General features: G+C 66.0%; 48 protein-coding genes, 1 tRNA gene and 1 pseudogene (1 of these 50 cut by a window edge). 23 read left to right on the forward strand and 27 right to left on the reverse strand.

Translation table 11 applies throughout. The features are described 5' to 3' along the window. Positions 1-217 precede the first annotated feature (217 nt). The 4 genes from proB to rplU form a co-directional block, all read right to left on the reverse strand. Complete coding sequence (proB, locus tag IBL26_RS15195) at positions 218-1,333, reverse strand: glutamate 5-kinase (RefSeq protein WP_187785352.1); 1,116 nt, start codon at positions 1,331-1,333, stop codon at positions 218-220. After that, positions 1,330-2,343, reverse strand: a complete 1,014-nt coding sequence (gene obgE / locus IBL26_RS15200) for a GTPase ObgE (protein WP_187785353.1) — start codon at positions 2,341-2,343, stop codon at positions 1,330-1,332. Before obgE ends, proB begins: the two co-directional genes overlap by 4 nt. 100 nt (positions 2,344-2,443) lie before the next feature. Beyond that, positions 2,444-2,713, reverse strand: a complete 270-nt coding sequence (rpmA, locus tag IBL26_RS15205) for a 50S ribosomal protein L27 (protein WP_120639432.1) — start codon at positions 2,711-2,713, stop codon at positions 2,444-2,446. A 26-nt stretch (positions 2,714-2,739) separates the two neighbouring features. After that, positions 2,740-3,057: a 50S ribosomal protein L21 gene (rplU, locus tag IBL26_RS15210; protein ID WP_187785354.1), complete on the reverse strand. Its 318-nt coding sequence runs from the start codon at positions 3,055-3,057 to the stop codon at positions 2,740-2,742. Between the two features lie 235 nt (positions 3,058-3,292). On the opposite strand from rplU, the gene IBL26_RS15215 reads away from it, so the two are divergent. Next, positions 3,293-3,382 (forward strand) — tRNA-Ser (locus tag IBL26_RS15215). A gap of 887 nt (positions 3,383-4,269) precedes the next feature. Here IBL26_RS15215 and IBL26_RS15220 read toward each other — a convergent pair. Next, a complete protein-coding gene (locus IBL26_RS15220) occupies positions 4,270-4,683 on the reverse strand; it encodes a YajG family lipoprotein (protein WP_187785355.1) in 414 nt (137 codons plus the stop codon). A 687-nt stretch (positions 4,684-5,370) separates the two neighbouring features. Here IBL26_RS15220 and IBL26_RS15225 point away from each other — a divergent pair. Both IBL26_RS15225 and IBL26_RS15230 read left to right on the forward strand, forming a co-directional pair. Next, entirely contained in the window at positions 5,371-6,579 is a 1,209-nt protein-coding gene (locus IBL26_RS15225; protein WP_187785356.1) for an AAA family ATPase, read from the forward strand. Further along, the gene (locus IBL26_RS15230) at positions 6,569-9,109 is read left to right on the forward strand and encodes a S8 family peptidase (RefSeq protein ID WP_187785357.1); all 2,541 of its coding nucleotides are present in this window, start codon (positions 6,569-6,571) and stop codon (positions 9,107-9,109) included. The genes IBL26_RS15225 and IBL26_RS15230 overlap by 11 nt, the downstream gene beginning before the upstream one ends. A gap of 368 nt (positions 9,110-9,477) precedes the next feature. Here IBL26_RS15230 and IBL26_RS26120 read toward each other — a convergent pair whose 3' ends face one another. The 11 genes from IBL26_RS26120 to IBL26_RS15290 form a co-directional block, all read right to left on the reverse strand. After that, a complete protein-coding gene (locus IBL26_RS26120; RefSeq protein WP_367615442.1) occupies positions 9,478-9,963 on the reverse strand; it encodes an HAD domain-containing protein in 486 nt (161 codons plus the stop codon). A 59-nt stretch (positions 9,964-10,022) separates the two neighbouring features. Continuing rightward, positions 10,023-10,676 (reverse strand): hypothetical protein, encoded by a 654-nt coding sequence (locus tag IBL26_RS15240; protein ID WP_187785359.1) that lies wholly within the window; start codon positions 10,674-10,676, stop codon positions 10,023-10,025. 50 nt (positions 10,677-10,726) lie between these two features. Continuing rightward, on the reverse strand, positions 10,727-11,107 hold the full coding sequence (locus IBL26_RS15245; protein ID WP_187785360.1) for a hypothetical protein: 381 nt from the start codon (positions 11,105-11,107) through the stop codon (positions 10,727-10,729). Then, positions 11,104-11,928, reverse strand: a complete 825-nt coding sequence (locus IBL26_RS15250; RefSeq protein ID WP_187785361.1) for a hypothetical protein — start codon at positions 11,926-11,928, stop codon at positions 11,104-11,106. Before IBL26_RS15250 ends, IBL26_RS15245 begins: the two co-directional genes overlap by 4 nt. Next, entirely contained in the window at positions 11,925-12,485 is a 561-nt protein-coding gene (locus IBL26_RS15255) for a hypothetical protein (RefSeq protein ID WP_187785362.1), read from the reverse strand. The genes IBL26_RS15250 and IBL26_RS15255 overlap by 4 nt, the downstream gene beginning before the upstream one ends. A gap of 370 nt (positions 12,486-12,855) precedes the next feature. Beyond that, a complete protein-coding gene (locus IBL26_RS15260; RefSeq protein WP_187785363.1) occupies positions 12,856-13,239 on the reverse strand; it encodes a hypothetical protein in 384 nt (127 codons plus the stop codon). A 307-nt stretch (positions 13,240-13,546) separates the two neighbouring features. Further along, positions 13,547-16,171, reverse strand: a complete 2,625-nt coding sequence (locus IBL26_RS15265; protein WP_187785364.1) for a DUF927 domain-containing protein — start codon at positions 16,169-16,171, stop codon at positions 13,547-13,549. After that, the gene (locus IBL26_RS15270; RefSeq protein WP_187785365.1) at positions 16,164-16,472 is read right to left on the reverse strand and encodes a hypothetical protein; all 309 of its coding nucleotides are present in this window, start codon (positions 16,470-16,472) and stop codon (positions 16,164-16,166) included. Before IBL26_RS15270 ends, IBL26_RS15265 begins: the two co-directional genes overlap by 8 nt. Then, positions 16,472-16,939 carry a hypothetical protein gene (locus IBL26_RS15275; protein WP_187785366.1) on the reverse strand — a complete coding sequence of 156 codons (468 nt, stop codon included), beginning with the start codon at positions 16,937-16,939 and terminating at the stop codon, positions 16,472-16,474. The genes IBL26_RS15270 and IBL26_RS15275 overlap by 1 nt, the downstream gene beginning before the upstream one ends. Continuing rightward, complete coding sequence (locus IBL26_RS15280) at positions 16,939-17,367, reverse strand: hypothetical protein (protein ID WP_187785367.1); 429 nt, start codon at positions 17,365-17,367, stop codon at positions 16,939-16,941. Before IBL26_RS15280 ends, IBL26_RS15275 begins: the two co-directional genes overlap by 1 nt. 1,623 nt (positions 17,368-18,990) lie before the next feature. Next, the gene (locus tag IBL26_RS15290) at positions 18,991-19,761 is read right to left on the reverse strand and encodes a hypothetical protein (protein ID WP_187785368.1); all 771 of its coding nucleotides are present in this window, start codon (positions 19,759-19,761) and stop codon (positions 18,991-18,993) included. Positions 19,762-20,352: 591 nt separating this feature from the next. Between IBL26_RS15290 and IBL26_RS15295 the strand changes: the two genes are divergently transcribed. After that, positions 20,353-21,237, forward strand: coding sequence for a hypothetical protein (locus tag IBL26_RS15295; protein WP_187785369.1), 885 nt, complete (start codon positions 20,353-20,355; stop codon positions 21,235-21,237). 331 nt (positions 21,238-21,568) lie between these two features. On the opposite strand, the gene IBL26_RS15300 is transcribed toward IBL26_RS15295, so the two are convergent. Then, positions 21,569-22,897 (reverse strand): tyrosine-type recombinase/integrase, encoded by a 1,329-nt coding sequence (locus tag IBL26_RS15300; protein WP_187785370.1) that lies wholly within the window; start codon positions 22,895-22,897, stop codon positions 21,569-21,571. A gap of 603 nt (positions 22,898-23,500) precedes the next feature. Continuing rightward, positions 23,501-24,799 (reverse strand): tetratricopeptide repeat protein, encoded by a 1,299-nt coding sequence (locus IBL26_RS15305; protein WP_187785371.1) that lies wholly within the window; start codon positions 24,797-24,799, stop codon positions 23,501-23,503. Between the two features lie 364 nt (positions 24,800-25,163). On the opposite strand from IBL26_RS15305, the gene IBL26_RS15310 reads away from it, so the two are divergent. Then, the gene (locus tag IBL26_RS15310) at positions 25,164-25,724 is read left to right on the forward strand and encodes a GDSL-type esterase/lipase family protein (RefSeq protein ID WP_187785372.1); all 561 of its coding nucleotides are present in this window, start codon (positions 25,164-25,166) and stop codon (positions 25,722-25,724) included. A gap of 433 nt (positions 25,725-26,157) precedes the next feature. On the opposite strand, the gene IBL26_RS15315 is transcribed toward IBL26_RS15310, so the two are convergent. Continuing rightward, on the reverse strand, positions 26,158-26,781 hold the full coding sequence (locus IBL26_RS15315; RefSeq protein ID WP_187785373.1) for an FMN-binding negative transcriptional regulator: 624 nt from the start codon (positions 26,779-26,781) through the stop codon (positions 26,158-26,160). A 94-nt stretch (positions 26,782-26,875) separates the two neighbouring features. Here IBL26_RS15315 and pdxR point away from each other — a divergent pair, with 94 nt between their 5' ends. After that, positions 26,876-28,351, forward strand: a complete 1,476-nt coding sequence (gene pdxR / locus IBL26_RS15320; RefSeq protein ID WP_187785374.1) for a MocR-like pyridoxine biosynthesis transcription factor PdxR — start codon at positions 26,876-26,878, stop codon at positions 28,349-28,351. A gap of 145 nt (positions 28,352-28,496) precedes the next feature. On the opposite strand, the gene IBL26_RS25560 is transcribed toward pdxR, so the two are convergent. Beyond that, positions 28,497-29,033, reverse strand: coding sequence for a glyoxalase superfamily protein (locus tag IBL26_RS25560; RefSeq protein WP_187785375.1), 537 nt, complete (start codon positions 29,031-29,033; stop codon positions 28,497-28,499). A gap of 326 nt (positions 29,034-29,359) precedes the next feature. On the opposite strand from IBL26_RS25560, the gene IBL26_RS15330 reads away from it, so the two are divergent. From IBL26_RS15330 to IBL26_RS15355, 6 genes are all read left to right on the forward strand, one after another. Beyond that, positions 29,360-30,514, forward strand: a complete 1,155-nt coding sequence (locus IBL26_RS15330) for an AAA family ATPase (RefSeq protein WP_187785376.1) — start codon at positions 29,360-29,362, stop codon at positions 30,512-30,514. A gap of 190 nt (positions 30,515-30,704) precedes the next feature. After that, entirely contained in the window at positions 30,705-31,334 is a 630-nt protein-coding gene (locus IBL26_RS15335) for a Rossmann-fold NAD(P)-binding domain-containing protein (RefSeq protein ID WP_187785377.1), read from the forward strand. Positions 31,335-32,028: 694 nt separating this feature from the next. Next, positions 32,029-33,267 carry a glycine betaine/L-proline ABC transporter ATP-binding protein ProV gene (gene proV, locus IBL26_RS15340; RefSeq protein ID WP_187785378.1) on the forward strand — a complete coding sequence of 413 codons (1,239 nt, stop codon included), beginning with the start codon at positions 32,029-32,031 and terminating at the stop codon, positions 33,265-33,267. Positions 33,268-33,280: 13 nt separating this feature from the next. Further along, a complete protein-coding gene (locus tag IBL26_RS15345; RefSeq protein WP_187785379.1) occupies positions 33,281-34,207 on the forward strand; it encodes an ABC transporter permease in 927 nt (308 codons plus the stop codon). A 127-nt stretch (positions 34,208-34,334) separates the two neighbouring features. Beyond that, positions 34,335-35,228 (forward strand): glycine betaine ABC transporter substrate-binding protein, encoded by an 894-nt coding sequence (locus IBL26_RS15350; RefSeq protein WP_187785380.1) that lies wholly within the window; start codon positions 34,335-34,337, stop codon positions 35,226-35,228. A 159-nt stretch (positions 35,229-35,387) separates the two neighbouring features. After that, on the forward strand, positions 35,388-36,407 hold the full coding sequence (locus IBL26_RS15355) for a DUF2891 domain-containing protein (RefSeq protein ID WP_187785381.1): 1,020 nt from the start codon (positions 35,388-35,390) through the stop codon (positions 36,405-36,407). Positions 36,408-36,540: 133 nt separating this feature from the next. On the opposite strand, the gene IBL26_RS15360 is transcribed toward IBL26_RS15355, so the two are convergent. After that, positions 36,541-37,302: a short-chain dehydrogenase/reductase gene (locus tag IBL26_RS15360; RefSeq protein ID WP_187785382.1), complete on the reverse strand. Its 762-nt coding sequence runs from the start codon at positions 37,300-37,302 to the stop codon at positions 36,541-36,543. A 214-nt stretch (positions 37,303-37,516) separates the two neighbouring features. Further along, positions 37,517-37,993 (reverse strand): hydroxyphenylacetyl-CoA thioesterase PaaI, encoded by a 477-nt coding sequence (gene paaI, locus IBL26_RS15365; protein ID WP_187785383.1) that lies wholly within the window; start codon positions 37,991-37,993, stop codon positions 37,517-37,519. Positions 37,994-38,183: 190 nt separating this feature from the next. Here paaI and paaX point away from each other — a divergent pair, with 190 nt between their 5' ends. The 7 genes from paaX (at position 38,184) to IBL26_RS15400 (ending at position 44,824) form a co-directional block, all read left to right on the forward strand. Beyond that, positions 38,184-39,044: a phenylacetic acid degradation operon negative regulatory protein PaaX gene (gene paaX, locus IBL26_RS15370; RefSeq protein WP_187785384.1), complete on the forward strand. Its 861-nt coding sequence runs from the start codon at positions 38,184-38,186 to the stop codon at positions 39,042-39,044. 86 nt (positions 39,045-39,130) lie between these two features. After that, positions 39,131-40,138, forward strand: coding sequence for a 1,2-phenylacetyl-CoA epoxidase subunit PaaA (gene paaA / locus IBL26_RS15375; RefSeq protein ID WP_187785385.1), 1,008 nt, complete (start codon positions 39,131-39,133; stop codon positions 40,136-40,138). 10 nt (positions 40,139-40,148) lie between these two features. Next, positions 40,149-40,448 carry a 1,2-phenylacetyl-CoA epoxidase subunit PaaB gene (gene paaB / locus IBL26_RS15380; protein WP_187785386.1) on the forward strand — a complete coding sequence of 100 codons (300 nt, stop codon included), beginning with the start codon at positions 40,149-40,151 and terminating at the stop codon, positions 40,446-40,448. Between the two features lie 10 nt (positions 40,449-40,458). Further along, the gene (gene paaC, locus IBL26_RS15385) at positions 40,459-41,235 is read left to right on the forward strand and encodes a 1,2-phenylacetyl-CoA epoxidase subunit PaaC (RefSeq protein ID WP_187785387.1); all 777 of its coding nucleotides are present in this window, start codon (positions 40,459-40,461) and stop codon (positions 41,233-41,235) included. 5 nt (positions 41,236-41,240) lie between these two features. After that, positions 41,241-41,750 (forward strand): 1,2-phenylacetyl-CoA epoxidase subunit PaaD, encoded by a 510-nt coding sequence (gene paaD / locus IBL26_RS15390; protein ID WP_187785388.1) that lies wholly within the window; start codon positions 41,241-41,243, stop codon positions 41,748-41,750. A 328-nt stretch (positions 41,751-42,078) separates the two neighbouring features. Continuing rightward, complete coding sequence (gene paaE / locus IBL26_RS15395; RefSeq protein ID WP_187785389.1) at positions 42,079-43,179, forward strand: 1,2-phenylacetyl-CoA epoxidase subunit PaaE; 1,101 nt, start codon at positions 42,079-42,081, stop codon at positions 43,177-43,179. A gap of 220 nt (positions 43,180-43,399) precedes the next feature. Beyond that, positions 43,400-44,824 (forward strand): DUF4403 family protein, encoded by a 1,425-nt coding sequence (locus tag IBL26_RS15400; protein WP_241749426.1) that lies wholly within the window; start codon positions 43,400-43,402, stop codon positions 44,822-44,824. A 285-nt stretch (positions 44,825-45,109) separates the two neighbouring features. On the opposite strand, the gene paaK is transcribed toward IBL26_RS15400, so the two are convergent. Together paaK and paaG are read right to left on the reverse strand one after the other, a co-directional pair. Continuing rightward, a complete protein-coding gene (gene paaK / locus IBL26_RS15405) occupies positions 45,110-46,426 on the reverse strand; it encodes a phenylacetate--CoA ligase PaaK (protein ID WP_187785390.1) in 1,317 nt (438 codons plus the stop codon). 43 nt (positions 46,427-46,469) lie between these two features. Beyond that, on the reverse strand, positions 46,470-47,255 hold the full coding sequence (gene paaG, locus IBL26_RS15410) for a 2-(1,2-epoxy-1,2-dihydrophenyl)acetyl-CoA isomerase PaaG (RefSeq protein ID WP_187785391.1): 786 nt from the start codon (positions 47,253-47,255) through the stop codon (positions 46,470-46,472). A 208-nt stretch (positions 47,256-47,463) separates the two neighbouring features. Between paaG and IBL26_RS15415 the strand changes: the two genes are divergently transcribed. Then, positions 47,464-49,560: a 3-hydroxyacyl-CoA dehydrogenase NAD-binding domain-containing protein gene (locus IBL26_RS15415; RefSeq protein ID WP_187785392.1), complete on the forward strand. Its 2,097-nt coding sequence runs from the start codon at positions 47,464-47,466 to the stop codon at positions 49,558-49,560. A 25-nt stretch (positions 49,561-49,585) separates the two neighbouring features. Continuing rightward, a complete protein-coding gene (paaZ, locus tag IBL26_RS15420; protein ID WP_187785393.1) occupies positions 49,586-51,622 on the forward strand; it encodes a phenylacetic acid degradation bifunctional protein PaaZ in 2,037 nt (678 codons plus the stop codon). 297 nt (positions 51,623-51,919) lie between these two features. Here the strand turns inward: paaZ and IBL26_RS15425 are convergent, their stop codons facing one another. Further along, entirely contained in the window at positions 51,920-52,390 is a 471-nt protein-coding gene (locus tag IBL26_RS15425) for an Lrp/AsnC family transcriptional regulator (protein ID WP_187785394.1), read from the reverse strand. Between the two features lie 191 nt (positions 52,391-52,581). Here IBL26_RS15425 and IBL26_RS15430 point away from each other — a divergent pair, with 191 nt between their 5' ends. Both IBL26_RS15430 and IBL26_RS15435 read left to right on the forward strand, forming a co-directional pair. Next, positions 52,582-54,678 (forward strand): transketolase C-terminal domain-containing protein, encoded by a 2,097-nt coding sequence (locus tag IBL26_RS15430; RefSeq protein WP_187785395.1) that lies wholly within the window; start codon positions 52,582-52,584, stop codon positions 54,676-54,678. A gap of 2 nt (positions 54,679-54,680) precedes the next feature. Next, a complete protein-coding gene (locus IBL26_RS15435; RefSeq protein ID WP_187785396.1) occupies positions 54,681-55,877 on the forward strand; it encodes a dihydrolipoamide acetyltransferase family protein in 1,197 nt (398 codons plus the stop codon). A gap of 599 nt (positions 55,878-56,476) precedes the next feature. Here the strand turns inward: IBL26_RS15435 and IBL26_RS15440 are convergent. Both IBL26_RS15440 and IBL26_RS15445 read right to left on the reverse strand, forming a co-directional pair. Beyond that, positions 56,477-56,971, reverse strand: a pseudogene (locus IBL26_RS15440) (ABC transporter ATP-binding protein); the annotation flags it as partial. Further along, a protein-coding gene (locus IBL26_RS15445) for a branched-chain amino acid ABC transporter ATP-binding protein/permease (protein ID WP_241749428.1) crosses the window boundary here: on the reverse strand, positions 56,968-57,298 show its 3' portion. Its footprint extends 1,466 nt past the window's final position; 331 of the gene's 1,797 nt are visible here — the last part of the coding sequence; its start codon lies beyond the right edge, outside the window; it ends in the stop codon at positions 56,968-56,970. The gene IBL26_RS15445 and the pseudogene IBL26_RS15440, both read right to left, overlap by 4 nt.

The raw sequence follows: 57,298 nt of genomic DNA on the forward strand, positions 1-57,298 counted from the left end.
GCGGCCTTCAGGGCGCGGTCCTTCGCCGGTCGCCCGGCGCGCGCGAGCTGGCCGGCGGCGGCGCGGGCGGCGCGGGCGGCATCCTCAAGCTGGCGGGCGATGGGGTCGGCGATGGCATTCACGGAATAGGGTCCTTGATGACTGAGGGGTCTGGCTGCGTGACCGCCGCAGGCTGAATCAGCCGGGGTTGGGGATCAAGTGGCCAGATGGCAGGGCGCTAGAGCAGGACCAGGTCGTCGCGATGGACAATCTCGTCCCGGCCGCGCCAGCCCAGAATGGCTTCGATATCCTCCGACCGGCGGCCGGCGATCTGCCGCGCCGAATCGGAATCGTAGGCGGAGAGGCCGCGAGCCAGTTCGTGCCCGGCTTCGTCCTGCACGGCAACCGGGTCGCCGCGATGGAAGATGCCGTCCACGCCGCGCACGCCGGCAGGCAGCAGGGACCGGCCCTGGCGCAGCGCGCCCGCCGCGCCCGCATCCACCTTCAGCACGCCGAGCGGCGCCAGCGAGCCGGCGATCCAGCGCTTGCGCGCGGTGCGGCCTTCCGGCGTCGGCAGGAACCAGGTGCAGCGGGCGCCATCGCGCAGCGCCTGCAGCGGGTTGTCCCGCTGCCCCAGCGCGATGGCCATGGCGGTGCCGGCGCCGGTGGCGATGCGCGCCGCGATCAGCTTGGTGCGCATGCCACCGGAGGAATAGCCGGGCGGCGGCTCCCCCCCCATGGCCATGATTTCGTCGGTCAGGCGCTCCACCACCGGCAGGTGCTGCGCCGCCGGGTCCCGCCGCGGGTCAGCGGTGTACAGGCCGTCGATGTCGGAGAGCAGGACCAGCACGTCGGCCTGGATCATCTCGGCGACGCGGGCGGCCAGGCGGTCATTGTCCCCGAAGCGGATTTCCGCCGTGGCGACGGTGTCGTTCTCGTTGATGACGGGGATGCAGCCGAGATCCAGCAACGTGCCCAGCGTGGCGCGAGCGTTGAGGTAGCGGCGGCGGTCCTCGCTGTCCTCCAGCGTCAGCAGCAGCTGAGCGGCATTCAGGTTGTGGGCGGATAGCGCGGCCTGCCACGCACCGGCCAGCCGGATCTGCCCGACGGCGGCGGCGGCCTGCTTCTCCTCCAACCGCAGCTTGCGCTTGGTCAGGCCCAGCGCCTGCCTGGCCAAGGAGATGGCGCCGGAGGAGACCACCACCACCTCTGCCCCCGTGGCGCGCAGCGCGGCGATGTCGGTGGCGACCGAGGCCAGCCAGGCCTCGCGCGGGGAAGCGGTCTCCGCATCCACCACCAGGGCGGAGCCGATTTTGACGACGATCCGGCGCGCGGTGGTGAGGGAGGGGGTCATGCCTTGGCGGCTTCCTCGCGGGAGCGGTAGATGGTGTCGGCCAGCTCGCGCAGGGTTTCCTGCACACCCTCGCCGGTCACGCCGCTGATGAGGCGGACGGGCCGGCCGGTGGCGCGTTCCAGCGCCTTCACGCGGCTGGCGCGGGCCTGCGGCGTCATGGCGTCGGTCTTGTTCAGCGCGATGATCTCGGGCTTGTCGATCAGCCCGCCGCCATAATCCTCGCACTCCGCCCGCACCGTCTCATAGGCGCGGACCGGGTCGGGCTGGCTGCCGTCGATCAGGTGCAGCAGCACCGCGCAGCGCTCGACATGGCCGAGGAAGCGGGTGCCGAGGCCGGCACCTTCCGCCGCGCCCTCGATCAGCCCGGGGATGTCGGCCAGGACGAATTCCTCCGTCGCGTTCAACCGCACCACGCCGAGCTGCGGCGTCAGCGTCGTGAAGGGATAATCGGCGATCTTCGGCCGGGCGGCGCTGGCCACCGAGAGGAAGGTGGACTTGCCGGCATTGGGCAGGCCCAGCAGCCCGGCATCGGCGATCAGCTTCAGCCGCAGCCACAGCCAGCGTTCCTCGCCCGGCCAGCCCGGATCGGCCCGGCGGGGCGAACGGTTGGTGCTTGTCTTGAAATGCGCGTTGCCGTGGCCGCCATCGCCGCCGGTGCAGATAACCGCCTTCTGCCCTGCCTGCGTCATGTCGGCGAGGATGGTTTCCTTGTCCTCGGCCAGGATGACGGTACCCACCGGCACCTTCAGGGTCACGTCGTCGCTGCCCGCGCCGGTGCGGTCGGAGCCGGAGCCGTTGCCGCCCTTGCGGGCCTTGAAATGCTGGGCGTAGCGGAAGTCGATCAGCGTGTTCAGGCCTTCGACGGCTTCCACGATGATGTCGCCGCCCTTGCCGCCATTGCCGCCGTCAGGGCCGCCATATTCGATGAAACGCTCCCGCCGGAAGGCGATGACGCCATTGCCGCCGTCGCCGGCTTTCACCCAGATCTTGGCTTCGTCGAGGAACTTCATGGTCTGAGCTTGGTCCGGTCGGGGGAGGGCTGAACGCAAAAACGGGAGCCTCGCGGCCCCCGTTTGCGTCAGTCGTGTCGGGCTGGTCGCGGGCGCGAAGTTACTCGGCGGCCTGCGGCAGCGGCTCGACGGAAACGTGGACGCGGCCTTCGGCGCGGCGGGTGAACTTCACCTTGCCTTCGATGGCGGCGTGGATGGAGTGCGTGCGGCCGCACAGGACATTGTCGCCCGGGACCATCTTCGTGCCGCGCTGCGTCACGATGATGTTGCCGGCCAGGACGTGCTCGCCGCCGAACTTCTTGACGCCGAGGCGCTTGCCGGCGGAGTCGCGACCGTTACGGGAAGAGCCGCCAGCCTTTTTATGAGCCATGAGAGGTGTCTCCTAGGAAAGCCGGATCAGACCGCGTTGATAGCGGAGATGCGCAGCACCGTCTGGTGCTGGCGGTGGCCGTTCTTGCGGCGGCTGTTCTGCCGGCGGCGCTTCTTGAAGATGATGATCTTGGCGCCGCGGTTCTGCTCGACCACCGTGGCGGTCACGGTCGCGCCGGCGATCGTGGGCGCGCCGACGGTCAGGCCAGCGTCGCCGCCAATGGCGAGGACGTCCTGGAACGTCACGGTCGCGCCGGCTTCGGCATCGAGCTTCTCGACGGTCAGAACGGCGTCCGGAGTAACGCGGTACTGCTTGCCGCCGGTGCGGATCACTGCGTAGGTCATGGTTCGCCCTGAAGCTCTAGCCTGTCCTGGCCTGGTAAAGAAAAAACGGTTCTGAACGGCCGGACAACGGCCGCCGGCGAAACAAGGTCCCGCCGGAGAGGTGGGGCGTATAACGCTGCGGCAGAGGATGAGTCAACGCCGACGGGCCGATTCCCGCAATTTCCGCCCATACTGGCAGTTGCGCCCGCGCCCCGCCCCGCTTATACCGCCGGCCACCCGATGACCAGGGCACCGCGGAGAGGTGGCAGAGTGGTCGATCGCGTCGGTCTCGAAAACCGAAGTACTCGCAAGGGTACCGTGGGTTCGAATCCCACCCTCTCCGCCAGAACCCTAGGTGTTCTGCGGGTTTCCGGGCCGTCCTAGGCCGCTACCCCCAAATTTACCCCAATCCGGGTGTTTGCTTCCAGCCCGTTTCGGGTGGCCGGGGCGCACGCACGCACGCTTTCGACACGCGTTTTACGCGTACTATTACGCCAAGCTGTCGGAACATGTCGGAGCGGTCGGAACAGCATATAAAATCAATGTCTTAAGGTGTTCCGACATGGCTGAACCCTTGTCGGAACAGTCGGAACAGGGTGCAGCCCCCCAAAGGCCGGGTTTAAGGTGCCTCTGACAGCCCTCCCTGCGTGGCCTGAGGACGTAGGGGTTGGGCGGTGACCTGTCGTCGCTGGCACGGGCGACCGCGTCGCAGCTCCCCTGGCGCAGGGAAGCCGGACGCTGGTCGGCGCCGTGTCAGGGACCGGCTGGTCCACGTTCCTTCTGGCTGGAGCCGATGGAAGGTGAGCATGCGTCGGCCGGCGAGCGTTGGCGGGCCTCGCCAGCGGATGCCGGGGATACGGAGCGCGGAAGGTCGAGCGCGCCCGCTTGGGCTACGGGCAGGAAAGCCTCAGGGTGCGGACACTGCGGACACTGCGGACACTGCGGACACTGCGGACACTGCGGACAGCGGAGTGCGGACATGTCCGCACCAAAATGTCCGCAGTGTCCGCATCCGGTAAGCCAGCGCCGGTCAGGGCGGAGCCTTATAAGCCACTGATAATATACGGATTATTTTGTGTCTGAAGGCTGGTGGCCTGGCGGTGCGGACAGTGCGGACACTGCGGACAGGATTTCATACCCCTTAGCTGGGGGTGCACCGGGAGCGCGAATTACCCGCGGCCCCCCACCCCCTGGGAAGGACCCAAGATGGGGGGTGGGGGGAGGGGGGGGTGGCTAGCGTGCCGTCGTCCTATAAAGGCGCAGCGAATTTCCTTCATCGCGTGCGATGCGGAAATAGACCGGCCTGCCCTGAGTGAGAGTGACCGCTTGCTCTATCAAAGCCCCGGCGCAGATGCCGCTCGCTTCGGCGCCAACGATCACCTCTCCAGCCGGGACGTGAAGAGTCGCAACCTCACCTGCGTTGATCCAGGCCGCCGCTTCGCCATCGACAAAAATGGTGGTGGCGCAGGCTCGGCCGCCAGCCCCGAGATCTCGCCGCACGATGACCGGGGCCGTCATCGGCAGGGGGTCAGCGAAAAGGCGCTGCTCTGTCGGAGGAATAGGGCGCGCCTCTGCCAGCGGGACCGGCGTACTGGCGCAGCCGGTCAAGAGGGCAAGCGCAGCCGTTCCCAGGATCCAAGCACGCATCGGAACATCCTCTGTGGGTTCTCCTCCGCATAGGGCCGTTCCTGTCGTTGTAACACCCCCAGGTGCGGAGGCGCTGGGTGCTCTACCGTGACGGGTTCCTTCGAAGATAGCGGGCCTGAAGCGTTCCTGGCGGGCCTGCTGAGGCGCTGGAGGCCCTTGCTGGCGGCCCTAGGAGGGCATCGGCACCGCACATTTCGTCAAACGACCGTTTCGAAACGTGCGGTCGCCGGGAGGGCGTGTCGGGGCGGGACGGGGCCACGCGGGCTGCCCTGAACACCTGCCGAGGCGGCCGCCGGCCATAACGTTTCCAAACGTCCGTTTGACGAAATGTTATGGCCTTCATCCAGCCTCCAACGTGCCGCCGGCCGCGAGCACACGCTTTCTCTCCTCCTCAAGCGACGTTCCGCAGTTCACTGCGCATCAGCCACAACCGCAGCCTTAGGGGTTAGTGGACCTCATTCGCCCGTTCGTCGTCCAAGACTGTGCTCAGCCAGTGCATACAGAAGCGGTCCAAAAGACGACTACGCCCGAGAAGTGCCCCAAAACTCCCGACCAACACGATAAAATGGCGATATCGACCGAAATAATATGCCGTTAAGCCGATAAACAAGGCTTGTCCCTGTTGATGTTCTCATTTTCTTCCGATAAAAAAGCCTCCTAAGACGATATTCGCTAGGGGCATGGCTTATGGAACACTTCGCCGTCGTGCAGAGCATCATCCGCGCGGCCATGAGCGGAGACCGTGGGGCGCTGACGAAGCAGGTTTCAAGGCTGCGAGAGCGGCTTGAGAAGGATGGGGCTGCCAAGGATGCGGCTACCTTGGAGCGTCTCCTTGCCTCCGTCGAAGAGGCTCGCGAGATGGCGCCCAGTCGCGTTGAGACGTCGCGTATCCAGGTTCGAGGCGAGAAACTCACGCCTGAAATCCATCCGCCAATCGACCGTGAAACTGGTGCCCGGCTCTGCATGATCGACTTTGGGGAGAATGCACCTGCGGCGCCTATTCATGGTGCTGCGGTACAAGGGGCCGTTGATGGCTTACTTCAGGAATGGGGAAACGCGGCTGCGCTGCAGTCGGTCGGAGTTGCTCCGACCCGCTCTGTTCTCATTTATGGCCCCCCAGGTTCGGGAAAGACGGTTACTGCACACTACATTGCCCAAAGCCTGAGGCTGCCGTTGATCACTGCCCGGATCGACGGGCTAATTTCTTCCTTCTTAGGAACGACAGCTAGAAATATCGCAAATCTCTTTGATTTTGCGAACCGATACGCTTGCGTTTTGTTGTTGGATGAATTTGATGCGCTTGCCAAGCTACGCGATGATCAGCAAGAAGTCGGCGAAATCAAACGTGTCGTTAACACGTTGCTTCAGAATCTCGATCTGCGTCGCGAACACGGAATCACCATCGCGATCACGAACCACGATCGGCTTCTTGATCCAGCAGTTTGGCGGCGATTCGAGACCCATCTTTACATTGGCGAACCAGAGGTTGGTGCACGCGAGCAACTGATCGCGCGCTTTCTGCGTCCTGTCCGTGCGGAAGCTCCCATTCTGCGGATCTTTGCTTACTGCCTCACTGGAAGCTCAGGCGCTGATCTCGAGCGCCTCTGCTCCGCAGTGAAGCGGAACTTGGCGCTGGCTGGTGAGACGCATGACGGACCTGGGCTGTTTAGATCTTTAAGCGCGGTGCTTTCACGGGCGCCGGACCACACGCATTTGCCTAAAAAGATCCTGGCCCTCGATCCTGAGGCGTTTGTGAGCCTGATCACAAGCGACGTCGATTTCGCGATGAAGCAAGCGGATATCAGTGAGGCAACCGGGTACGGACAATCAAAGGTCAGCGAACTTAAAAAGGCAAAGCGCCATCTGGCGCTGATGGAGCAAAGCGATGCCCAATAATCCTGTCCAGATTATCCTGAATGATCAGGATTTTCATCAGGCGCCTGACCCAGGCCAGCCGCCACGCAACAAGGATTTCTTCGACGGCGCTGATAGAGCATTCGCCGCGCACAAGCAGGTGTTGCTCGCTGCCATAGATGCAATTAGCACTCAGCTTTCGCAAAGCCCTTACGGCCCCGCAGCGTATCTGAAGGTTCAGATGCGGAACGAGGCCTTGGCGAAGTCCTACCGGCCGGTAAGCTGGCTGTTCAAACGCGATCAGTTTCCTTGCGTGGGCGCAGATGCTGTCGGCACTCTCTACTTCCGAGCACCGTTGCTCTACCTCCCCCATCTCCGTAGACGCATCGAAGAGGCCGAGCTCATTGTGCAGACGAAGCACAGGAAGGCTGACGGTCAACCTTATAAAGCGCCATCGATAGCCCGTGCCGAGGTAGGCGCAATTGAATTTCTTGAAATTGCTGCTCCGGAGCAGAAGAGGGCATTCTCAGTAGCCGCAGCCATAGCCGCCCTTGATGATCCACGATGTGTGTCGGGCTACCAGGTGGAACTCTTTGAGACACCAGATGATCGTGTCATTGCCGATGATCCCCTGGGTCGCATTGCCCTACAGCGGTCATTTGAGCAACTGCTGCTTTCCCTTGGTCAGGGCGCCCGAAGCGTGGTCACGTCAGCCATTGGCAGAACGCCAGTGCTGGAACTCCAGATTACCCGCGGGACCCAGCCGGCGCTGGTGGACAACAGGTCAGGGCTTGCCCGGACCGACGCAATGCCTTCGTTGTTCTCTACTCCGGGTGAACCCGACACCAATCCGGCAAGGCATGAGGCTGCCCTAACCGCCTTGCAGAACCATCCGCTGGTCCGCACCATTCATCCTCCTATTTTACTGCAACTCACCGACGACCAGTCGGGATCTTCAGGTGCGTTGCAAACGGGAGCTCATCCCGTTGCAATACCGGAGCCGGCGGCTGGCGCGACTTATCCCATTGTCGGGGTAATCGACTCCGGGGTTGCTCAAGTGCTTGAACCCTGGGTCGTCGACCGATTCGATTACCTTGACGGAGGCGATTATGATGCGGTTCACGGGACCGGGGTTGCAGCTCTAGTTTCTGTAGGGCAACTTACAAACGACCCTTCAGTGGCGCCGGAGGCAAATGGCTGCCAGATCTATGACGCTCCGCTGTATCCGCGCGGGCCGTTCATGGCCAAGTATCCAAACGGATTTTCCGATTTTCTAGAGGAAATGGAGCAAGCAGTAGCCGAAGCAAAGGAAAACTACGGCGTTCGGATCTTTAATCTTTCGATCAATGCTGTCTCGGACGTGGAGCGCTATCGTTATAGCATATATGCATCTCGACTGGATCAGATTGCAGACTCCTACGGGGTAGTTTTCGTCAACTCGGCCGGCAATCTTCCAAGGGCACAGTCACGAGCGCCGTGGCCCAGACGAGCGAGCGAGGTTGTGCGATACTTTGCTTCCCGCACCTTACCAGACACGATCCTGAAACCAGCCGAAAGCGTGCGATCCATAACGGTTGGGGCACTTAATCCACCCGGCACGGATCAGATCGAAGGTGCGCCGACAGTCTACACGACTAGAGGGCCTGGCTTACAGGTCGGCGTAAAGCCCGATGTAGCGGCATACGGCGGTGCCGGGGCGACCACACCGGGGAGCTCCTCGGGCCTGACCTCGATTACTACAACCGGCCACAGCCAAGATGTTATAGGCACAAGCTACGCTGCACCGCTTGTGGCGCGTGCGCTAGCGGGGCTGGACGCTGCAACGGAAGGCGGGCTTGGAACTGAAGCTTTGCGTGCTATGCTCCTTCATCACGCTGTGATGCCAGAGCCTCTGAAGCAGCGCGGGCTCAAGGATCTTGCACGGCAGTTGGCAGGGTTCGGTCAACCGGTTCCGGTTGCGAACATGCTGGAAACGGGTGACCACCAAGTCACTCTTCTGTTTCAAAGCCGCCTTAGTATTGGTGAGCGGAAGCCTGTCATCCTGCGATTCCCATTCGTTTGGCCGCAAAGCCTTACTGATGATAATGGCCGCTGTTCCGGTCGCGCTCGGATGACCCTAGTCTATTCTCCACCGCTCGACCCAGCTTTCGGTGCGGAGTTCGTCCGAGTAAACCTTGAAGCGACTCTCAAGCAAAGACAAACCGAGCCGGCCCCGGATGGTAGCGCCCGTTACATCAACCAGATCGATCCTCGCTACCTCCCAAAATCGGCGAAACGTGCTGTTCCAGAAAAGGCACTGATCGACCACGGGCTTAAGTGGTGGCCATCCAAACAGTATGAGACAACCTTCTCAGAGAACGGCGAATCCTCGCTATGGCAACTTGAGGTGGCTAGCTCGGTACGAGCGGAGGCACAGTTTCCTGCCGAAGGCGTGCCATTCGCTGTCCTGCTGACCTTGGAAGATCCTGAGGGATCTAGACCTGTGTTCCGTGAAGTCAGGCAACAACTTCAGACGAGCCGTGCAAATGCCCAGGATGTTCGTACCGCCGTCCGTCTGCGGCAAAGGCAATAAGCCGGCTAGAGTTGCTAGAAGGGCATGGTCGCAGGCCGGTCTCCAATACAGGTTCGGAAAAGGAGCCTGAGTTCCTATTCTGATAGTTTCTGTAACATAGTATTCTAGTGGTTCCGTGCGCCGAGGCGCTCTTGGCGTACGGGATCAGGGTCACAGTTATTGTACCTCGAAATTCAGATGCAGAATGTCGAAGATCGGGAATTCGGGCTTGTAGTTGGCCACCAGCAATTGACTAGGCATGGTGCGGCAAGCCTACGCCATGACCTGGGATCAGACTGCAAAGATGGCGATTGCTCGCCGCACAAAATGTTAGACGGCGCACTTGTTAAGCCGCTCGCCGGCAGAGCCTATCGCAGCCAAGCGGTGTGCTACTGCGAGAATGTTGGGGCGATATTTCCTGGGTCTGCCCTTTGCTGCGCGCCGATAAGCAAGCCAATGACGGTTCCGACGTCAGCCGCAGTGAGGCCTATGCGGAAGTCAGTCCGCATATGCTGAATTCGATGTTTCTCAAGGCCATGGGGCCAGTCATCCAGCACCACGTAGCTGTTTGCCCGATGGACGCCCAACCATCGTGCGATCTCATCGCCTCGGCTTGGCCCATCGGCATCTGTAGCCCAGTCGCTATGGAAGCGATCCGTCACGCCCGCTTCGATCAGTTGTGACCGGCAGTCTCCCTCAAGGCGCCAGCTGCTGCTGATCACCATCCGGGCGCCTGTCGCAGCAAGGATCTGGTTCAGAAAGGTGATGGGACGCGCGCGAAGGGTGCGGGGTTGCCTGGACAGGAGGGGCAGCATCATTCGTCGAGCACTGCCCAGGCCGAACCTAGCGCCTCGCGGCGTGGCGCGGGCTACCATTGGCCGTGTCGCAAGCACGCCATCGATATCGAGAAAGATGATGCGGTCCTGCCCCACGCTTACCTCCGCACCGTCTTGAGGGCCTGCTCAAGGGCTTTTTTGAACTCGGCAGGCGCTACAGTCTGCGCGGTCTTCATCGTCCGGTCTTTGAACCGGAACCGAGGCTTGTACGCCGCCTTGCTCGCAAAGGAGATCAGCAGCTTCAGACCGGTTAGGAAGCCGTTTTCCCGGTTCAGGGCGCCGATGGTTCCATAGCTGCCGTCACGCCGCTTACCGCGCTCGGGGCGCTGCCAGAAGCCGCCGATCCCCTTCACCTGACCCTGGAAGACATCCTTGCGGGCCTTCAAGGTAGCGAGGGCCTTGCGAGGCAGGTTGCCGTAGGAGTTGAGCTTGGCCTTCTGCGGAATGAGTAACGCGGCCTTCTTTGGCTTCCGGACGCCGCCTTCTTCCTGAGGCCCGAGATACTCCGCTTGCTGGGTTTTCACGAAGACCCGCGCTTCCAAGTGATTCTTGGTGGCTGGCTGGATCGCGATGCTGTTCATGGTGAACGGCGTTGGCTTGTCGAAGATGCTGGGCAGTTCCTTCCGGGTGCTACCTGCGGCGGCCTTCGCCGTCTTGGTCAGGGCCGCCGCCGTCGCGAACGGGATCTGCTTCTTGGCGAGATCGTCCAGCTTCCTTGTCATCGGCCGGAAGTCGGCCTTCATCTGGATCATCGGGTATCCCTCTGTATGAGGACGAGGCGGCCCAGGGCGGCCCCGCGTGGTCAGAGCGGCAGCAACAGGCCAAGCATCCCCAGGCGGCGTTGTTCGGCCTGCAAGCAGGATGCGAGGTTGAGAAGGGCTGCCAGGCACTTCCTCTGGAGCATGCCGGCCGGGAGGCACGGATCGTGCTCGACGGAAGCGCACCGCAGATTCTCGACCGCGGCGTTGGCTTCGATGCCGGCCAGATCCAGCCTCATCAGATGCAGCAGGGCGTCGAGGCGATCTGCGGTCAGACGTGCCGATGCAGCCTCCGGCGCCTCAGGGTGCTCGCTGGCCGTTGCATTCGCGGCGGCCAGAAGGGCCTGCACATGGACGACGGCCGCGCGCAGAGACTGCTCGTCGGCCGTAGCCGGCCGCAGGGCGATGATGTCCTCCCGCTTCATTCGACGGGGTAGTTCCCATTGCGCGGGCGGTTTACTTTGTTCACCTGGGGATCATCGAATGCGGCTTCCTTCCGCCGTATCATCTCCGCGAACTCGGCTTTCCTGGCTCGGACAGAGGCCGCATGCTCGTCCAGGCTTTCGAGGCGTTCCAGCCCCGAGCAGCGGAGCATCTCATCGCTTCGAGGAAGGATAGCGTCTTCAGCGCAGAGCCTTCCCTGGGCGTCCGGCATCTGTACCATGCGCCGAAGCAGGCTCAGGCCGAGCGGCCTACTGGGGAAGCCGGTGGCCTCTGCCAGGGGCGGCTGATTCTCGTCGGCCTGCTTCGCCCAGCGCTCCTGGCCCAAGGACCATAGCCGGAAGGCGGTCTCGGCCTCTGCCTCTAGCGCCAGCAGCTTCTTCACCGTGGCCAGGGCACCCGGATAGGATTTCTTCCAGGCCCCTTCCAGGGCGCCCAGCTTTTGCTGGAAGGCCTCTTCGAGCTCCTTCACCTGCTGCACGGCGTCCTGGGCCTCCGCAGTGGTGAGAAGGCCGCGGAGCACGTCCAGTGCCACCTCTATCCGCTCGGCGGTCCGCCGACGCTCCGCGACTTGCCGTTCCGCCTTCTCCATTTCCTCGTCGCTGGCGGTAAGCAGGCTGGCTTTGCGCTGCTTTTCGATCCGGTCGGCTTCGGCGCGGGCGGACGGCAGCGCCGCCGCAGCCTCATCGATCGCGGCCCGGATCTCGGCGGAAGCGAGTTTCCGACCTTCGGCCTGTGCCTTCAGGATGGACTGATACTTCATCGGGGCGGCCTTGGCTTTCTGGGGGATGGTGGAGGCACTCACCGGATCGGGTCCTTCCGCGTGACTGCCGTGCGCCGGAATGCTCTGTCCCAAGCGCTCTGAATTGAGGGGCTGGCTTTGGGAGGCTGGCCGGAGCCGCTGCCGAGAGCCGGCGAGGCGCTCGCATTCTCCAAGGCCTTGTCCCAGCTGCGCTGGATGCCCCGCGTTCCAGAAGCGCCGCCGCTGAAGGCTCTGCTATTGCCCAGGCCCCCGAGCAGCGCGACGGCCCTCCGGGCGCTCATGCTGGTGTTGAAGGCCAGGTGGCATGCCGCAGGTTCCCGGCCCTCGGCCGCTTCGGCCCCCAGAATGGCTGCGCACCGGGCGCGTTCGCGGCTTCGTGCCGCCTTCGCCACGGCATCGTCCTCGTCGTCATCCTCTTCCTCGTCGTCATCCGCCCGGCGAGCACGTGTCCGGCGACGGTCGCGTTCTTCGTCGGTCTCCTCGTCGTCGGCCTTGCGGCTGCGGCGACGGGCTCGCTCATCGTCGTCATCATCCGTTCGTGCATGGGGCGAGCCCAAAAGGCTTGAGAGCCGCAGGCCCAGGCGGGGCTTGAAGTGCATGGAATCCTCAGTGGGTGTGGAGCGATGCCGGGGCGGCATCGTCGCGTGCGGGAAGGTGAGGGGCGCGGCTCCGCAATGCTTTGCGTTCCGCAGTCTCCAGGCGCTCAAGCCAGTGGTATCGGCGCTCTATGGCGCGATCCACGGCCGCCAGCCGCCCATCGCATCCGGGGCGAAGCAACATCAGATGCCGGCGGCGCTCCAGCCGTAGGATGGCGTCGGACATCCGCTTCTGCCGCGCGGCCAGACAATCAAGGTCGGCCATGTCAGGCTGGGGTAACGATTGAATGGGGCAGGGCATCCGCATCTCCTTCCTTGCGGGAGGTGTGCGGAGCGGCTTTTGCGGAAACAACAGTGTTTTTCCGCAGACTTCCTAACCTCGCTGCCCTTCGAGGATGGAAATTATCTGCCTTGTGCTGATTACCTTACCACCATTCAGGCGCGCAACCGTCTCGATCAGCGCCCGAAATAGCTCGGGATCGGTGGGCAGGACGGATGCGGTGTGGAGGCCATGCGACAGATAGCGGCGCAACGCCATGGCGACCATGTCCGCCGCGACGGTGTGCCTGGCCTGCGGGAGCAGCTGACGGGCCTGCCGGATCAGCGCGTCCCGTTCGTCCAGGCGCCGCTGCCGGCGCTGCCACGGCGGATCGGTGAGGTGGGACAGGTCAACCACATCCTCCGGCGTCAGAACGTGCCCCGGCTGAAGGCGGGCAAGGCGACGACGGGCTAGATCCTCCGGCAGGTGCGAGCTCATGGGCGATGGCTGTTGACGCGCTGGGGGAGAGCGCGGTCGCCATGACTACGCATTGGGTTCGGAACCGCGCTCTCCCGATCTACGGTGGCATGCGTGGCGCCGGGGCGGAGGCTTGCACTGCGCAGGAGGCCGGCGACCATACGTGCCTGCGGAGTGCTTTGGGTCGCAGCGCCGGATTCGCCATGGGCTTCTGCCTGGATCGCGACGCGCTCCCGCCGCGCCTCATCTTCGGCGCTCTCGGGAGGATGCGGCTCGTGACGCCGCCATGTGTCTTGCAGGCCGGCACGCATGGTGGAGATGGCGCGGCTCACTCGGCATCTCCCAGCAGGTCCGGCCGGATGACGAACACCCGCGTCAGGCCGCGTCCTGGGATGCGCTCCCGCTTGCCGAGGTTCCGGCCCTCGCCCAACTCAAGGAAGTTGCTGGCGGCGAGTGCACGGGCGACGAAGGCCGCATCCAGGCCCTGGCACACATCGGTCCGCCAGACCTCGGGCTCCACAAGGTAGGTTGTGCGGCCGTCCTGGGTCGGTCGGCGCCATCCGGCCTGATGCAGGATCGGGCGGCTGGTATCGACGGCTTCTTCCCACGTGCCTGCCTGGGTCCGGTGCAGCGGCACGAAGCGGCTGCGGCCATGGTTGGTCAGGAATAGCCGGACCTGCTGCACGGCAGCCACGACCTCGGCACTCTCGGCATCCTCGCCGCGGCGTTCGCGCCATGCCGCGAACAGGGTGAGGCAGGCTTCGGTAGCGCCATTCCTCTTCCATGGGAAAATGCCCCATTGGGTGGCCAGTTCACCGGCCAGTGCTACCAGGGCGAAGCGGCGCGCCACTTCACGCACCTGTGCATCAGCGTTCGGTGGCAAAGTGGCCACGAAGTGAGCCCGCAGATCGTCTGCGGCCCGCCGGAGCTCAGGCGCCTCGGCGCCACGCGCTGCTACCAGATGCTTAAGGAATGCCGGTGCGGCCGTTCCATGCTGACCGTCCAAGGCACCATGAAGGTCCGCAGCCAGTTGGTCGAAGCTGGCACGTCCGTGCAGAGCGGGCCAGCACATAGGCCCGTCTACCGGCACGTTAGGCAGGCGGACCTCAGCACCAGCCGGCAGGCGCTGGCCGGCCTTTTCGGCCATAGTCTTGGTGTCGGTCTCTCCTGTCGACAAGATCAACGTTCGCCAGGTGCGGCGCCGTCGTGCGGTAGAGTTTTCCCGCATGCGACCTTTGCCGGCCTCGTTCGCGATCATGTAGATGGCATGAGTGACATCTGCGGCTGGCGCTTGGTGGATCTCGTCTAGCGCCAATAGCCCGTCATTTGCTTCCTCGGCGGTGGCTTCCAGCGCGTTGGCCGTGCTGCGCCAGTCCCGCAGGTTTCCGCGCTTGGTTGGCTGGCCCCAAACGGAGCATGCCAGCTTCAGCGACAGGGTCTTGCCCGTTTTGCTAAGCCCTTGGACATGGAAGCCGCCTGAACTTTCCCCCATCGGGAGCAGCAAAGGCCCCGCGAGCGCGGCCGCGATGCAGAACATGGCCAAGGGGTTGCCGGCAGCCAGCGCCGCAACTTGGCGCTGCCATCCATCCAGTGTGCCGGCGACGGCCACCATTTCGGGAGCATTCTCTGCCGGATGGCGCAGAATCAGCGCTTCGGAGGATCCCCCAAACACACGGCCATCCTGCAGCAGGAACGCGTCGCCCCCTTGAGACTGCGCTTGCCAGCCCGTGCGTGGCACAACGCGAGCACGGTTGCCGGTCTGCACGCCCGCCAAGGCGCGCCGAAGCTGCACTCTTGCGGTGCCTTCGGTCTCGATCCGTAGCCCGCGGTCCACCAGTTCGGCCTCGAGCTCACCGGGCTTGGCCATCAGAAGGCGGTCGGGCATCAGCCACGTATGCGAGCGCTTGTCGCGGTCCTGCCAGCGCAGCCAGCGGCCCCAGCCTTCGCCCGCGTGGTCGCGTGCTTCGCCCAGCACTTCGAAGGGTGCGGCCAGCCAGACCGGCGGGGCTTCGCCGCCAGTGTCCGCGTAAAGCCCGTCCTCGCGCATGAAGAACCCGAAGGGCCACGCCACCTCGCCTGCTTCAGGCGGCGGCCTGCGGCGGTGCGATTCCTCCGCCTCTGTCCGCAGGCGGCTTTTCTCGGCGCGGATGGCACGGTCCAGGGCCACTACGCCCATGCCCAGCATCTGGGCGGCCTCCGCCCGGACGGTGAGGTAATCAACCTGCGACAGGCCAGCCAGCCGCTTGAGCTCGGCCGCGCGATCGCCGGCGCCATCCTGCTGCGGCGCGGCGGTGGTGAGCATGGCCGCAAGATCGGAGAGCGTCACGCCGGCCGGGGCAGGGTCGGCAAGATCCCAACCTTCCGGCCATTCCATCGGCACGGCAACGGTGGTGATGCCGGAGACGCCGGCCTCCCGCAGGTGGGCAAGGATGGCTTCGGCCGCCGCCCGCCCGGGCGCATCGTTGTCCGGCCACAGGGTGACGCTGCGGCCGCGTAACGCGCTCCAATCGACCTTGGCGGTGGCTTTGCTGCCACCCGGCCACGTCATCGCCGCGTAGGTCGGGAAGAGGCGCTGTGCCGCATCGGCGGCTTTCTCCCCTTCGACCAGCAGGATGGGGGCGTCAGGCCGGGCAGCCAGCCGGTCCAGGCCGTAAAGGGGGCGGGGAGCCGGCAGCATCTTCCAGCGCCAGCCATCGGCGCCGCAGCTATAGGGCAGGATCTCCTTCCGCCCGGCGATATCGAAGCGCGCGGTCGCGAAGAGCAGTGCGCCCGATGCATCGTGATAGCGCCAGACCTGGGACGCCACGCCGTGCCGTCGGTGCCGCAGGATCTCCGGCAGGGCGCGTGGCGCCGGCAGGACGGGCTGCCACTCATCGTCCGAAGGCGTTCGCGTTGACGCGAACGCTGCGGGGCGGGGCAGGGGAGCAAACGGGTCGTTCGCGGTGTCAGCCACGGGGCGCGGCCTCCTGACTGATGCCCAGCATGTCGGCCAGCCGGCGGGCGGCCTCAGCCTGGGAAATGCGGTGGATGGCGGCGGCAAGGCTGATGGCATCGCCACCTGCTTCGCCGGTCGCGAAATCGGCCCAACGGCCGGTGATCAGGTTGACACGGCAGCTGGTGCCCGGCTCACCGGACAGGCTGCCGCAGCACCACTCCCGGCCATGCCGGCGGCCCTGCGGCAGCCATCGGGCGCAGAGCATCGGCAGGTACGGCAGAGCCGCCCTGGCGATGCCCTGGAAGTCCAGGCGAGCCATCACGCAGGCGATGCCTGCATGGTGCCGGGGAAGCTGCCCAGGACCTCGATGGCTTCGGCGAACACGAACGCGATGGCGCGGATCTCGGTATCGGCGTGCCTGTCATCCAGATTCGGGAGAAGGCAGCGCAAGGCGGCCAGCTTCGCGCTGATTTCCGCTGGGGTGACGACGGCGATATCCGCGATCTCGTCCACGATGGACGCGGCGGCGGCGTTGGCCTCTTCCTCGATCTCGCAGGCGTGCAGGTAAGCCCGGTGATCAGGATGCTCCGGACCCTTGGCGCGGCCGTGCGCCAGTTCGGCGTGGCGGGCGGCGACAAGCCCCATGTCGCGCTTCCGCCGCAGCCGTTCACCCAATGCGAGCAACAGGGTGACGGTGCTTTCCTGGCCTTCGTCCAGTTGAAGCGAAGAGGGCGACGGCGGAGCGCCGTTGCGCGACGCCGCGCCAGGGGAAAGACGGCGGGCCATCACGCCGCCTCCCGCCCGTGATCCGCGCAAAGGTCGCGGCAGAGCGACCAAACGAGGCGTTCATCGGATCCTGGCTCCGGTGCGTCGGCATCGCCGCCCGGCGCCAGCCACGTCAGCAGTGCCTGTGCCTTGGCGCGATAACCCGCCGCCGTGGTAGCGGGCAGATTGCTGAGTTGCTCGACCAGTGAGTGGTGGCGCTGGGTCAGGTGATCGAGCCGCGCGGTGACGGATGCGGGATAGCGGACTGCCACGCACTGGAAGTAGGGCGCGATCAGCCGGCAGCATTCGTCGTGGCCTGCCAGGATCTCTGCTGCGAGGCGGATGATCTCCGCATCGGCTGCGGCGTGTGCCGGTATCGATGTGCATGAAAGCCCCGCAGCAACCGGCAAGACGAGAGCGGCACGACGGGACAGGGACGGGGCGGCCATCACGCACGCCCCCCAGCCAGAAAGCCCAGCAGGGCTGCCAGTCCGAAGGCGACGGGTGCCGGAAGATCCTGCCGCGTCGGCAAGGGCGGTACGCCGCCGGTTGCGACATAGGCCAGGGTGCGCCGCAGGTAGCCTGGGCGGTGAGTTGGTGAGGTCCTGGCAGGGCAAAAGGTCTTGCTGCTGGCTCGGCCAGCGGACGCAGTTGTGCTATCCACGCGATTAGCCATCGCCGGTTCTCCAGAGGAACGGGTTGTGGTCAGGCCGGACAACGGGAGCTTCGACCTTCCCTGTCCGGCCGTTCTGAGATTGCTACAACCTCGGAACACGGTTACGATATGCCCGAGCGCCGAGACGCGCAAGAACTTCGTAACGGTGTTCCGATGTTTCCTGTTCAAAGCCGGATGGCACGTGCCGCCCTCGGATGGGGCGTTAGGGACCTTGCAACCGCTGCGAAAGTATCGCCCGATACCATCGCGCGGCTGGAGCGAGGGGATAGCTTGTACGCGCGCACCATCGAAGCGGTGCGTGCTGCCTTCGAGGCAGCAGGTGTGATCTTCATCGACCAGAACGGCGCCGGTCCTGGCGTGCGTCTGCGCGACCGGCAGCCAAGCGAGTAGCTGGCACCGACTATCGCACGCCGCAGCGTCTATGCAGCGGGCAGCAGGTCGCGAGGCAGGGAGGCCAGCCGGGGCGGCATGACTAAACATGCTGCGCTGCCGACGACACCGGCGGCAGGTGCTCAACCGTAACGCCGCACCATTTCAGCCAGGTCAAATGCAGCAAGGCGCTAGCCTGCGAACTGCATGCGAGAACCATGGTCCCACCGCGCGCTAGGACAGTCACCATGAGTTCGCGCCCATGAGTGCCTAGCTCTCCCATCTCGGCTGGAAGAAGCAGAAAGCCCACAAGGCCCTCAGGGCTCCGCAGGGCATCAAGCGAGGCACCCTGCGCGCTTCGCCCAATGGCAATGAATGTCCTGCCGCCACGAGCCGCAGGCCAATCGCAGATCTGGGCGAAGGCCTCATCCAAGTGCGGTGTGAGATGGACGGAATTCTGCATATTGGCCTCGGAAGAGGGCGCAAAAATGCTGGCGCACGCAGCCCCTGGGGCGCTATGCACTTCACACTTCAACACCCAATAGAGTTCCCCAGCAGCCCCGCCGGCCCAACCGCGCGGGGTTCGCTGTGTTTAGAGCTGCTTCATGAGATTGCCCGTAGGGAGCTCATGCTTCCACGACGCCTTCTCTCAGCGCCTCGATCCCCGCAAGGATTTCGGAGCGGCGCCAGCGGGGCGACCGAGGTCCGATGCGGATGGGCGGCGGGACACGACCAGCCGCAACGTCTCGCCAGAATGTGGAAAGGGCTTGGCCGCGTTCCGCAGCAGATTCGGCCGCCGTCAGAAGTGGGTCGACAGGCCGATAGGAAGGCGAGCGTTCGCGGCGTCGTGTCGCTCGGTTTTGCGTGCTTACTGGCTGCTGGAGCGTCACAGAGCTCTACCTCCGTCTATAGAATATCCATCTGGTCTACGGATGAGACCGCCCGGAATCCACATTCTTATGGAGGCGTAAACTCTGTGACAAATACGCTGAGGCTTAATCTACAAGAGGCTTGCCACTCTGCTCCCTTAGGAGGACGGCGATTGCCGCTCTGCCAAACCTTTATACCGACGCCACCGGGCCGCGATCGTCGACAGTTTAGGAAAGTCGGAGGTGCTTCCCCGCGCGCCAGCCTGCTTCATATGATCAAGCGTGGACGCGACGACGTCTTTGCTTTCCCGCTTGACCCATGCTGCTCGCCACGCCCGCACTGCGTTGATACTCAGTCCGACAGAAGCAGCAACCTGCTGCTCTGCGATATGCGAAGGAATGCCTTGTCCGGTCTGAATCGCGATCCAGAACCACATTTGTTTCTCAGCAAAATGCGCCCTTTCAGGGTCCGGTCCCCTGCCAGTCTTGGGCTTCGGCGTCAGAAAATCCGGTAGTTCTCCCGTGCCGCTGTCCAGTTTGAATAGCGCAGAAGAAAGCGCCTCGCGTTCGTGCGGAGGAAGGGTCGAGGGAAAAGCCGCAACGGAAAATGAAAGCTGGCTACGAGACAGATGCTCGTTGTGCGAATTGGGGTCTTTGATCGCATCATTCAGCCAAGAGAATGTTGCGCTGATCAGAGCGTTTCCCACTTCCATCGACCTAAACTGAATAGCTCCGACACGGGCTCCACCTGCGGTAGTAGCAAGTTGTTGGAGGTCGATTGCGACATCTAGAAGCACATGAAGATCATCTCTGGAAATCTCAGGCTTCTTCAGTATTTTAGCGGCAGGACGTGCAAGCTCTCTCGCTGCCACACTTAACAGTTCTTCAAGCTGATCTTCCTCGTCTTCAGTGAGACGTGCCTCTGACATGCGCGTTCCGATACGCTTCCGAAGTGTTGCGGCGAGGCAGCTTGGTCGGAAGCCAAGCTTTCGGGGATCAGCCTAGCCCCGCCTATTCGAATCTAGCGATATCAGGCGCGAACGAGAAGAGAACATCGTGACGTCCTGGCGGCAAGATAGACGCGCCGCCAGGTCAAGGCCCGAAGAGCTGCCAGGTGCCTGTGGATCGACGGAGGACGCCATCCCGAGCGCCGTCCAGCCCCGGCACAGGAATGTGACGCCCTACCAGCATGCCTCTCCGCCGGGCTCGGCCTACCGTGGCCCCCACTGACTTCGGGATCTCCCGTCGCTGAAGGAACCATGATGATCCGCAGAACACTCCTGGCCGCCGCCTGCATCGCTTTGTCCGGAGGCCTTTGCGCCGTGTGGTCTCCCACCCGGGCGGAACCGCCCGCCGCCGACGCGGCCACCTCAGGCACACTCGGTCAGGCGCTAGGCAGGCTGCCGCGTGTTGTCACGCAGAACCCCGCAGCCATCCAGGCAGTGTTTCTGGATCTCTCCGCACTGCCGAAGGCTGCTTGGCAAGATGGCCAGCTCTCGCCGGAGGCGTTCCGCCGCCTCATGCTGGCCGCCACAATGCCGCCCTTCAAGCCGCTCAGCATGCTGGGCTCCGCCTCGGCCTGGGAGCAGGCCAGCGGCATCCCCTTCGCCGCGCTGGACACGGTGACGGCCGTGGAGGACGTCGTGGCGATCTGGCGCCCACGCGACCCCGCCCGCATCCCCGCCCTGCAAACCCACATCCGCGGCCTCGGCTTCACCGCCACCCAGGGCGGCAGCCTGACCGCCGCCGAGGACACGCCCTTCACCCTGCGGATGCAGAACCCCTGGCTTGCGATGAAGCCCGGCCCCACGAGTGTCGGCAGGGACGGAGATGTTCTAATCCAGGCTGCCAGTCCAGCCGGCCTGCGGGCCTTTACCGCCGTGCCAGCCGCCGAAAGCGCCCTTGCCGACCCCGCCCTCCGGGTGGCGCTGTCCGGGCTCAACGCCCAACTCGGCCAGGGCCGCCTGGTCCAGGCCGCTATCTTCACCCCCGCCATGACGCTCCGCACCGGTGACCCTGCGCAGTTTATGGACATGACGCCGGGCCAATCCAGCGACGTCGTGCGCCGGCAGGCCGAGAGCGCCGGCCAGGGCCTGCCCCCCTACGCGCGCGGCATCATGGCCGATGTCGAGGGCGCGGCGGCGCCCGCCCTCCTGATCTCACTGGCCTACCCGGATTGCGGTACGGCGGAGGCCGCCCTCGCCCGCTTCGCCACGGCGTGGGAGGCATCGCCCCTCAACGCCGCCACCCCGTCGGACATCACCCGCAAAGCAGTGAGGGCCGAACAGGGCTGCGCGGCGGTCATAACGATCCAGCAAGAGCGGCCCGGCCTGCGCAACGTGCCCATGCAAAGCTTCCACGACGCCTACATGCGCCGCAACCCGACGCCGCTGGACATCCACTAAGGCACCCCACCGCACCCAGGACCCCGATGCCGCGCCGGCCTGCCCAGCGGCAAGCACCCGGCCGGCATCCTCTCCGCCGACGCGGCTCGCCTCTCCGCGTGCGGATCTCGCCATGTCATCCTGTGGATAGTTCCGACTGTTCCGACACGGTTCCGACATGTCGGAACAGCTCTAACATACTGAAATCTAAATCGGTTCCGACTGTTCCGACATGTTCCGACAGGGTGGCGTAAACCTCTAGGAAAAACACGTATCAGACGTGCATGCGTGCATGTCCCACATTCCCCATCTCAGAGCGTTTTTCCGCGTGAAAGAGTAGTTCCGTGTCGGATCACGTCGGAACGGGGCCCCCTGTGTCTGGCTGCTGAGGCTTGGAAAGGCACCACTCGGCCCAGGCTTCCATGAGGACACGTCGCTTCTCCAGCAGGTCCGAGCGTGCATAGGCGGCTTCCGCCTTGTTCCGGACGACATGTGCCAGGGCTGCCTCCGCCACGTCTCGCCCGTCCTGGCGGGTTTCTCCGGCCCAATCCCGGAAGGTGCTGCGGAAGCCATGCGGTACCACTGCCCGGCCCTCCACGTCCCGCCAGCGTGGCTGAGTTCCCCCTGCATCTTCGTTCATGCGACGGACCACGGCAGAGAGGGTCATGTCGGAGAGCGGGACCTTCCCCCGTGTGGGGCTAGGGAAGATCAGGCTGTCATGCCCCTTGGCGTCGCGCTGGGCGCTTCTCAGGATCTCGAGGGCGGCTGCGCAGAGAGGAACCCGATGCCGCCTCTTGGCCTTCATGCGCTCCGCCGGCACGGTCCAGACGGCTTCCTTCCAGTCGATCTCCTGCCATCTGGCTAGTCGGACCTCCCCTGTTCGGGCTGTGGTGAGGATGACGAAGGCCAGGGCTTGCACAGCCACGCCCGTACGGTCTGCAAGGGCCTGCATGAAGACCGGCATGTCCCGCCACGGGAGGGACGGGCGGTGCTCCACCCGCTTCACCCTCTGCGGCTTGGGGAGCACCTCGGCCAAGTGACCCCGCCATCGTGCCGGGTTTTCTTCCTGTCGCCATCCGCGCACCTTGGCGAAGTCCAGCACCGCCTCGATCCGTCCCCGTAGTCGGGAAGCTGTCTCGGGTGTCTTTGGCCAGATGGGGCGCAGCACAGACAGCACATCCTCGGTGTCGATCGTCCGCACATCCTTTTCGCCCAGGTGAGGGAAGGCATAGCTTCGCAATGTGGTTTCCCATTGCGCCCGATGCTTGGGGTTGCTCCAGCCGCTTTCGCGCTCCGCCAGCATGCTTTCTGTCACCGACTGGAACGTACGCACCGACACCACGTCTGCGGCTTCCTGGGCCTCCTGAGAGGCTTTCGCGGCATCGCGTTGGTCCAGGGGGTCGTGGCCGTCCCTCAGCATCCTGCGGGCTTCCGCAGCCTTCTCCCGAGCCTCTGCCAGGGTGACGCCGCCGAACCGTCCATCGGGATCCGCACCGCCTAGGCCCATCTCACGGTCACGCCCTTTCAGGCGGTACCGAAAGAGCCAGGATTTGCTACCCCCGGCCGTGATCTGAAGATAAAGCCCGCCGCCGTCCCCAACCCGAACAGGCCTGGTGATGCCTCCGGGATGCTTCGCGGCCGCAACGCCCTTCGCGGTCAGGCCTGTGCTTCTACAAGCCATGGAATCCTAGCCCGCGCTTTCTCCGCCATTGGGTTTCTACCCCCAAGGCTACCCCCAAACGGGCTTGCGCTTGCCATGGATGCCCATAGATCAGCGTAGACGACTGTAGACTGTAAGTGATTGAATCCATGCGGGAATAAAACACGCCCATGGATTTCTGTGGAGTCCCGTAGACTCGGGAATGGCACCCACCCTCTCCGCCAACCTATTGATATCGTTGAGAAGGCCGCACCGAGACTGCCTTGGGCGCCCCTGTGCTCCAAAATGGGGCTCCAAAGTGGAGTTCATTCGCTATCTCCGCCAGCACCCTAAGACCGGGCTGCTGCACTACCGGCGCGTCATTCCAGCCCACCTTCGGCTCCATCTCGGGGGTGGAAATATTTCGCATGGCCTTGGCCGAGAGGCCTCAGCCGCGAACTTTCAAGCTGGAGCCGGGCTTTGAATTCATGGATGTCCCCGCTCCCGCGCACAGCTTCCCAAGCTCTTCACCGTTTCCGTTTCAGCCGCCTGGGACGCCTTTTTGCTCTCACCAAGCTAAACTGGGTGGTTAACTGGACAGTGCGTAAGGGAAATCCAAACGGGCGGTGGCCTTAACCAGGCAGGCTAAACGACCTGAATTTCCGTCGCTACTTTGCAATCAGATTCCGCTTGAAGTGCTTCCAACTGTGCCACAAGCGCTGGTCTGGCATTTCTCCCTGCACGTAAGCGGTTCAGCAAAACGTCCAAACCGACTTCTGTCTGAGCAAAGAGCCGTTTCGCTGCACTTATTGTCCAGGCGTCATCACCTGATGCCAGCGAGATTTCAAGAAGTCGACGAAGGTACGACAGGTTCGTCGGGTCGGAATCGATAGCCTCGTTTTCTGCTTGAATGGCTTCTTCAAAGTGGCCGGCCCTTGATAGGAGTGCAGCCGCCGCATGCATCACATGATTCAGGCGAAGCGCCTTGCGTTGATCTGCCGGCATGGTGCGAGCTGCGTCGACGCACTTACGTGCAAAATCTCCAGCTGCGACGAATTCATTTTTTGCTCTCAGTACCGCTGCAAGATGGATGTAACAGCGCACAACCTCCTCGCGCGGCAGAACGTCTGCATATTTTTCGAGAATTGCTAATGACCAGGACTGGTGTCTGTCAATCGCCACCTGTGCAACATGGCGTGGCCGCATTGGGTGCAGGCGGCGCCCAATCAGAATGCGCCTCTTCAAAGACTGAATATCTTGCTTCAGGCAGGCAGAAATCATGTCGGTCGCTGCAGCCGTGTTGGCGAAGGCGCCGATGCTGTGGTGACCTGTCATGGCGACATTCAGGAGATTTGCTTGCGGGCATACGCCGTGAATGAGCTCGACATGTTTCACGTCGGGCTTTTCGAATTGATCGTAAAATAAATACACATGTCCAGAAATATCTGCGGCCTTGATCTCCATTCCGTCATGTATTTTCTGATCGTGATGCGGAGTAAATCGATGATCGAAAGCTTCAACGACTGACGGCGAAATTGAATATTGTGGGCAGAAAGCAGCGACAGCTGTCGCGTTCAGTAACCGACTATATTTTAATGCAGCATACGCGCCCATGGAATTTCCGTAGCACAGGCGGGTCTCATATGACGCGAGAAGGCTCCGCAGATGGTCTTCTGCCTTATGCATCGAAATGGCGGGAAACCAGTTCGGCCTCTTTGCTACGAAGCCAAGCCCGCTAATCTCCGATTTGCGGCAAAGATTGCGCGCCCAGAAAGTGTCTCCGTCCATTTTAAAAAGCATGTTGCTAAAATTGACGAGCAAAGTGTTCGACTTGGAAGGAAAAAATACAACTCGTAGATGGTGATCATCATAGACAATTTGGCTGACCCCGATGGGGCCATCTAGGAGTATGGAGCGTGCCGTTGGTTGGAGCATCATAGCCACCTCGTCGCCTTACCATTACTTCTACCAATTTTAACTTAGCGTAATTCGAGGAGCAGTCTAGTCTTTGTTGCGTCGCACAAGATGCGGGCTGTACGCTAAACCGCTGGCTCTGCGGCGTGATCCGGGCTCCATCTGCCTTGGTGCTCGGGCTTCTCACCCTGTTGAAGGCAAACCAATTTGCGCCCACAAAGGTACGTCCATGAACGTCTGGCAATTCACCGCTTCAGTTCTGGCGCTGACTTGTACTGTGCAGTCAGTTTCGGCAGACGATTCGCGGAGTCTGGGGGTGCCTCAAGAAAGCGAAGTTTGGCGAGCTCGCCTCGAAGCTACAAACCGAATTAGGTCTCAGGCTGATCCCTCACGCGTGCGAGTCGTGTTTCTTGGCGATTCCATCACTCGCGAATGGCCGAACGATATCTGGAACGAAAATTTTGCTTCGCTTGGCGCCGTGAATTTGGGCTTAGCCGGAGACCGCATCGAAAGTCTTCTATGGCGCCTGGTTCACGGTCAATGGGGTGTCGGATCGGATGCTTTAAGACCCAGCGTCGCAGTCGTTCTCATAGGGACGAATAACCTGGGTTCCACTAGCAGATCCGAAGATCTGGCTAGCGGCATCAGCGCAATAGTCAGATTGATCCGAGAACGTTCTCCGAAGACGGTGGTTCTGACCTTAGGCTTACTTCCTCGCCGTTCCACTGACGAACGGACCTCGCGGCTCATTGCTGAGACAAATCAGCGGCTATCAACGCAGGCAGATGGCATAAACGTGGTTTATGCCGATATTGGCGCCGATCTGGCACGTTATCCTGATCAGGTGCGCGAAGATTTCTTTAGAGACGACGTGCATCTTTCGGAAGAAGGTTATCGTAAGATGGCCGGAGCGCTTCAGCCGCTCGTTTTTCGACTCATGAAATCAGCAATGTAATTAGCTATACTTCGTCTTCCGTTGTTATAGGCTGCTTGCCTTTTCCGAAAACTTAGCTAACCACGCGGTGGCCCTGCCGGCCTTGACTCTTTTGTGTTATCCGCATTGGACGGGCGCCAGGTCGAAGCGCATTTACATGGGATTACCCATGAAGCTACCAATTCTTGGCCAAATTACTTTGGCTGAGCGACAGTCACTATCCGCCGTATCTTGTCGGGCGGACTTTACGCTGCAATGACCCCACCACTGCCTCGGTGTTGATCCTGTAGCTTGATCCAGGGCTCAGCATGGCTCGGGTATCGCGGACACTTTCGTCCAACTGACTCTTGCCGTCATCAGGCGCTTCTCGAACAGGAGCTTGTTGCCTCATGTACTAGCGAGAAAATGCGCCGTGCGTGGCGGGAAGAGGGTTCCTGTTCGGACCCCACGAGGCTCAGACCGGGATCAGCTTCGCCGCGTCGCGCTCGGAGGCCCGGTCACTCCCGGCCAGCCCGGCGGCGACGCCCTGGCGGTCGGCCTCGGAGCGGTTCTGGCTCATCTTGCGCTTACCCTCCAGCCGCGTGATCGGCAGCCGCAGGCCGATGATGCCGCGAAGCTGGGCGCGGATGAAGTTCTCCGGCGCATCGGTCACCGCCCACGGCCTGGGGCGGGATTGTTCGTGCAGGTTGGTCAGGCGCGTGACGATGTCGAGCAGCCGGTCCGCATCCTCGAAGAATTCCACCGGGCCATAGGCGTGGACCGCGACGTAGTTCCAGGTCGGCACCACCTTGTGGTGCTCCAGCTTGGACGGGTACCAGGTGGGGCTGACATAGGCGTCCGGCCCCATGAACAGGGCCATGGCGTCGCCTGTGGACGGCTGCTTCCACTGCGGGTTCGCACGCGCCAGGTGCCCATACAGCGTGCCGTGCGGGCCTTCCTCCGGCGCCAGGAACAGCGGCAGCGGCGTGGCCACCAGCCCCTCGGCAGTGGCGGTGACGAGGTTGGCCAGGCGGGCTTCCCGCATAGTCGCGTGCACGGCGGCAAGGTCGTCCTCATGGAAGGCGGGCGGGACATACATGGGGCAGGGGCTCCTCGATCGGGCTGGACCGTGCCTGCGCTTTGGCCCAGAAGAAACATCCAGTTTCCCGCGAAATGAAAGGGCCAGTTTCGCCATGGCATCCGGTGCCCCGGCACAGGCGCGAACCACCCGGCGGATCTGCGATGCCATCAAGGACCAGATCACCGCCGGTATGATCGGCCCCGGTGCGCTGCTGCCTTCCACCCGCGCTCTGGCGGCGGAGTGGGGCGTGTCCCGCACCACGGTGACGGCCGCCTACGAACAGCTCCTGGCGGAAGGCTATGTGGAGACGCGGCAGGGTGCCCGGGCACGTGTGGCGCAGGGCCTCGGCCGACAGGAGTCACCGGCGGCGGAGGCGCCCGCCCTTCCGGGAGGCACCGCGCGACTCTCGGCCTTCGGGCGGCGTTTGGAAAGTTTCGCGTTGCCACTTGCGATCGACGTGAATCCTCTGGTGGCGGATTTCCGCTATGGGGACCTGTCGTCGGCGGATTTCCCTGTCCTTGCCTGGAGAAAAGCGGTCACACGGGCCATCCTGCACCGCCAGCCGCGCCTGCGCTACGACGATCCCTGCGGTGCTTCCCGCCTCCGCATCGCCTTGCAGGGCTATCTATGGCGTGCGCGGGGCCTGCGCTGCGCGGTGGAGCAGATCATCGTGGTCAACGGCTCGCAGCAGGGGCTGGATCTCTGCGCGCGCCTGCTGCTCGACCCTGGCCAGCAGGCGGTTATGGAGGACCCTGGCTACAGCCTTGCGCGCCAGGTCTTCCTGGCGCTGGGCTCGGAGATCATGCCCGCGCCGGTGGACCGGGAGGGGATGCGGACCGATGGCCTGCCCGGTGAGGCGCGGCTCGCCTATGTCACGCCCTCGCACCAGTTTCCGCTGGGCGTGGTGATGTCGGCCGGTCGGCGCCGGGAGTTGCTTGCCTGGGCACGGCGCAGTGCTGCCTATGTGGTGGAGGACGATTACGACAGCGAGTACCGCTTCGACATCGCGCCCGTCCCGCCGCTCCAGGCGCTGGATGAGGCCGGGCGGGTCATCTATCTCGGCACGGTGTCCAAGACGCTCTCGCCCACTCTGCGTCTTGGCTATCTCGTCGTCCCGGCGGGGCTCGCCAATTCCTTCGCCAAGGCCAAGCGTCTGGCGGACCGGCATGCGCCGGGGCTGGAGCAGGAAGCGCTGGCGGACCTCATCGAGAGCGGCGCCTATGAGCGGCATGTCCGCCGCGTTCGCCGCCGGAACGCCGAGCGCCGCGCCGGCCTGCTGGCGGCACTCTCCACCCGCCTGGGCGATGCGGTGAGCGTGGTCGGCGCCGATGCCGGGCTGCATGTCGTCGCCTGGCTGAACCAGGTGCCGCAGGGGCGGGAGGATGCGCTGATCGCCCGGGCCCGGGCGGCGGGGATCGGCCTGTATCCGGTGAGTCCGCTTTATGCCGCCGCCGCGCCGCCGGACCGGCCCGGCGTCGCGGGGCTGGTGATCGGCTATGCCGGCCTCGACAAGCGGACCATCGACCGTGGCATCCAACTGCTCGGTGCGCTGTTGGATGACATCGCGGCTGAGGACAGCGAGCGATAGGGCTACCGGCAGGGGTTTTAGCGGCGTCGGCGGCGAGCCGGTGCGCGTGGCCTGATGTCTCTACACTGGCCACGGGCGCCGCGCCGCCCAAGGGGTGGCGGGGGCCCAGGGCAGACATGGGGCGAGCCAGGCCCGCCCGGCGGCTTCATCCGCCCGGCTTGTCCTGGCAGAAGCGGATGCGGTTGCTGAACGGGTCCGTCACCGTCATCACCAGGCCCCAGGCTTCGTCCTCCACGCCCGGCTTGCCGTGCTTGTAGTTCCGGCCTGCAAGTTCCTGTTGGTAGGCCCCGATCCCCTGCATCCGCACGAACACTGTGGAGCCCGGCGTCGCGTCCCCATGATGGCCGCTGAGATGCAAGGTCAACCCCGCGCGGGAGACCTGGGCGTAGAGCGGGAAGTTGTCGCCGAAGCGATGTTCCCAATCCAGCTGGAAGCCAAGGAAGCCCAGATAGAACTCCCTGGCGATCGTCTCGTCGAAGATGCGCAGGATGGGGCAGGTCTGGCTGAAACGAATGCCGTCCGTGGCGGGCGCGTTCTCCGCCGCCAGGATGTTCCAGTTGGCGACGCCGTGTTGGGCCGCCACGATGTCCAGCGCCGCCCCGTGCGTGATCGGGATCTGGCGCTCCTGCAACGCGGCGCGCAGGGCCTTCGCCATGGCCTTAGGCTCAAGATGGGAACGCATGGTCTTCCTCGGGTTGGGCAAATGGTCGTCAGGGCTCGCGTTGCTGACGCATTCGCCCTCGGGGAAGGAGATGCGGCGCGGAGATGTGATGACGCTTTCACCATCCCCTTGCGGGGGCGAGCGGCGGGCAGCGTCGGCCCTGCCGCGACCATAGGCTGCGCCTTCCGCCGCAGCAACCGGGGCCGCTGGCGGTCGGCCCCGAGGCAGTCTGATGTGGCCGCTGGGCGTCTTCCCGGGCGGGGTGCCGGTGCGCCATCAGGCGCCGCGTGGCATCATTGGCGCCGGCGCCTGGTGCGGTGCCGGCAAGGCCGCGGAAGGAACATGGATTGATCACTACGCTGGCCGTCAGCGGCTATCGCTCGCTCCGCGAACTGGTGGTGCCGGTTGGGCGCCTGACGATCGTCACGGGCGCCAATGGCAGTGGCAAGAGCAGCCTCTACCGCGCGCTGCGCCTGCTGGCGGAGGCGGCGCAGGGCCGCCTCGTCGGCACGCTGGCGGCCGAGGGCGGCCTGTCCTCGACGCTCTGGGCCGGCCCGCAGACCATCGGGCACAGCGTGCGCGCCGGGCTGCATCCGGTGCAGGGGACGGTGCGGAAGGGCCCGGTCAGCCTGCGGTTGGGCTTCGCCGGCGACGAGTACGGCTATGCCATCGACCTGGGCCTGCCGAGCCCGGGCCACCCGTTCCCGCTCGACCCCGCGATCAAGCTGGAGACGATGTGGACCGGCCCGATGCTCGGCCGCGCCAACCGCTTCGCCGAGCGCCATGGCCCCCTCGTGCGGCTGCGCCGGGCCAGCGATGGGACCTGGCGCGAGGTGATGACCAACCTGTCGCCGTTCGACTCCATGGTGACGCATTGCGCCGACCCGGATGACGGAGCCGAGCTCTTCAGCACGCGGGAGCGGATGCGGAACTGGCGTTTCTACGACGCGCTGCGCACCGATCCGGAGGCCCCCGCGCGGCGCCCGCAGGTGATGACCTACACCCCGGTGCTGGCTGGTGACGGCGCCGACCTCGCCGCCGCGATCGCCACCATCCAGGCCATTGGCGACGTGGCGGCGCTGGAGGACGCGGTGGAGCACGCCTTCCCGGGTGCGCGGCTGGAGATCGGGGCAGGGAATGGCGGCCCCGGCCTGCTGCTGCACCAGCACGGATTGCTGCGCCCGCTGGGCGTGGCCGAGCTGTCCGACGGCACGCTGCGCTACCTGCTGCTGCTGGCCGCGCTGCTCTCGCCCCGGCCACCGGATCTGATGGTGTTGAACGAGCCGGAGGCGAGCCTGCATCCCTCCCTGATGCCGCCTCTCGCGCGCCTTCTGGCGGCGGCATCGCGCCGCTGCCAGATCGTGGTCGTCAGCCATAACCAGGACCTGATCGAGGCTTTGCGGATCGAGGGCGATGCCGAACAGGTCAAGCTGCACAAGGAACTCGGCGAGACGGTTGTGCCGGAGCTGGATGCGCCACGCTGGGCCTGGCCGAAGCGATAGGACTGGCATGGCCGATGCATGCGGAGGCAGGGGCGGCTGGCGCAATGCGTCGAATAAGGCCTAGCCTCGCCTGGACTGCAATGTTGCAAACCGCATGGCGCAGCGCGGCCTTGTCGCCGGCGCATGATTGCCGACTGGCGGGATGGCGCGCTGCCCCCGTTGGCATCGGAACCGAAGGAATCCTCGTGCGATGAAATTATTGCTGGTGGGTTCGACCGGGCTGGTCGGGCAGCATGTCCTGGAGCTCGCGCTGGCCGACCCACGGGTCATCCAGGTCGTGGCCCTGGCGCGCCGCCCGCTGCCGGAGCATCCGAAGCTGGTGGCACCGATCGTGGATTTCGAGCGGCTGCCGGAGGACGCAGCGTGGTGGGGCGCCGATGCGGTGATCTGCGCCCTGGGGACCACGATACGCGCCGCCGGTTCGCGCGAGGCGTTCAGCCGGGTGGACAAGGACTACCCGCTGGCGGTCGGCCGGCTGGCACTCCGCCACGGGGCGGAATGCTATGTGCTGAACTCGGCCATGGGGGCGGACCCGTCCTCGCGCTTCTTCTACAACCGCGTGAAGGGGGAGCTGGAGCGGGAGCTGGGCGCGCTTGGCTACCGCAGCCTCGTTCTCGCGCGCCCGGGGCTGATCGGCGGGCAGCGCCAGCAGGCCCGGCCCGGCGAGCGCGTGGCGAGCCTGGTGCTAAGCGCGTTGGCGCCGGTGCTGCCGAGGCGCCTGCGGATCAACCCCGCAGGGCGGATCGCCCGCGCGATGCTGGACGCGGCCATCGCGGCACGCCCCGGCCGGCATGTCATCGGTTCGGCCGAACTGAACTGAGCGGCCCCGCCGCAGTCAGCCCGCGGAACCGCGTGCCGCCGCTGGGCGCCTGAGCCGGGAGGCTGCCGGCGCGGGCCTGGTGCCGGCGCGGTGGTGCCCAGCGGGAACGCGGCATTGGGAAGGGGCAGGGGCACGGCGCGATGCCAGTGGCGTTGCTGTTCGAAGCCGAGTGATGCTCGATCTTCCAGGACGGCGACACCGACACAGTAACGGCGGGTCTGCATGGGCCCTTGCGGCCACCGGCTGCGCCTTGGGCGCTGCCGGCGCCTGCAGAGAATATCTGGCAGAAATTCGTTGTGGCCACGTCTCTGCTGATGAATCGGGGCCTTGCTGACAAGAATTGGCAGGGGCTTGGTTTCAAAAACCTGTAGGTAGGGAAACCAATGCCGATGCGTGATGTGTTTATCGATCTTCATGTATTCATCGGAAGTGCTGGAAATGGACAAGTTGCCGCAAGAAATTCTTCCTTGTGGGCTTGCGTGTCGGGAATTTCATCACATTAGACTGGACATCGGAAAAACGATGTTCTAGAAGCACCGCAACAAAGCAGGCGTCGGCACAGGATTACGTCAAAAATATGGCAGGACAGCGCAGCCGCTGGCCCCTGCTTGGCGTCGTTCCGTATCGTCGTCTTTGGATCGAAACAGATGGAGGTGTGTGCCCCCGCCCGGCGGACGGCAGACCATATTCAACAATGGAAATTGCGAACCCGACGACCGGTGATGCCGCCGTTGAACCCCAGCCGAAGATTGCGCTCCGCAACGTCTTCAAGGTGTTCGGCAGCAACCCCGAAGCCGCCGTTCAGATGGTCCATGACGGTCGCAGCAAAGACGAGATTCACGCCGAGACCGGATGCACGGTCGGCGTCAACAACGCGACCTTCGATATTCATGCCGGCGAGATCTTCGTCATCATGGGGCTCTCGGGCTCCGGCAAATCCACCCTCCTGCGCCTGATCAACCGGCTCATCGAAGCCAGCGCGGGGGAGATCCTGGTCGATGGCCAGGACGTGACCAAGATGTCCAAGCAGGAGCTGACCGAGCTCCGCCGCCGTGACATGAGCATGGTCTTCCAATCCTTTGCCCTGCTGCCCAACCGCACGGTGCTGGAAAACGCTGCCTTCGGCCTGGAAGTGGCCGGGGTGCCGGAAGCCGAGCGGCGCCAGAAGGCGCTGGCGGCCCTGCAGGGCGTCGGCCTCGGCGCCTATGCGGACAGCCGGCCGGACCAGCTCTCGGGCGGCATGAAGCAGCGTGTCGGCCTCGCGCGCGCCTTGGCGAGCGAGCCCACCGTGCTGCTGATGGATGAGGCGTTCTCCGCCCTCGACCCGCTGATCCGCACCGAGATGCAGGACGAGCTGCTGCGCCTGCAATCCGAGCAGAGCCGCACCATCGTCTTCGTCAGCCATGACCTGGACGAGGCCATGCGCATCGGCGACCGCATCGCCATCATGCAGCACGGCGTCGTCGTGCAGGTCGGCACGCCGGACGAGATCGTGATGAACCCGGCGAATGACTACGTCCGCTCGTTCTTCCGCAATGTCGATGTCTCCCAGGTGTTCCGCGCCGGCGACATCGCGCGGGAGACGCAGGTGACGCTGATCGAGCGCAAGGGCCAGGCCGTCGCCTCGGCGCTGGAGCGGATGCGCCGGCATGACCGCGACATCGCCATCGTCGTCGGGCGGGACAAGAAGTATCACGGCATGGTCAGCGCCGAATCGCTTTCCCGCGCCGCCCGCAATGGCGATGCAGACCCGTATCACCGTGCCTTCCTGACGGATGTGGAGCCGATCGGCGCCGCCGAGACCCTCTCCGACGTCATGGGCCGCGTGGCGCAGAGCGCCTTCCCGGTTCCCGTCATCGACGACAACCGCCGTTACCTGGGCTCGATCAGCAAGTCAGCGCTGCTGATGTCGCTGGATCGCTCGGGCAACTAAGGGGCAGATGAACATGCAGGATTATAACCTGGGCATCGGCGATGGCGCCGATGCCGTGGTCAACTACGTGTTGGACCACTTCATGCCGGTGCTGGATGCGATCTCCGCCGCCATCGGCTTTGTCACCGACGGCATCCAGGGTGCGCTGACCAGCCTGCCCGCCGCCGTCGCCATCGCGCTCATCGCCCTGCTGGCGCTGTGGCGCGTGGGGTGGAAGTTCGCCATCTTCGCCGTCGCCTCCCTGCTGCTGATCGTCAGCATGGGGTTGTGGGACCGCACGATGGAGACGCTGTCCCTGGTGCTGGCCGCCACCGTGGTCGCCATCGTCATCGGCGTGCCGCTCGGCATCGGCATGGCGCGCAGCGCGTGGATGCAGCTGGCGCTGCGTCCGGTGCTGGACCTGATGCAGACCATGCCGGCCTTCGTGTACCTGATCCCCGCCGCCATGTTCTTCGGCCTGGGCGCGGTGCCGGGCACCATCGCCACGGTCATCTTCTCCATGCCGCCGGTGGTGCGCCTGACCAATCTGGGCATCCGCCAGGTGCATGCGGAATTCATCGAGGCCGGCCAGGCCTTCGGCTGCACGCCGACGCAGCTGCTGGTGAAGGTGCAGATCCCGAACGCGCTGCCCTCCATCATGGCCGGCATCAACCAGACCATCATGCTGTCGCTCTCCATGGTCGTCATCGCGTCCATGATCGGCGCCGGTGGCCTGGGCAACACGGTGCTGACGGGTATCCAGCGCCTGGATGTCGGCACCGGCTTCGAGGGCGGCCTGGCCGTCGTCGTGCTCGCCGTGCTGTTGGACCGCCTGACCCAGAGCTTCGGCCAGAAGGGTGCCGGCTTCAGCCTGCGCCAGCTCTTCGCCAGCCGGGCCGCGAAGCCGGCCGCCGAGCCCGCCGGCCAGCCCATGGCGCAGCCCGCCATCCGCGGCAGCTGAACGCGGCGCATACCGCCGATCCACGCCGGGGCCACGCCCCGGCGTTCCAGCCCAACGCATGACCGTCGCCCGGGCCCGTTGGCCCCTGGTGGCGGCGTTCTGCAGTTCGAAGAATAAAGGAGCCACAATGCTGCTCAACAAGCGCGCTTTCCTCGGCCTGTCCGCCGGCCTCGCCCTTTCCTCCACCGGCCTGTTCAAGCCGGCGCTGGCGCAGTCCGGCAAGACCATCAAGATCGGCTTCGCCCCCTGGGCGGATGCGGAATTCGTCACCAAGCTGGCGGCCAAGCTGATCGAGACCCGGCTGAACACCAAGGTGGAGCTGGTGCAGACCGACGTGGCGCCGCTGTACCAGGGCATCACCCGTGGCGATGTGGACGTGATGCTGATGGCCTGGCTGCCGCAGACCCATGCGGATTACTGGAAGCGCGTGGAAGGCAAGGTCGAGGAGCTCGGCCCGCTCTACACCGGCGCCAAGCTGGGCTGGGTCGTGCCGTCCTACGTGCCGGAGAGCGAGGTGGCCTCCATCGCCGACCTGGCGAAGCCTGAGGTGCGCAGCAAGCTCAGCGGCCGCATCCAGGGCATCGAGCCGGGTGCGGGCCTGACGCGCCTCTCCAACGAAGCAGTCAAGAAGTACGGGCTGGACTACACGCTGCAGGAATCCAGCGAGGCCGCCATGCTGACCACGGTGGACCGCGCCATCCGTGGCGAGCGCTGGATCGTCGCCACGGCCTGGAGCCCGCATTGGATGTTCGGCAAGTACGACCTGCGCTACCTGGCCGACCCCGAGGGTGCGTTGGGCGCGGAGGAGCGCGTGGTGGGCATCGCCCGCAAGGGCTTCGGTGCCGAACACGCCCAGGCCGACGCCTTCCTGAAGCGCCTGAACCTGCCGCTGGCCGAGCTGGAAAGCGGCATGCTGGATGCGCAGGACACCGACTATGCCAAGGCGGTGGACAAGTACATCGCCGACCACGCCGCCCGGGTGAACCACTGGGTGACGGGCGAGGGCCAGGCCCCGGCCTGAGCCGGCGGCCAGAGCCACAAACCAGGACGACCAGCGGCGCCGGGGGGAAACCTCCGGCGCCGTTTTCATGGGGGAAGATGCGGCCTCCTTGTCATCGGCGCCGCGCTGGGGGACACAATCGGGGCTGATGCCGCGCTGGCCGATGCCGTGAGGACCACAATGCGCCCGACCCTGACCGAAGACATCGCCAACAGCTACGCCGCCATCGCCCTGGGCCATGTGGAGCGGGAATGGCCCAACAGACCGGACCAGACCATGGCCGGGCCGCAGCATGTCCGCACGCCGTCCGAACTACATCCGGTGTTCTACGGCAGCTATGACTGGCATTCCTGCGTGCACAGCTACTGGATGCTGGCGCGGCTGCTGCGGCGCTTCCCGCGCATGGCGCGCGCCGGCGAGATCCGCGCGTTGTTCGACCGGCGGCTGGTGGCCGCGTCCATCGCCGTGGAATGCGCCTACCTGGCCGATCCGGGCGAGCTCGGCTTCAAGCGCCCCTATGGCTGGGCCTGGATGCTGAAGCTGGCGACGGAGTTGCGCGCGCTGCCGGAACCCCGCTGGGCCGAAGCATTGGCACCGTTGGCGGCGATCTTCGCCGACCGCTTCCGCGGCTTCCTGCCGGTGGCGACCTATCCGGTGCGGGTCGGCACCCATTTCAACACGGCCTTCGGCCTGCGCATGGCGGCCGATTTCGCCAGCGCCACCCAGGATGATGCGCTTATGGCGCTGCTGCGGGAGACCGCGCTGCGCTGGTACGGCCAGGATACCGACTGCCCCGCCTGGGGCGAGCCCGGCGGCGACGACTTCCAGTCCTCCGCGCTGATCGAGGCCGAGTGCATGCGCCGCCTGCTGCCGCCAGCGCGGTTCCTGCCATGGTTCGACCGCTTCCTGCCCCGCCTGGCGCGGGCCGAGCCCGCGACGCTGTTCCAGCCCGCCACGGTGACGGACCGCAGCGATGGCAAGATTGCGCATCTGGACGGGCTCAATCTCAGCCGGGCCTGGTGCTGGAACGCGCTGGCGGCGGCCCTGCCGGCCGGCGATGCCCGGTGGCCGCTGCTGGATGACGCCGCCGCCCGGCACCTGGCCGCCGGCCTGCCGCATCTGAGCGGCGATTATATGGGCGAGCACTGGCTGGCCAGCTTCGCCGTGCTGGCGCTGGAGGCCGGGCTGGCTGACGCCTGAAAGGCTGTCTCAGCGGCGTCGGGGGCGGCGCATACGCGACAGCCATGTTGGTCAGATGTCCTGGCCCCGCCCTTTGCACGTTGGAATGGCAAATCCGGCCGCGCCCTCGGTCAGCAGGCGCGTGGAGCAGTCGTCAGCCGCCGCCGTCGATCGTCAGCACCGTGCCGGAGGTGTAGCCGGAGCGCGGGCTGGCCAGGAAGGCGATGGCATCGCCGATCTCCGCCGGGTGCGCCGGGCGGGCGAAGGGCATGTCCTGGAACATCTCCTGCCAGCGCTCGGCATCGCCCAGCGTGGTCTCGGCCCAGTGGCGCGCCAGCATGGTCTGCCGGTCCGTCGCCACCGGGCCGGGATTGATGCCGACGACGCGCAGCCCGTCCTTGTGGCTGCCACGTCCCAGCGCGCGGGTGAAGGCCATCAGCGCCGCGTTGCCGCTGGCGCCGGCGATGTAGGCGGTGGGGAATTTCTCGCCGGCGGCGCCGATGACGTTGACGATGACGCCGCGCCCCCGGGCCGCCATGCGCGGGTACAGGGCGCGGGTCAGCGAGATGAAGCCGAAGACCTTCAGGTCCCACGCCTGCCGCCAGCGGTCGTTCTCCACCTGCTGCAGCGTGCCGGGCGGGATGGCACCGGCATTGTTGACCAGCAGGTCCAGCTCGCCCACCGCATCGGCCAGGCGCTGCACTTCTTCCTCCCGCGACAGGTCCGCCGGCAGGGTCTGCACCGCCACCTGGTATTCGCCGCGCAGGGTGCTGGCGGCGGCATCCAGCGTGGCGGGGTCTCGCGCCACCAGCAGCAGGCTGCACCCTTCGGCCGCCAGCGCCCGTGCCGCCGCCAGGCCGATGCCCTTTGAGCCGCCGGTTACCACCGCCCGCCAACCCTGCATGCCGAGGTCCATCTGCGTGTCCTTCCCTGTCGGCGCGCCGGCCTGGCCGCCATTGGCTGTCTGCGGCGAAGGTTAGAGCGTGATCGCCGCGGGTGACATCACCGAGTTGCGGAGCCGGAAGAAGGTGCGGGGCATGGTCTGGTTGGAAAGAACGCGCTCCATGGAAGGACGCGGCCCTACGGCGGCGGAGGCGTCATCGAAGCCGTGAGGCGGCTGCCGCCACGGTTCAGTCGGTGACGCTGCCGCCGATCTCGCGCGATTGGCCCTGGAACAGTGCCACGACCTCGCCCTCCGCATCGGTGATGCGGACGTCGTAGATGCCGCTGCGGCCGGATTGGGCGGAGAGGCGGGCCTGGGCCGTCAGCACGCTGCCGGCGCGGCCGGGGCGCAGATAGGTGATGCCGCAGGCCTGGGCGACGGTGCGCCGGTTGAAGCTGTTGCAGGCGAAGGCGAAGGTGCTGTCAGCCAGGGCGAAGAGAAAGCCGCCATGACAGGCGCCATAGCCGTTCAGCATGCGTGGCTCGACCGTCATGGACATGTCGGCCTCGCCCGGGGCGACGCGCAGCAGGGTCAGGCCGAGGCCTTGGGATGCGGCGTCGTTCCGCCACATCGCCGCCGAAGCGGCTTCGGCCCGCGCCTGGGGGTCGGGCGCCTCGGGCGCGGCGGCGTCCGGGCCGGGGGGAAGGGGGGCGTGCTGGGTCATTCTTGGTCCTCCGTCCGGGCAGCGTGTCATTCACCGGTCGGACGGTCAAACAAGCGGGGCGGCAGTGCGGTGCTAGCGAGGGTCCAAAGCATGGCCGGTGCAGCGGAGATGCCCGCACCTTGCGGTTCGTCGGCGTGGTCCGTGTCTTGGGGTGATTCCACCCTGGGCGATCCCGCATTAGAACAGGCGCATGACCGCCGCGCCGCTGCAGGACATCCTGCGCCATCTGAACAATGCTCCCTCCCGCACCTGGTCGGTCGTCATCACGGTGTTCGGCGATGCGGTCGTGCCGCGTGGCGGCGCCATCAGCCTGGCGACGCTGACCGAGATCTTCCAGGGTATGGGCGTGGCCGAAGGGGCGGTGCGGACGGCGATGTCCCGCCTCTCGGCCGATGGCTGGCTGGAACGCCGGCGCCAGGGCCGCAACAGCTTCTACCAGCTGGCCGCGAAAGGGGAGGCGACCTTCGCGGAGGCCGCCGCCCGGATCTACGGCGCCCAGCCGGCCAACTCTCTGCCACGCTTCCGGCTGGTGCTGGCGGATAGGGGCGAGGCTCGGGCCGCCCTGTTGCAGGCCGGCTTCGGCCAGGCGCAGCCGGGGCTGTGGATGGCGCCGGAGGGCGTGAAGGTGCCCGCGGCTGCGGCAGATGCCATCACCGTCCTGGCCGATGCCAGCCAGGAGGACGCCCGGCGGCTGGCGGCGCAATGCTGGCCGCTGGAGGAACTGGCGGAGAGCTATCACCACTTCGTCGCCGCCTTCGCCCCGCTGGCACGCTGGTTGGAGCAGGGCCACGCCCTGGCGGGGCTGGATGCCCTGGTGGCGCGGGTGCTGCTCATCCATGAATACCGCCGCGCCGTGCTGCGCCACCCGCCTTTGCCGCGCGGCCTGCTGCCGGCGGCCTGGGCCGGGGATGCGGCGCGCAGCCTCTGCGCCTCGCTGTACCGGGGCCTGATGCCGGCATCCGAGGCGTGGCTGGATGCCCATGCGGTCAGGGCCGAGGGTCCCTTGCCAGCGGCTGGCGCGGGCTTGGCCGCCCGCTTCCCCGGGCCGTAAAGCGTTACCGATTTTTCTTGGATTGCGGAGAAAATGTTTTATATTTCCCGCTAAGGACCCATCCCCGACGGTCCAGGAGGACGGCCATGTACACCCAGGCGCTCAACGCCCGTGACGATGCCCCTGCCATTCGTCCGGCCGAGGAACTGGAGCAGGAAGCCCGCTTCCAGGCGCGCGTCGATGCCGAGGAGCGCATCGAGGCCAATGACTGGATGCCGGCCGCCTACCGCAAGACGCTGGTCCGCCAGATCTCCCAGCACGCGCATTCCGAGATCGTCGGCATGCTGCCGGAGGGGAACTGGATTACCCGCGCGCCCTCCCTCCGCCGCAAGGCCGCGTTGCTGGCCAAGGTGCAGGATGAATGCGGCCACGGCCTGTATCTCTATGCCGCCGCCGAGACGCTGGGCGTGACGCGGGAGGAACTGACGGAGCAGCTGCTCAGCGGCCGCGCCAAGTATTCCTCCATCTTCAACTATCCGACGCTGACCTGGGCGGATATGGGCGCGATCGGCTGGCTGGTGGATGGCGCCGCCATCATGAACCAGATCCCGCTCTGCCGTTGTTCCTATGGCCCCTATGCCCGCGCCATGATCCGCGTGTGCAAGGAGGAGAGCTTCCACCAGCGCCAGGGCTACGAGATCATGTTGACGCTGTGCCGCGGCACGCCAGAGCAGAAGGCGATGGCGCAGGAGGCGCTGAACCGCTGGTGGTGGCCCTGCCTGATGATGTTCGGCCCGCCGGATGCCAGCAGCCAGCATTCGGACCAGTCCACCCGGTGGAAGATCAAGCGCTTCTCCAACGACGAGCTGCGGCAGAAATTCGTCGATGCCACGGTGCCGCAGGCGGAGTATCTCGGCCTGACGCTGCCGGACCCTGACCTGCGCTTCGTGCCTGATGAGAGCGGCGACGCCAGCAAGGGCCACTGGGCCTATGGCGAGATCGACTGGGCCGAGTTCAAGCAGATCCTGGCCGGCAACGGCCCCTGCAACCGGGACCGCCTGGCCGCGCGCAACAAGGCGCATGACGAAGGCGCCTGGGTGCGGGAAGCCGCGCTGGCCTATGCCGGGAAGCGCCGCGCCCGCCAGGCGGCCTGAGGAAACACCGATGTCCACGCAGACCAACAAGACCGTCACCCCGCTGTGGGAGGTGTTCATCCGCAGCCGCAACGGCCTGGCGCACAAGCATGTCGGTTCCCTGCACGCGGCGGACGCCACGCTGGCGCTGCAGGCAGCGCGGGATGTCTATACGCGGCGGGGGGAGGGGCTCTCGATCTGGGTGGTGCCGTCCAATGCCATCACCGCCTCCGACCCCGGCGAGAAGGGCATGATGTTCGAGCCCGCCGAGAGCAAGATCTATCGCCACCCGACCTTCTACGAGGTGCCCGACGAAGTCGGGCACATGTAAGGGCCGGCGCATGACCACGACATCGATCCGCGTCGTCGAGACGCCGCTGGTACTGTACGCGCTGCGCCGCGCCGATGACGCGCTGGTGCTGGGGCACCGCCTCTCCGAATGGTGCGGGCATGCGCCGGCGCTGGAGGAGGACATGGCGCTGGCGAATATTGGCCTGGACCTGCTGGGGCAGGCGCGCTCCCTCTACAGCTACGCGGCCGAGATGGAGGCGGCGGGCCATACCGAGGACGACTTCGCCTTCCACCGCGATGCCCCGCAATACCGCAACCTGCTGCTGGCCGAGCTGCCGAATGGCGACTTCGCCCGCACCATCCTGCGGCAGTTCTTCTACGCCGCCTTCGCCGACCTGTACTGGCGCGCCATGATGGCCTCGCCTGACCCGACCCTGGCGGCGATCGCCGCGAAGTCGGAGAAAGAGACCGCCTACCATCTGCGCCACTCCGCCGAATGGGTGATCCGCCTGGGCGATGGCACGGAGGAAAGCCACCGCCGCGCCGCCGATGCCGTGGCCTATCTCTGGCCCTATACCGGCGAGATGTTCGAGGCCGACGCGGCCGAGCGCGCGCTGGTCGATGCCGGCACCGTGCTGGACCCCGCCGGTTTCCGCGATGCCTGGGACAAGACCGTCAGCGATATCCTGGCCGAGGCGACGTTGGAAAAGCCGGCAGCCGGATGGATGCAGCAGGGCGGCCGCAGCGGCCGCCACAGCGAGCATCTGGGCCACCTGCTGGCGGTGATGCAATCCGTGCCCCGCGCCATTCCCGGCGCCACTTGGTGAACGGCATGACCCAGCTCGATAACGGACTGGGCGACGAAGTGCTGCGGCGGAAGGCCATCGAGGCCGCGAGCACGGTGGTGGACCCGGAGATCCCGGTACTGACCATCGCCGATCTGGGCGTGCTGCGGGACGTGACGGTGCAGGGCGGGCATGTCCGCGTGGACATCACCCCCACCTATTCCGGCTGCCCGGCGATGAACATGATCGCGGTGGAGATCGACCTGGCGCTCTCCCGCGCCGGGATCGAGGATAAGGAGGTGCGGACCGTACTGGCCCCCGCCTGGACCACCGACTGGATGACCGAGGAAGGCCGCCGCAAGCTGCGCGAATACGGTGTTGCCCCACCGCAGCCAGGCACTGGCCGCCGCGCGCTGTTTGGCCAGGACGTCGTCGCCTGCCCGCAATGCGGCTCGACGCAGACGCACCAGTTGGCGGAGTTCGGCTCCACCTCGTGCAAGGCACTGTGGCGGTGCGAAAGCTGCCGCGAGCCTTTCGATTATTTCAAATGCCACTGAGGCGGGGGGCTTCTGCGGTTTCGGTGGGAGGAAGGCCGGGGGAAGAATTCCCCGGACCCCTTCTTTTTGTCTGCGAGTTTGCCGTTGCGGCCCGAAGCAGGCGCAGGCGCCATGATGATTTTATCAATGGGCCACGCGGGCTGAACACTCCGTCGCCGGAGGTCCTAGACCTCCGGCGCGAACCGGCCGTGTCTCAAACCGGCCAGGCTCTCCAACAGCCACGCCAGCCAAAACTCGAAAAAGGAAAAGGGGTCCGGAGAATTTTTCCCCCGGCCTTCCGCCCCGCCCTCGTGGCGCCACACCCCATTCAGCCCTGACGGGAACGGCCATGTCCGCGACCACGACGACCAGCACCCCGCGCTTCCACCGCTTGCGCATCGCCGACCTGAAGCGGGAGACGCGCGATGCCGTCTCCATCGCCTTCGAGGTGCCGGCGGAGATGCGGGAACTTTATGCCTTCCAGCCCGGCCAGTACCTGACGCTGCGTACGACGCTGGAGGATGAGGAAGTCCGCCGTTCCTATTCCATCTGCTCCGGCCCGGATGATGGGGAACTGCGCATCGCGGTAAAGCAGGTGGATGGCGGCGCGTTTTCCACCTGGGCCAATACGGCGCTGCATGCGGGCGATGAGCTGGATGTGATGACGCCGACGGGCCGCTTCGGCGTGGCGCATGCCGCCGGGCAGGCGCGCCTCCATGTCGGCTTCGCGGCGGGGTCCGGCATCACGCCGATCCTCTCCATTGCGCGTGGCATTCTGGCGCGGGAGAAGGAGAGCCGCTTCTTCCTGTTCTACGGCAACCGCTCCGGTGGCGAGATGCTGTTCCGGGAACAGCTGGAGGAGCTGAAGGACCGCTTCCTCGGCCGGCTTTCCGTCTTCCATGTGCTGTCCCAGGAGGAACAGGACATCCCGATCCTGAACGGCCGCCTGGATGGCGAGAAGGTGCGGGTGCTGCTGCGCCACATCGTACCGGCCGAGCAGGTGGACCACATCTTCGTCTGCGGCCCCACCGGCATGAGCGACGATATCGACGCCACGCTGCGCGAGATGGGCGTGCCGGAGGACCGCGTGCATATCGAGCGCTTCGTCTCCGCCCTGGGCGGCAAGCCGCGGCCGCGGCCGGTGCCCAGCGTGGCGGAAGCCGGGGCGGCGCATCGCATGGCCTCCCTGATCGTCGATGGCAATCGGCGGGACGTGAAGGTGGCGGAGGGCGAGGCCATCCTGGACGCCGCCCTGCGCGCCGGGCTGGACCTTCCCTATGCCTGCAAGGGCGGCATGTGCAGCACCTGCCGCGCCAAGGTGGTGGAGGGCAGCGTGGAGATGGAGGTGAACTACTCGCTGGAGCCGTGGGAGACCAAGGCCGGCTTCGTGCTGACCTGCCAGGCCCGCCTGACCAGTGAGCACGTGGTGATCGACTACGATCAGATGTGAGGACCGGGACGGCGGCCCCGGCTACCCATAGCGCCAGCGGGGCGGGCCGACCCAGGGTTCCCTTCCTCCCGCGCACCGGGGTCGGGCCGCCCATCCAAACGTGAAGCCTCGCCCCTGCTGCGCCGGCTGGACCTCTGCGGCTATGCTGCGCCGCATGCGGCGGATATGGGCGTGGATCTGGCGGTGGCGGCGGTGGTTCCGGTGGGGGGTGGGGGCAGGCTTGCTCATCGCCGCCGGCATCTACGCGGCCCTGTGGCTGGAAGCGCGGGAGGCCCTGCTCTCCAGCGACCCTGAGCGCCGCGCGGCACAGCTGACGCTACCGGAGCAGGAAAGCGCGGTGATGCTCCGGCTGAACCTGCCACTGGAACTGCTACGCCAGGCGGCGGACCGCGCCCTGCCCGCCGAGTTCCGCCAGACCAGCCAGGACGGCGCCGCCAGCCGCTACGACATCACCATCCGCCGCACCGGCAACTTCACCCTGTCCGAGGCCGACGGCAAGCTGCGTGCCCGCGCCGGCATGGCGGTGAACGGCACGGTCGGCCTGGGGGGCGGCCTGGCCAGCTTCCTCGGTCTCGGCGAGAAGAATATCGACGCCGCCGCCGAGGTGGCGGTGGATTTCGACATCGGCGCCGATAACCGCTGGTGCCCCTCGGTCGGCATCGTCGTCCACTATGGCTGGACGCGCACGCCGCGGCTGGAAGTCGTCGGCGGCGTCTGGGTCGGTATCGAGGAACGGGTGAAGGCGCAGGTGGAAACCGCGCTGCGCGGGTTGCCGGACCAACTGCAGGCGCTGCTGCCCTGCTCCGTCATCCGCGAACAGGCGCTGGCCCTGTGGCAGCCCCGCAGCATCGAGGTACAACTGCCGGCCGCGCCGCCGCTCTATGTCGGCTTCCAGCCGCAATCCATCGGCCTGTCCGAGGTCACGGTGGAACCGCGCAGTTTGCGGATGATGCTGGGGCTGCGCGCCCGCACCACCATGGCCTCCACCCGCCCCAGGCTGGGGCCGCCCACCACCCTGCCGGCGCTGCACGCCCTGCCGGAGCGATGGTCCGACCGCGATGGCCGGCTCCGCCTCTCCCTGCCCATCCGCGCCGGCTACGACATGGTGCGGGACTGGCTGATGGGCGAGTTCGGCGGGCGGGACATCCCCTTCGTCACGCCGCTCGGCACCGTGCAGCTGCGGGTGAAGCAAATCTTCCTCTACCCCAGTGCCCCTGCGATCGCGATGGCGGTGACCTTCGATGTCCGCATGCCCGACCCTTGGCCGGACACTACCGGCCAGGTGGTCTTCTCCGCCCGCCCCGTGCTGAGCCAGGGCGGCACGCGGGTCGGCCTGACCGACCTGCGCTTCTCCCGCAACCTGGACAGCGTCACCTGGTCCCTCGCCACCATCCTGTTCGAGCAGCAAATCCGCGACATGCTGCGCGACGTGGCAGTGTACGACCTGAAGGACGTCATGGACGGCGCCGTCTCCGCCCTTCGCCAGCGCCTGGCCGACCCCAACCTGACCCACGGCCTGCGCGTCACCCTGACCCGCCCCAGCATCCGGCTGGAGCAGGTGGTGCCGGAGAACGACGCGCTGACCGTGCTGGGCACCGCCGAAGCCGGGATGGAAGCGGAGATTACCGCGTTGCCGTTCCGCTAGGGCGTTGGGGGAGAGGAAGGCCGGGGAAGGAATTCCCTCGGACCCCTTCTTTTCTTTTTTCGAGTTTCGGGTGGGGCTGTTAAGAGGGCTTGCTTGAGAGCCGGCTGGGTGCGCCGGAGGTCCTAGACCTCCGGCGACTGACGGTTCAGCCCGCACGGCCCATGATAAATATCATCAAGCAGCGTTTGCTCTCATCTCTGCAGCGCTTCGCGAAACTCGCAGAAAAAAGAAGGGGTCCGGGGAATTCCTTCCCCGGCCTTCAACCTTGCTTCCCCTGCAGGCCACTCAGCCCTTGGGCCGCTGATCCACCACCCGGCGCATCTTGCCCATGGAGCGTTCGACGCCGCCGGGCTGTTCGATGATCACCTTGGTAGTGATGCCGATGGTATTCTTGATCTGCTCGACCAACAGCCTGGCCTCGCGCGGCAGGCCTTCGCCGTCCCACAGGCCGGCGTGGCATTCGGTGTGGATGGTCATGCAATCCATCCGCCCTTCGGTTGTCAGGCGGATCTGGAAGTGGCCGCTGCACCAATCCTGCGCCAGCAGGGCTTCCTCGATCTGGGAGGGAAAGACGTTTACGCCGCGCAGGATGATCATGTCGTCGGAGCGGCCGGTCACTTTCTCCATCCGGCGCATGCCGGGGCGGGCGGTGCCGGGCAGCAGGCGCGTCAGGTCCCGCGTGCGGTAGCGGATGACGGGCTGGCCTTCCTTGGTCAGGGTGGTGAAGACCAGCTCGCCCAGTTCGCCATCCGGCAGCACGGCGCCGGTCTGGGGGTCGATCACCTCGGGGTAGAAATGGTCTTCCCAGATGTGCAGACCGTCCTTCGTCTCGACGCATTCCTGCGCGACGCCGGGGCCCATGACTTCGGACAGGCCGTAAATATCGACGGCCTGCATGTCGAAGGCCTGTTCGATCTCATGGCGCATCGCGTTGGTCCACGGCTCGGCGCCGAAGATGCCGATTTTCAGCGAGGACTGGCGTGGGTCCAGCCCCTGGCGGCGGAATTCATCCATCAGCGCCAGCATGTAGCTGGGCGTGACCATGATGATCTCCGGCTTGAAGTCGTTGATCAGCTGCACTTGCCGCTCGGTCATGCCGCCGGACATGGGGATGACGGTGCAGCCCAGCCGTTCCGCCCCGTAATGGGCGCCGAGGCCGCCGGTGAACAGGCCGTAGCCATAGGCGTTGTGCAGCTTCATGCCGGGCCGGCCGCCGGCGGCGTGGATGCTGCGGGCCATCAGCTCGGCCCAGTTGTCGATGTCGCCCTGGGTGTAGCCGACGACGATGGGCTTGCCGGTGGTGCCGGAAGAACCGTGGATGCGGGCGATCTTCTCCTGCGGCACCGCCAGCAGGCCGAAGGGGTAGTTGTCCCGCAGATCGGACTTCACCGTGAAGGGGAACCTGGCGATGTCCTCCAACTCCCGGAAGTCATCCGGGTGGACGCCCGCCGCGTCGAAGCTGCGCTTGTAGTGGGGGACGTTGTCGTAGGCATGGCGCAGGATCTTCGCCATGCGGTCGCGTTGAAGGGCGCGGATATCCTCGCGCGATGCGTGTTCCACCGCCGAGAAGACGGGGGGGTGCTGCAGGGAAGCTGCGCTCATGGTGTTGGTTTCCTCCGTCTTCTTTGTTCAGTCTTGCTTGGTTTTACTCGGATTTTTGGCCGAAGCGGGGCGGCCGTTTTTCCATGAAGGCGCGTACACCCTCGGCATAGTCGGCGGAGCGGCCGGCGCTGCGCTGCAGGTCACGTTCCAGGTCCAGCTGCGCGTCCAGCGTGTTACCGTGTGAGGCTTCCAGCGCCTGCTTGATGCGGGCGAGGCCTTCGGTGGATTGCGCGGCCAGCCGTGCGGTCAGGTTCTCGGCTTCCAGGGTCAGCCGGTCGTCGTCCACTGCCTGCCAGATCATGCCCCATTCGGCGGCGGTGGTGGCGGGCAGCGGCTCGGCGGAGAACATCAGCGCCTTGGCGCGCGCTTCGCCGATCAGACGCGGCAGCATGAAGGTGCCGCCGGAATCCGGCACCAGCGCGATCTTGGAGAAGGACTGGATGAACCTGGCCGATTTCGCCGCCAGCACGATGTCGCAGGCCAGGGCCAGGTTGGCGCCCGCGCCGGCCGCCACGCCGTTGACGGCGCAGACCACCGGCTTCGGCAGGGCGCGGATGCGGCGCACCAGCGGGTTGTAGAAACGCTCCAGCGTGTTGCCGAGATCGGGGGCCTCCCCGGGCTTGCGGTCGCCCAGATCCTGGCCGGCGCAGAAGCCACGGCCTTCACCGGTCAGCAGGATGGCGCGGCAATCGGCGGCGTCCGTAGCCTCGCCCAGCGCGGCGTAGAGCGCGGCGTGCAGGGCCTCGTTGAAGGAATTCAGCTTCTCCGGCCGGTTGAGCACCAGCTTGTGCCAGCCATCACGCTTCTCGACCTTCAGGACCTGTTCCATCCCGTTTCCTCCCATGTCTCGCGGCCGACCATGGATGGCTTTTCCGCAAGGCCGCAAGCGGGCGGCGCATTATTCCTTGCATTGACCGTCCGGACGGTCAAATAATTTCGTGCGGCTGGATGCAAAGCCTGTGTGCAGGTGCAGCATCTTGCCAAGCAGGGGACAAGCACCGAACCTGTGTCCAAACCTACGGAGAGGAAGCAGACACATGGACAACACCGGCAACCCGGCCGTCTCGATCACGCGCCAAGGCGGCGTGGCGGTGGTGCAGGTCAGCTACGCCCCTGTGAATGCATTGTCCCGCCCCGTGCGGCAGGGGCTGCTGGAAGCGGCGCGGCGGCTGGCGGCGGATGCGTCGGTGCAAGCCGTCGTGCTGCATGGCGGGGCCGGGCGCTTCATCGCCGGCGCCGACATCAAGGAAATGGACCTGCCGCCGGATGAGCCGGTGTTGCCGGACGTGGTGGCGGCGCTGGAGGCCATCCCGCAGCCGGTGGTGGCCGCTATCGATGGCGTGGCCCTGGGCGGCGGGCTGGAAATCGCCCTGGCCTGCGACCTGCGGCTGGCGGCGCCGAAGGCGAGTGTCGGCCTGGTAGAAACGCGGCTGGGCATCATCCCCGGCTCCGGCGGCACGCAGCGTCTGCTGCGGTTGGTCGGTACCGCCAAAGCGATCGAGCTGATCGGCCAGGCCAAGGTGCTGAAGGCGCCGGACGCGGTGGCGCTTGGCATCCTTGACGAGGTGGTGGAAGGCGATCTGCTGGCGGAGGCGATCCGCAGGGCACCGCTGGCCGCCAAGCGCCGCGTCTCCGTCCTGCCCATGCCGCCGCGCGACGAGGCGGCGGAGGAAGCGGCGGCCCAGGCGGCGGTGAAGCAGGCGAAGGGCGTGCCCGCTGTCGCCGCCGTGGCCATGCTGTTGCGGGAGACGGCCGGGCTGGCCTTCCCCGAAGGCGTGCGGCGGGAGCGGGAGATGTTCCTGCCGCTGCGGGCCAGCCCGGAAGCCGCCGCGCTGCGTCACCTGTTCCTGGCGGAGCGGGAGGCATCCCGCGTGCCTGGCCTGGAAGGCGTCGCGCCCCGCAAGGTGGAGCGCGTGGCGGTGATCGGCGGCGGCACCATGGGCAGCGGCATCGCCGTGGCCGTGGCCGATGCCGGGCTGCTGGTGCATGTCGTGGAGCGCGACGCGGACGCCGCCGAAGCCTGCGCCGCGCGGCTGCGCGATACCTACGGCAAGCAGGCCAAAAGCGGCCGGTTGACCGAGGCCGTGGCCGCCGAGCGCCTGGGGCGCATCACCCCCGTGCACGACTGGAACGTGCTGGCGGAGGCCGACCTGATCATCGAGGCCGCGTTCGAGGAAATGGGCGTCAAGGCCGATATCTTCGGCCGCATTGATGCCGCCGCGAAGCCGGGCGCCGTGCTGGCGACCAACACCTCCTACCTGGACCCCGATGCCATCGCCGGCTTCACCAGCCGGCCGCAGGACGTGCTGGGGCTGCACTTCTTCGCCCCTGCCAACATCATGAAGCTGCTGGAAGTGGTGCGCTGCGCCAAGACGGCGCCGGACGTGCTGGCCACCGGCATCGCCTTCGGCAAGAAGCTCGGCAAGCTGCCGATCGTTTCCGGCGTGTGCGAGGGCTTCATCGGCAACCGCATCTACGCGGCCTACCGCCGCCACGCCGAGTATCTGGTGGCCGATGGCGCCAGCCCGCGCGAGGTGGATGCGGCGATGGAGGCCTACGGCTTCGCCATGGGCATCTTCGCCGTCGGCGACATGTCGGGGTTGGATATCGCCTGGGCCATGCGCAAGCGCCGCGCCGCCACCCGCCCGCCCGGCGAACGCTACGTCACCATTCCTGACAAGCTGTGCGAGGCCGGGCGGCTGGGCCGCAAGACTGGTGCCGGCTGGTACGACTATGCCGGCGGCAAGGCGCAGCCCGACCCGGCTGTCGACGCCATCATCGCCGCCGAACGCGCGGCCGCCGGCATCACCCCGCGCAGCTTCACGGCGGAAGAGATCCAGAATCGGCTTCTGGCCGTGATGGCGAATGAAGGCGCCAAGATCGTGGCCGAGGGCATCAGCCTGCGGCCATCCGACATCGACCTGGTCTTCACCAATGGCTACGGCTTCCCGCGCCTGAAGGGCGGGCCGCTCTTCGCCGCCGACCAGCGCGGCCTGGGGCCGGTGCTGGCCGAGGTGGAGGCCGCCGCCCAGGCCGGTGGCAGCGGTGCGGAGCCCGCGCCCCTGCTGCGGGAACTGGCCGAGAACAACAGCACCTTCAAGGAATGGCAGCGCGGGCGCGCGACGCCCGGCTGACCCAAAGACACAGGATGGGAACACCATGGCGCTGACACTGCAAAGCTACTCGGCCAATCGCTGGATCGGGGCCGGCCGCGATGCGGTCGAGATCCCCAGTGCCGTCGATGGCCGCGTGGTCGCCCTGGCTTCCAGCGAGGGTGTGGATTTCGGCGCCATGGTGCGGCATGCGCGGCAGGTCGGTGGCCCTGCGCTCCGCTCCCTGAACTTCCACCAGCGCGCGGAGCTGCTGAAGCGCCTGGCGGTGTACCTGACCGAGCGCAAGGCGGCGCTCTACGAGCTGTCCTACGACACCGGCGCCACCAAGCGGGATAGCTGGGTGGACATCGACGGCGGCATCGGCACGCTGTTCGCCTATGCCTCCCGCGGTCGCAAGGAATTGCCGAGCGAGCGCTTCGTGCTGGATGGAGCATTCGAGCCGCTGTCCAAGCACGGCAGCTTCGTCGGCGCGCATATCCTGACGCCGCTGCACGGCGTGGCCGTCCATGTGAACGCCTTCAACTTCCCCTGCTGGGGCATGCTGGAGAAGCTGGCGCCGACCCTGCTGGCCGGCGTGCCGGTCATCACCAAGCCGGCGACCTCCACCGCCTATCTGGCGCATGCCATGGTGGCGATGATCATCGAATCCGGCATCCTGCCGCCGGGCGCGTTGCAATTCGTCGCCGGCTCCACCGGCGATCTGCTGGACCACCTGACCGGGCAGGACGTCGTCTCCTTCACCGGCTCGGCTACCACGTCCGGCAAGTTGCGCGACCATGCCACCATCTCCCGCAACGCGGTGCGCTTCATCGCGGAGCGGGATTCGCTGAACGCCGCCATCCTCGGCCCCGATGTTACGCCGGAGAGCCCGGAATTCGATCTGTTCGTCAAGGAAGTCATGCGGGAAATGACCTCCAAGGCCGGGCAGAAATGCACCGCGATCCGCCGTGTCATCGTGCCGCGCGCGCGGCTGGAAGCGGTGCGGGACGCGCTGGCGGCGCGGCTCGGCAAGCTGACGATCGGCAATCCGCGCAGCGAGGCGGTGGGCATGGGCCCGCTGGCCAGCCAGCAGCAGCGCCGTGACGTGCGCGAGAGTATCGCGCGCCTGGCCACCGAGGCCGAGATCGCCTTCGGCGACCCGCTGCACTGCACCGTCGCGGATGCGGATGCCGAGAAGGGCGCCTTCCTTTCCCCCGTGCTGCTGCATTGCGCCGACCCGATCCGGGCCGAGCGGGTGCATCACGTCGAGGCCTTCGGCCCCGTCGCCACCCTGCTGCCCTTTGACGGGCTGGATCAGGCGATCGACCTGGCCCAGCGGGGAGAGGGCAGCCTCGTCGCCTCCGCCTTCTCCTACGACCCGGCCGTCACCGAGGAACTGGTGATGGGCCTCGCCCCCTTCCACGGCCGCCTGTACCTGCTGGACCGTGACAGCGCCAAGGAAGCCACCGGCCATGGCTCGCCCCTGCCATCCCTGGTGCATGGGGGCCCCGGCCGTGCCGGCGGCGGTGAGGAAATGGGTGGGCTGCGCGGCGTGTATCACTACATGCAGCGTACGGCGCTGCAGGGCTCGCCCGCCAAGCTCTCCGCCCTGACCAGGACCTGGGGCCCCGGCGCGCCGATCCGCAGCGAAGCCCCGCACCCCTTCCGCAAGAATTTCGACAAGATCGCCGTGGGCGACACGGTGGAAACGCCTTCCCGCGTCATCACCCTGGAAGACATTGAGCATTTCGCCCACTTCACCGGAGATACCTTCTACGCCCATATGGATGAGGACGCCGCCAAGGCGAACCCGTTCTTCCCGGGCCGCGTGGCCCATGGCTACCTGATCCTCTCCTTCGCCGCCGGGCTGTTCGTCGACCCCGCGCCCGGCCCGCTGCTGGCGAATTACGGGCTGGAACGGCTGCGCTTCCTGAAGCCCGTCTCGCCCGGGGACAGCATCCGCGTCCGCCTGACGGTGAAGACCAAGCGCTCCGCCCGCATGCCGGAATACGGCGAAGTGCGCTGGGATGCGGAAGTGTTCAACCAGGACGGCGACACTGTCGCCCAGTACGACGTCCTGACCATGAGCGCCCGGCCGGCCTGAGGCGGCGGGAGGCGCTGCTTGGGGGGAAGGGAGGGCCGGAGAAAGAATTCCCCGGGCCCTTCTTTTTCTGCGGGTCTGGCGGGGCGCTTCAGGACTGAGCGGGCGCTGCTTGACGATTTTCATGATGGGCCACGCGGGCTGAACTCTCAGTCGCCGGAGATTAAAAGCTCCCTTCGCACCAGTTGGCCTTGAGTCCAACGTCTCAACGGCCCCACCAGCGAAAGCTCGAAGAAGAAAGAAGGGGCCTGGGGAATTCCTTCCCCAGCCTTCTTTCCCAACCTGACACCATTCAGCCGTCTAAAGCGGCAAGGCCGACGTGTTCTTGATCTCCCGCAGCGCGAAGTGCGAGGAGATGTGCTGCACCGCCGGGTTCACGAACACGACTTCCTGCAGGAAGCGTTCGTAATGCGCGGCATCCTTGACCACGGCGCGGATGATGTAGTCGGCGCTGCCGGTCATGGAGAAGCATTGCAGCACTTCGGGCCGTTCCAGGATGGCCTTCTCGAAATCCTGCAAGGCGTCCCGGTTGTGCTTGGCCAGGGTGACGTTGGCGTAGACGGTCTGGCCGTACCCCAGCTTTGCCGCATCCAGCCGCGCGACGTATTCCAGGATCACCCCGGCATCCTGCAGCGCCTTCAGCCGCCGCCAGGTGGGGGAGGTAGAGAGGCCGATGGCGTCCGCCAGCTCCTGCACGCTCTGCCGCGCGTTCTTCTGTAGCGAGGCCAGGATGGCGCGCTCGAACTGATCCAGTTCCGGCCTGTCAGGCATGGCAACTTCCTTGAGATTCAGATCGGGCATGAACATGCCCGAATGATCAGGTGTTGGTTCAGGATCATGCCCAGGAAGAGGCATTGCGGGCAAGAATGAGAAGGGTTTTGCCGCTACGCCGGGCCTAGGCTGATCTCAACGCATCGCCGGCCGGGGAAACCTGAAGCCAGGCTTTCAACAGGGAACGGACCATGGGATCGCTTGCCCGCCCCACGCCATCAATGCCGGACCGCAGCCAGGCGGTGCCCCCCGCGCTGGACTGGCGGCGGGTCGTCCATCTCCTGCACGTCTCCCGCGCGCTGGATGCGTTGGAAGAGAAGACGCTGGTGCCGGAGAAGAAGGTTCTCTACCAGTTCTCCGCCCGCGGGCACGACCTGGCGCAGATCATCCTCGGGCTTGGCCTGACGGAACCGCACGATGCCGCCTGCGGGTATTACCGGTCCCGGCCAATGCTGCTGTCCCTCGGGGTAGAGATCGAGGATGCGCTCGGTTCCTCCATGGCCCGTGCCGGCGGTTATTCGGATGGGCGGGATATCGGTGTCGTCTTCAACTACCCGAATCCCGGCGGCGCATCGGCCCTGCCGATGTGCGGCGGAGTAGGGGCGCAGTACACCCCCACCGTGGGCTGGGCGCAGGCCATCGAGTACCACCGCACCGTGCTGAAGGATGAGCGCTACGCCCGCTCCATCGGCGTGGTGCTGGGCGGCGAGGCCTCGGTCGCCACCAACGGCTTCTGGTCCGCGCTGACCATCGCGACGACGCAGAAGCTGCCTGTGTTGTTCTATATTGAGGATAACGGCTACGGCATCTCCGTCCCCTCCGGCTTCCAGACGCCGGGGGCGGATATCGCCGCCAACCTGGCCAGCTTCCGCGGGCTGCACGTGCTGTCGGGCGATGGAACCCATCCGGTTACCGCCGCCACGCTGATCCAGCAGGCGCAGGCGCATGTGCGGGACCGGAACGGCCCGTGTCTGTTGCGGCTGACTGTGCCTCGCTTGCAAGGCCACAGCTTCCAGGACACCCAGACCTACAAATCCGCCGCGACGGTGGAGGCCGAATGGGCGCGGGACCCGCTGCCCAAGCTGCACGCTTTCCTGGTGCCGGCGCTGATGCCGCAATCCGAATGGGACGCCCTGGCGGCAGCGGCCAAAGCCGCGGTGGAAGCTGCCCGTGAGGCCGCCGAACAGCGCCCCGTCGCGGAGCCGGAGACCGTGCTGCGCTACGTGTTCTCGGAGGATGCCACGCAGGTCATGGGCGGCCTGCGTGGCGCCGGCCAGGCCCCACTGGCCACCGGCGCGGCACCCCGCCCCGAAGGCGCGCGCATCAACATGGTGACCGCCATCCGCCGCACGCTGGAGCATGAGCTGGCGGTCAACCCGCGCGTGCTGCTGTTCGGCGAGGATATCGGCCCCAAGGGCGGCGTGCATGCGGTGACGCTCGGCCTGCAGGACAAATTCGGCGACAAGCGGGTGTTCGATACCAGCCTGTCCGAGGAAGGCATCGTCGGCCGCGCCGTCGGCATGGCCATGGCCGGGTTGATGCCGGTACCGGAAATCCAGTTCCGCAAATACGCCGACCCGGCGGCCGAGCAGATCAACGATTGCGGCACGCTGCGCTGGCGCACCCATAACCACTTCGCCGCGCCGATGGTGCTGCGCATGCCGGTTGGCTTCTTCAAATGCGGCGACCCATGGCACAGCCAGACCAACGAGGTGCAGTTCGTCCATTCGCCCGGCTGGAAGGTTGTCGTACCTTCCAACGCCGAGGACGCGGTCGGCCTTTTGCGCTCCGCCCTGCGTGGCGACGATCCGGTGATGTTCCTGGAACACCGCGCCATGCTGGATGCCGCCTGGGCGCGGCGTCCCTACCCAGGCGACGACTACGCCATCCCGTTCGGCCGCGCCAAGGTGACGATGGCGGGCGAGCAACTCACCATCGTCACCTGGGGCGCCATGGTGGAGCGGTGCGAGGAAGCCGCCAGGGCCAGCGGCCACTCCGTCGAGGTCATCGACCTGCGGACCCTGATGCCGTGGGATAGCGCCGCGGTGCTGGCTTCCGTCAGCCGCACGCATCGCTGCCTGATCGTGCACGAGGATCTGCGGACTGGCGGCTTCGGGGCCGAGATCGCCGCCGTGGTGGCGGACCAGGCCTTCATGGAACTGGACGCACCCGTCGCGCGGCTGACCATGCCGGACGTACCCAGCCCGCATAACCCGGTGCTGCTGAACCATGTCGTCCCCTCGGTGGAGCGCATCCGCGCCCGCATCGCCGAGCTGGTGGAGTTCTGAGCATGGCCGACACCAACACGCTGCCCACGGTCGAGATCCTTTCCCCCGTCGCGCAGGAGGGCACGATCACCGCCATCCGCACCTGGTTCAAGCAGGTCGGTGACCAGGTGGAGGAAGGCGAGCCGCTGGTGGAGCTGGAGACCGACAAGGTGGCCATGGAGGTCTCCGCGCCGTCCTCCGGCCGCCTGGCGGCCATCCTGATCGCCACGGGCGACGTGCAGCCGGGCGCCCTGCTGGGCCACATTGCCCCAGGCGCTGCCGTGTCCGCCGCCCCTGCCATGGAGGCCATCAAGCCCCCCAGCGTCAGGCTGGAGCCGGAGCTGCGCCTCTCGCCCGCCGTGCGCAAGCTGGTCAGCGAGAGCGGCATCGATCCCACCGGCGTGGAAGGCAGCGGCAAGGGCGGCCGGCTGACGCGTGAGGACGTGGTGCGCGCGCTGGAGCAACGCGATGCAGCGCCGCCGCCCAAGGCCGTGCCCAGCTTCGCGCCAACGGCCAGCGCACGCTCCACCAGGGTTCCACATACCGCCATGCGCCGGCGGATCGCCGAACACATGGCGCATTCGGTGGCGACGGCCCCGCACGTCACCGCGGTGTTCGAGGCCGATGTCAGCGCCATCCTGGCGCATCGGGCCAAACACAAGCCCGGCTTCGCGGCGCAGGGCATAAACCTGACGCTGACCGCCTACTTCATCCAGGCCTGTGTCGAGGCAATGAAGGTCTCCCCCAGCGTCAACAGCCGCTGGCATGACGATGCGCTGGAAGTCTTCTCCAGCATGAATATCGGCGTCGGCACCGCGCTGGGCGACCAGGGGCTGATCGTGCCGGTGATCCATGAGGCACAATCGCTCTCCCTGCTCGGCATCGCGCAACGGCTGCAGGACGTGACCGCCCGCGCCCGCGCCGGCACGCTGGCGCCGGACGACGTGCGCGGCGGCACCTTCACCCTGTCCAACCACGGGGTCTCCGGCTCCCTCATCGCCACGCCGATCATCATCAACCAGCCGCAATCCGCCATCCTGGGCATCGGCAAGCTGGAGAAGCGCGTGGTGGTGCGGGAGATCGGCGGCGCCGACGCCATTCTGATCAGGCCGATGAGCTACGTCTCCCTCACCATCGACCACCGCGTCATCGATGGTGCCCAGACCAATGCGTGGCTGACCCGCTTCGTGGAGGTGCTGGAGAACTGGCCGCTGGGGTGAGGCGGTGCTTGCTTGGAGGTAGAAGGCTGGGGAAGGAATTCCCCAGACCCCTTCTTTTTTCTGCGAGTCAGGGTTGGCGCCTGGCGGCACAAGGGCGCGCCTTTTGTGATGATCTATAGGGGCGCGTGGAACGAGCGCTGAGCGTCTCTGTCATGGATTGAAGCAGCCGAAGACGCGCACCACACGTCAGACATAAGTCTGACGACAGGCAGTTTTCTTCATTCGGGCGGACCGCAGCTATCTGGCTTAGCCTTGCTGTACACCAGTCCAACCTGCCCAAAGCCGCCGCTAAACTGATAGAAAGAAGATGGGGTCTGGGGAATTCCTTCCCCAGCCTTTGTGCTTCGCAGCTGGCCGGACGATCACACCGACACGGCAGACCGAACGCCCAGGTAGGATTCCACAATCCGCTGGTCCGCTTGCAACGCGTCCGGCTCGCCTTCCAGCATCACCCGGCCGCTTTCCAGCACGTAGCCGTAATCGGCGATGCGCAGCGCCGCACGGGCGTTCTGCTCCACCAGCAGGATGGAGACGCCGTTGTCCCGCAGGTTGGAGGCGGTTTGCAGGATCTCCCGCACGATCAGCGGGGCGAGGCCGAGGCTGGGTTCGTCCAGCATCAGCAGGCGGGGCTCGCCCATCAGCGCGCGGGCCATCGCCAGCATCTGCCGCTCGCCGCCGGAGAGGGTGCCCGCAAGCTGGCGGCGGCGTTCCTTCAGGCGGGGGAACAGCGCCCACATCTCGTTCAGCATCGGCTCGGCGCTGCCCTGGTGGCGCAGCCGGAAGCGGCCGAGGCGCAGGTTGTCCTCCACGCTCATGCTGTAGAACAACTCGCGCTTTTCCGGCACCAGGCTCAGCCCGTCATTGACGCGGGCCTCGACGCTCTCGCCGCCCAGGGCACGGCCGGCGAAGTGAATGGCGCCCCCTGCCGGTACCACGCCCATGATGGCGTTGAGCAGGGAGGATTTTCCGGCACCGTTCGGCCCCAGGATGGTGACGATGCTGCCCTTCGGCACGGACATCGAGACGTCGGAAACGGCGATGATTGCGTCATAGGCCACGTGCAGCGCCTGCACGTCCAGGATCGGCTGGGTCATGCGGCGGTTCCCAGATAGGCGTCGATGACGGCGGGGTTGCCCTGGATATCCTTGGGGCGGCCCTGCGCCAGCTCGGCACCGAAATTCATCACCACCAACCGGTCGGTCAGGTTCATGACGAAGTCCATGTCGTGCTCCACCAGCAGGATGGTCATGCCGTCCTGCCGCAGCCGGTCCAGCAACCTGGCCAGCGCTGCCTTTTCCAGGTGGCGCAGGCCGGCGGCAGGCTCGTCCAGCAACAGCAGCACCGGGTCCAGGCACAGCGCGCGGGCAATCTCCACCAGCCGCTGCTGGCCGAGCGAGAGGTCATCCGCCACCAGATGCGCG

This window comes from Teichococcus aerophilus, from assembly GCF_014490485.1.
In the GTDB taxonomy this organism is placed as follows: Bacteria; Pseudomonadota; Alphaproteobacteria; order Acetobacterales; family Acetobacteraceae; genus Pseudoroseomonas; species Pseudoroseomonas aerophila.

Bases quoted from the DNA above. Each gene is read 5' to 3' on its own strand.
- proB (WP_187785352.1), bottom strand. From the start codon at position 1,333: ATGACCCCCTCCCTCACCACCGCGCGCCGGATCGTCGTCAAAATCGGC.
- obgE (WP_187785353.1), bottom strand. From the start codon at position 2,343: ATGAAGTTCCTCGACGAAGCCAAGATCTGGGTGAAAGCCGGCGACGGC.
- rpmA (WP_120639432.1), bottom strand. From the start codon at position 2,713: ATGGCTCATAAAAAGGCTGGCGGCTCTTCCCGTAACGGTCGCGACTCC.
- rplU (WP_187785354.1), bottom strand. From the start codon at position 3,057: ATGACCTACGCAGTGATCCGCACCGGCGGCAAGCAGTACCGCGTTACT.
- IBL26_RS15220 (WP_187785355.1), bottom strand. From the start codon at position 4,683: ATGCGTGCTTGGATCCTGGGAACGGCTGCGCTTGCCCTCTTGACCGGC.
- IBL26_RS15225 (WP_187785356.1), top strand. From the start codon at position 5,371: ATGGAACACTTCGCCGTCGTGCAGAGCATCATCCGCGCGGCCATGAGC.
- IBL26_RS15230 (WP_187785357.1), top strand. From the start codon at position 6,569: ATGCCCAATAATCCTGTCCAGATTATCCTGAATGATCAGGATTTTCAT.
- IBL26_RS26120 (WP_367615442.1), bottom strand. From the start codon at position 9,963: ATGGTAGCCCGCGCCACGCCGCGAGGCGCTAGGTTCGGCCTGGGCAGT.
- IBL26_RS15240 (WP_187785359.1), bottom strand. From the start codon at position 10,676: ATGATCCAGATGAAGGCCGACTTCCGGCCGATGACAAGGAAGCTGGAC.
- IBL26_RS15245 (WP_187785360.1), bottom strand. From the start codon at position 11,107: ATGAAGCGGGAGGACATCATCGCCCTGCGGCCGGCTACGGCCGACGAG.
- IBL26_RS15255 (WP_187785362.1), bottom strand. From the start codon at position 12,485: ATGCACTTCAAGCCCCGCCTGGGCCTGCGGCTCTCAAGCCTTTTGGGC.
- IBL26_RS15260 (WP_187785363.1), bottom strand. From the start codon at position 13,239: ATGAGCTCGCACCTGCCGGAGGATCTAGCCCGTCGTCGCCTTGCCCGC.
- IBL26_RS15270 (WP_187785365.1), bottom strand. From the start codon at position 16,472: ATGGCTCGCCTGGACTTCCAGGGCATCGCCAGGGCGGCTCTGCCGTAC.
- IBL26_RS15275 (WP_187785366.1), bottom strand. From the start codon at position 16,939: ATGGCCCGCCGTCTTTCCCCTGGCGCGGCGTCGCGCAACGGCGCTCCG.
- IBL26_RS15280 (WP_187785367.1), bottom strand. From the start codon at position 17,367: ATGGCCGCCCCGTCCCTGTCCCGTCGTGCCGCTCTCGTCTTGCCGGTT.
- IBL26_RS15290 (WP_187785368.1), bottom strand. From the start codon at position 19,761: ATGTCAGAGGCACGTCTCACTGAAGACGAGGAAGATCAGCTTGAAGAA.
- IBL26_RS15295 (WP_187785369.1), top strand. From the start codon at position 20,353: ATGCTGGCCGCCACAATGCCGCCCTTCAAGCCGCTCAGCATGCTGGGC.
- IBL26_RS15300 (WP_187785370.1), bottom strand. From the start codon at position 22,897: ATGGCTTGTAGAAGCACAGGCCTGACCGCGAAGGGCGTTGCGGCCGCG.
- IBL26_RS15315 (WP_187785373.1), bottom strand. From the start codon at position 26,781: ATGTATGTCCCGCCCGCCTTCCATGAGGACGACCTTGCCGCCGTGCAC.
- pdxR (WP_187785374.1), top strand. From the start codon at position 26,876: ATGGCATCCGGTGCCCCGGCACAGGCGCGAACCACCCGGCGGATCTGC.
- IBL26_RS25560 (WP_187785375.1), bottom strand. From the start codon at position 29,033: ATGCGTTCCCATCTTGAGCCTAAGGCCATGGCGAAGGCCCTGCGCGCC.
- IBL26_RS15335 (WP_187785377.1), top strand. From the start codon at position 30,705: ATGAAATTATTGCTGGTGGGTTCGACCGGGCTGGTCGGGCAGCATGTC.
- proV (WP_187785378.1), top strand. From the start codon at position 32,029: ATGGAAATTGCGAACCCGACGACCGGTGATGCCGCCGTTGAACCCCAG.
- IBL26_RS15345 (WP_187785379.1), top strand. From the start codon at position 33,281: ATGCAGGATTATAACCTGGGCATCGGCGATGGCGCCGATGCCGTGGTC.
- IBL26_RS15350 (WP_187785380.1), top strand. From the start codon at position 34,335: ATGCTGCTCAACAAGCGCGCTTTCCTCGGCCTGTCCGCCGGCCTCGCC.
- IBL26_RS15355 (WP_187785381.1), top strand. From the start codon at position 35,388: ATGCGCCCGACCCTGACCGAAGACATCGCCAACAGCTACGCCGCCATC.
- IBL26_RS15360 (WP_187785382.1), bottom strand. From the start codon at position 37,302: ATGGACCTCGGCATGCAGGGTTGGCGGGCGGTGGTAACCGGCGGCTCA.
- paaI (WP_187785383.1), bottom strand. From the start codon at position 37,993: ATGACCCAGCACGCCCCCCTTCCCCCCGGCCCGGACGCCGCCGCGCCC.
- paaX (WP_187785384.1), top strand. From the start codon at position 38,184: ATGACCGCCGCGCCGCTGCAGGACATCCTGCGCCATCTGAACAATGCT.
- paaA (WP_187785385.1), top strand. From the start codon at position 39,131: ATGTACACCCAGGCGCTCAACGCCCGTGACGATGCCCCTGCCATTCGT.
- paaB (WP_187785386.1), top strand. From the start codon at position 40,149: ATGTCCACGCAGACCAACAAGACCGTCACCCCGCTGTGGGAGGTGTTC.
- paaC (WP_187785387.1), top strand. From the start codon at position 40,459: ATGACCACGACATCGATCCGCGTCGTCGAGACGCCGCTGGTACTGTAC.
- paaD (WP_187785388.1), top strand. From the start codon at position 41,241: ATGACCCAGCTCGATAACGGACTGGGCGACGAAGTGCTGCGGCGGAAG.
- paaE (WP_187785389.1), top strand. From the start codon at position 42,079: ATGTCCGCGACCACGACGACCAGCACCCCGCGCTTCCACCGCTTGCGC.
- paaK (WP_187785390.1), bottom strand. From the start codon at position 46,426: ATGAGCGCAGCTTCCCTGCAGCACCCCCCCGTCTTCTCGGCGGTGGAA.
- paaG (WP_187785391.1), bottom strand. From the start codon at position 47,255: ATGGAACAGGTCCTGAAGGTCGAGAAGCGTGATGGCTGGCACAAGCTG.
- IBL26_RS15415 (WP_187785392.1), top strand. From the start codon at position 47,464: ATGGACAACACCGGCAACCCGGCCGTCTCGATCACGCGCCAAGGCGGC.
- paaZ (WP_187785393.1), top strand. From the start codon at position 49,586: ATGGCGCTGACACTGCAAAGCTACTCGGCCAATCGCTGGATCGGGGCC.
- IBL26_RS15425 (WP_187785394.1), bottom strand. From the start codon at position 52,390: ATGCCTGACAGGCCGGAACTGGATCAGTTCGAGCGCGCCATCCTGGCC.
- IBL26_RS15430 (WP_187785395.1), top strand. From the start codon at position 52,582: ATGGGATCGCTTGCCCGCCCCACGCCATCAATGCCGGACCGCAGCCAG.
- IBL26_RS15435 (WP_187785396.1), top strand. From the start codon at position 54,681: ATGGCCGACACCAACACGCTGCCCACGGTCGAGATCCTTTCCCCCGTC.